Source organism: Patulibacter minatonensis DSM 18081 (assembly GCF_000519325.1).
GTDB classification, from domain to species: Bacteria; Actinomycetota; Thermoleophilia; order Solirubrobacterales; family Solirubrobacteraceae; genus Patulibacter; species Patulibacter minatonensis.
In genome coordinates, this window is the sequence record NZ_KI912613.1 from 4,678,061 (window position 1) to 4,734,237 (window position 56,177).

General features: G+C 74.6%; 55 protein-coding genes and 1 tRNA gene (2 of these 56 running past the window's edge). 19 read left to right on the top strand and 37 right to left on the bottom strand.

What is annotated here, in order from left to right:
- Together PATMI_RS35290 and PATMI_RS35295 are read left to right on the top strand one after the other, a co-directional pair.
- On the top strand, window positions 1-690 hold the 3' portion of the coding sequence (locus PATMI_RS35290) for a sensor histidine kinase (RefSeq protein ID WP_051472147.1). It extends 705 nt beyond the left edge of the window; the window shows 690 of its 1,395 coding nt (coding positions 706-1,395); its start codon lies beyond the left edge, outside the window; its stop codon occupies window positions 688-690.
- A 128-nt stretch (window positions 691-818) separates the two neighbouring features.
- On the top strand, window positions 819-1,424 hold the full coding sequence (locus tag PATMI_RS35295) for a PepSY domain-containing protein (RefSeq protein WP_157260920.1): 606 nt from the start codon (window positions 819-821) through the stop codon (window positions 1,422-1,424).
- A 15-nt stretch (window positions 1,425-1,439) separates the two neighbouring features.
- Here the strand turns inward: PATMI_RS35295 and PATMI_RS32390 are convergent, their stop codons facing one another.
- From PATMI_RS32390 to hisC, 4 genes are all read right to left on the bottom strand, one after another.
- Entirely contained in the window at window positions 1,440-1,862 is a 423-nt protein-coding gene (locus PATMI_RS32390) for a hypothetical protein (RefSeq protein WP_051472149.1), read from the bottom strand.
- 69 nt (window positions 1,863-1,931) lie between these two features.
- Window positions 1,932-3,794 (bottom strand): glutaminase A, encoded by a 1,863-nt coding sequence (gene glsA, locus PATMI_RS32395; RefSeq protein WP_211241775.1) that lies wholly within the window; start codon window positions 3,792-3,794, stop codon window positions 1,932-1,934.
- A 48-nt stretch (window positions 3,795-3,842) separates the two neighbouring features.
- On the bottom strand, window positions 3,843-4,181 hold the full coding sequence (locus PATMI_RS0122100) for a hypothetical protein (RefSeq protein ID WP_026912481.1): 339 nt from the start codon (window positions 4,179-4,181) through the stop codon (window positions 3,843-3,845).
- A gap of 94 nt (window positions 4,182-4,275) precedes the next feature.
- The gene (gene hisC / locus PATMI_RS0122105; RefSeq protein WP_026912482.1) at window positions 4,276-5,385 is read right to left on the bottom strand and encodes a histidinol-phosphate transaminase; all 1,110 of its coding nucleotides are present in this window, start codon (window positions 5,383-5,385) and stop codon (window positions 4,276-4,278) included.
- A gap of 109 nt (window positions 5,386-5,494) precedes the next feature.
- Here hisC and PATMI_RS0122110 point away from each other — a divergent pair, with 109 nt between their 5' ends.
- Entirely contained in the window at window positions 5,495-6,898 is a 1,404-nt protein-coding gene (locus PATMI_RS0122110; protein WP_026912483.1) for a hypothetical protein, read from the top strand.
- A complete protein-coding gene (locus tag PATMI_RS0122115) occupies window positions 6,895-8,301 on the top strand; it encodes a hypothetical protein (protein ID WP_036726265.1) in 1,407 nt (468 codons plus the stop codon). The genes PATMI_RS0122110 and PATMI_RS0122115 overlap by 4 nt, the downstream gene beginning before the upstream one ends.
- A gap of 27 nt (window positions 8,302-8,328) precedes the next feature.
- On the opposite strand, the gene aroH is transcribed toward PATMI_RS0122115, so the two are convergent.
- The 4 genes from aroH to PATMI_RS0122135 all read right to left on the bottom strand — a co-directional run bounded on the left by aroH (window position 8,329) and on the right by PATMI_RS0122135 (window position 11,843).
- Window positions 8,329-8,697: a chorismate mutase gene (gene aroH / locus PATMI_RS0122120; protein ID WP_026912485.1), complete on the bottom strand. Its 369-nt coding sequence runs from the start codon at window positions 8,695-8,697 to the stop codon at window positions 8,329-8,331.
- Window positions 8,698-8,803: 106 nt separating this feature from the next.
- The gene (locus PATMI_RS0122125) at window positions 8,804-9,520 is read right to left on the bottom strand and encodes a pseudouridine synthase (RefSeq protein ID WP_026912486.1); all 717 of its coding nucleotides are present in this window, start codon (window positions 9,518-9,520) and stop codon (window positions 8,804-8,806) included.
- Between the two features lies 1 nt (window position 9,521).
- Complete coding sequence (locus tag PATMI_RS32400) at window positions 9,522-10,313, bottom strand: class I SAM-dependent methyltransferase (RefSeq protein ID WP_051472150.1); 792 nt, start codon at window positions 10,311-10,313, stop codon at window positions 9,522-9,524.
- Between the two features lie 48 nt (window positions 10,314-10,361).
- Entirely contained in the window at window positions 10,362-11,843 is a 1,482-nt protein-coding gene (locus PATMI_RS0122135) for a cryptochrome/photolyase family protein (RefSeq protein ID WP_026912487.1), read from the bottom strand.
- Between the two features lie 42 nt (window positions 11,844-11,885).
- Here PATMI_RS0122135 and PATMI_RS0122140 point away from each other — a divergent pair, with 42 nt between their 5' ends.
- Genes PATMI_RS0122140 through PATMI_RS0122150 form a run of 3 tightly spaced genes read left to right on the top strand, consistent with a single transcriptional unit; the run spans window position 11,886 to window position 14,562 of the window.
- Window positions 11,886-12,716, top strand: a complete 831-nt coding sequence (locus PATMI_RS0122140; protein WP_026912488.1) for an aminoglycoside 6-adenylyltransferase — start codon at window positions 11,886-11,888, stop codon at window positions 12,714-12,716.
- 54 nt (window positions 12,717-12,770) lie between these two features.
- The gene (gene rlmN, locus PATMI_RS32405; protein ID WP_036726268.1) at window positions 12,771-13,757 is read left to right on the top strand and encodes a dual-specificity RNA methyltransferase RlmN; all 987 of its coding nucleotides are present in this window, start codon (window positions 12,771-12,773) and stop codon (window positions 13,755-13,757) included.
- Between the two features lie 40 nt (window positions 13,758-13,797).
- Window positions 13,798-14,562 carry an SDR family NAD(P)-dependent oxidoreductase gene (locus PATMI_RS0122150; RefSeq protein ID WP_026912489.1) on the top strand — a complete coding sequence of 255 codons (765 nt, stop codon included), beginning with the start codon at window positions 13,798-13,800 and terminating at the stop codon, window positions 14,560-14,562.
- Here the strand turns inward: PATMI_RS0122150 and PATMI_RS0122155 are convergent.
- The 3 genes from PATMI_RS0122155 to PATMI_RS32415 are packed head-to-tail and all read right to left on the bottom strand — an operon-like array spanning window position 14,559 to window position 18,464.
- Window positions 14,559-15,218, bottom strand: a complete 660-nt coding sequence (locus PATMI_RS0122155) for a response regulator transcription factor (RefSeq protein WP_026912490.1) — start codon at window positions 15,216-15,218, stop codon at window positions 14,559-14,561. The genes PATMI_RS0122150 and PATMI_RS0122155 overlap by 4 nt on opposite strands.
- Entirely contained in the window at window positions 15,206-16,261 is a 1,056-nt protein-coding gene (locus PATMI_RS32410) for a sensor histidine kinase (protein ID WP_051472151.1), read from the bottom strand. Before PATMI_RS32410 ends, PATMI_RS0122155 begins: the two co-directional genes overlap by 13 nt.
- Window positions 16,251-18,464, bottom strand: coding sequence for an MMPL family transporter (locus tag PATMI_RS32415; protein ID WP_245604246.1), 2,214 nt, complete (start codon window positions 18,462-18,464; stop codon window positions 16,251-16,253). The genes PATMI_RS32410 and PATMI_RS32415 overlap by 11 nt, the downstream gene beginning before the upstream one ends.
- 374 nt (window positions 18,465-18,838) lie before the next feature.
- On the opposite strand from PATMI_RS32415, the gene PATMI_RS32420 reads away from it, so the two are divergent.
- The 3 genes from PATMI_RS32420 (at window position 18,839) to PATMI_RS32425 (ending at window position 22,018) form a co-directional block, all read left to right on the top strand.
- Window positions 18,839-19,783: an ABC transporter ATP-binding protein gene (locus PATMI_RS32420; protein ID WP_051472152.1), complete on the top strand. Its 945-nt coding sequence runs from the start codon at window positions 18,839-18,841 to the stop codon at window positions 19,781-19,783.
- Window positions 19,780-20,874 carry an ABC transporter permease gene (locus PATMI_RS0122175; protein WP_026912491.1) on the top strand — a complete coding sequence of 365 codons (1,095 nt, stop codon included), beginning with the start codon at window positions 19,780-19,782 and terminating at the stop codon, window positions 20,872-20,874. Before PATMI_RS32420 ends, PATMI_RS0122175 begins: the two co-directional genes overlap by 4 nt.
- A 331-nt stretch (window positions 20,875-21,205) precedes the next feature.
- Window positions 21,206-22,018, top strand: a complete 813-nt coding sequence (locus PATMI_RS32425; protein ID WP_051472153.1) for a class I SAM-dependent DNA methyltransferase — start codon at window positions 21,206-21,208, stop codon at window positions 22,016-22,018.
- 30 nt (window positions 22,019-22,048) lie between these two features.
- Here the strand turns inward: PATMI_RS32425 and PATMI_RS0122185 are convergent, their stop codons facing one another.
- The 4 genes from PATMI_RS0122185 to PATMI_RS0122205 form a co-directional block, all read right to left on the bottom strand.
- Window positions 22,049-22,660 carry a TetR/AcrR family transcriptional regulator gene (locus PATMI_RS0122185; protein ID WP_026912492.1) on the bottom strand — a complete coding sequence of 204 codons (612 nt, stop codon included), beginning with the start codon at window positions 22,658-22,660 and terminating at the stop codon, window positions 22,049-22,051.
- A 131-nt stretch (window positions 22,661-22,791) separates the two neighbouring features.
- Complete coding sequence (locus PATMI_RS0122195; RefSeq protein WP_084270163.1) at window positions 22,792-23,763, bottom strand: glutathione S-transferase family protein; 972 nt, start codon at window positions 23,761-23,763, stop codon at window positions 22,792-22,794.
- Window positions 23,764-23,874: 111 nt separating this feature from the next.
- Window positions 23,875-25,518, bottom strand: a complete 1,644-nt coding sequence (locus PATMI_RS32430) for an MFS transporter (RefSeq protein ID WP_026912494.1) — start codon at window positions 25,516-25,518, stop codon at window positions 23,875-23,877.
- Window positions 25,508-25,690, bottom strand: a complete 183-nt coding sequence (locus tag PATMI_RS0122205; RefSeq protein WP_026912495.1) for a hypothetical protein — start codon at window positions 25,688-25,690, stop codon at window positions 25,508-25,510. The genes PATMI_RS32430 and PATMI_RS0122205 overlap by 11 nt, the downstream gene beginning before the upstream one ends.
- Before the next feature lie 196 nt (window positions 25,691-25,886).
- Here PATMI_RS0122205 and PATMI_RS32435 point away from each other — a divergent pair, with 196 nt between their 5' ends.
- From PATMI_RS32435 to PATMI_RS35300, 3 genes are all read left to right on the top strand, one after another.
- Window positions 25,887-27,722 carry an ABC transporter ATP-binding protein gene (locus PATMI_RS32435; protein ID WP_245604247.1) on the top strand — a complete coding sequence of 612 codons (1,836 nt, stop codon included), beginning with the start codon at window positions 25,887-25,889 and terminating at the stop codon, window positions 27,720-27,722.
- On the top strand, window positions 27,719-29,635 hold the full coding sequence (locus tag PATMI_RS32440) for an ABC transporter ATP-binding protein (protein WP_036726270.1): 1,917 nt from the start codon (window positions 27,719-27,721) through the stop codon (window positions 29,633-29,635). Before PATMI_RS32435 ends, PATMI_RS32440 begins: the two co-directional genes overlap by 4 nt.
- 89 nt (window positions 29,636-29,724) lie before the next feature.
- Window positions 29,725-30,777 carry a glucosaminidase domain-containing protein gene (locus PATMI_RS35300; protein WP_051472154.1) on the top strand — a complete coding sequence of 351 codons (1,053 nt, stop codon included), beginning with the start codon at window positions 29,725-29,727 and terminating at the stop codon, window positions 30,775-30,777.
- A gap of 40 nt (window positions 30,778-30,817) precedes the next feature.
- Here the strand turns inward: PATMI_RS35300 and PATMI_RS32450 are convergent, their stop codons facing one another.
- From PATMI_RS32450 to tsaE, 16 genes are all read right to left on the bottom strand, one after another.
- Window positions 30,818-32,215 (bottom strand): NAD(P)/FAD-dependent oxidoreductase, encoded by a 1,398-nt coding sequence (locus PATMI_RS32450; protein WP_084270164.1) that lies wholly within the window; start codon window positions 32,213-32,215, stop codon window positions 30,818-30,820.
- Window positions 32,216-32,412: 197 nt separating this feature from the next.
- Window positions 32,413-32,484: transfer RNA gene (locus PATMI_RS0122230), tRNA-Gln, on the bottom strand.
- A 235-nt stretch (window positions 32,485-32,719) separates the two neighbouring features.
- Window positions 32,720-33,382, bottom strand: a complete 663-nt coding sequence (locus PATMI_RS0122235) for a potassium channel family protein (protein WP_026912496.1) — start codon at window positions 33,380-33,382, stop codon at window positions 32,720-32,722.
- On the bottom strand, window positions 33,382-33,807 hold the full coding sequence (locus PATMI_RS32455; protein ID WP_036726273.1) for a potassium channel family protein: 426 nt from the start codon (window positions 33,805-33,807) through the stop codon (window positions 33,382-33,384). The genes PATMI_RS0122235 and PATMI_RS32455 overlap by 1 nt, the downstream gene beginning before the upstream one ends.
- Window positions 33,808-33,858: 51 nt before the next feature.
- Entirely contained in the window at window positions 33,859-34,647 is a 789-nt protein-coding gene (locus tag PATMI_RS0122245) for a class I SAM-dependent methyltransferase (RefSeq protein WP_026912497.1), read from the bottom strand.
- A gap of 59 nt (window positions 34,648-34,706) precedes the next feature.
- Window positions 34,707-36,752 (bottom strand): universal stress protein, encoded by a 2,046-nt coding sequence (locus PATMI_RS0122250; protein ID WP_026912498.1) that lies wholly within the window; start codon window positions 36,750-36,752, stop codon window positions 34,707-34,709.
- Window positions 36,745-36,999, bottom strand: a complete 255-nt coding sequence (locus tag PATMI_RS0122255) for a hypothetical protein (RefSeq protein ID WP_026912499.1) — start codon at window positions 36,997-36,999, stop codon at window positions 36,745-36,747. Before PATMI_RS0122255 ends, PATMI_RS0122250 begins: the two co-directional genes overlap by 8 nt.
- On the bottom strand, window positions 36,996-38,921 hold the full coding sequence (locus PATMI_RS32460; protein ID WP_036726275.1) for an APC family permease: 1,926 nt from the start codon (window positions 38,919-38,921) through the stop codon (window positions 36,996-36,998). Before PATMI_RS32460 ends, PATMI_RS0122255 begins: the two co-directional genes overlap by 4 nt.
- Window positions 38,922-39,022: 101 nt before the next feature.
- Window positions 39,023-39,517: a hypothetical protein gene (locus PATMI_RS0122265; protein WP_026912500.1), complete on the bottom strand. Its 495-nt coding sequence runs from the start codon at window positions 39,515-39,517 to the stop codon at window positions 39,023-39,025.
- 44 nt (window positions 39,518-39,561) lie between these two features.
- Window positions 39,562-40,032 (bottom strand): hypothetical protein, encoded by a 471-nt coding sequence (locus PATMI_RS38600; protein ID WP_026912501.1) that lies wholly within the window; start codon window positions 40,030-40,032, stop codon window positions 39,562-39,564.
- Window positions 40,029-41,210: a carboxylate-amine ligase gene (locus tag PATMI_RS0122275; RefSeq protein WP_026912502.1), complete on the bottom strand. Its 1,182-nt coding sequence runs from the start codon at window positions 41,208-41,210 to the stop codon at window positions 40,029-40,031. Before PATMI_RS0122275 ends, PATMI_RS38600 begins: the two co-directional genes overlap by 4 nt.
- A 40-nt stretch (window positions 41,211-41,250) precedes the next feature.
- Window positions 41,251-42,324, bottom strand: a complete 1,074-nt coding sequence (locus tag PATMI_RS35305; protein ID WP_084270165.1) for a redox-sensing transcriptional repressor Rex — start codon at window positions 42,322-42,324, stop codon at window positions 41,251-41,253.
- 49 nt (window positions 42,325-42,373) lie between these two features.
- Window positions 42,374-43,378, bottom strand: coding sequence for a tRNA (adenosine(37)-N6)-threonylcarbamoyltransferase complex transferase subunit TsaD (gene tsaD, locus PATMI_RS0122285; RefSeq protein ID WP_026912503.1), 1,005 nt, complete (start codon window positions 43,376-43,378; stop codon window positions 42,374-42,376).
- Entirely contained in the window at window positions 43,375-43,944 is a 570-nt protein-coding gene (gene rimI / locus PATMI_RS32470; protein WP_051472156.1) for a ribosomal protein S18-alanine N-acetyltransferase, read from the bottom strand. Before rimI ends, tsaD begins: the two co-directional genes overlap by 4 nt.
- Window positions 43,945-44,045: 101 nt before the next feature.
- Complete coding sequence (gene tsaB / locus PATMI_RS0122295) at window positions 44,046-44,762, bottom strand: tRNA (adenosine(37)-N6)-threonylcarbamoyltransferase complex dimerization subunit type 1 TsaB (RefSeq protein ID WP_036726277.1); 717 nt, start codon at window positions 44,760-44,762, stop codon at window positions 44,046-44,048.
- The gene (tsaE, locus tag PATMI_RS0122300; RefSeq protein WP_084270167.1) at window positions 44,759-45,253 is read right to left on the bottom strand and encodes a tRNA (adenosine(37)-N6)-threonylcarbamoyltransferase complex ATPase subunit type 1 TsaE; all 495 of its coding nucleotides are present in this window, start codon (window positions 45,251-45,253) and stop codon (window positions 44,759-44,761) included. The genes tsaB and tsaE overlap by 4 nt, the downstream gene beginning before the upstream one ends.
- Before the next feature lie 47 nt (window positions 45,254-45,300).
- Between tsaE and PATMI_RS0122305 the strand changes: the two genes are divergently transcribed.
- Window positions 45,301-46,734 carry a lipopolysaccharide biosynthesis protein gene (locus PATMI_RS0122305; RefSeq protein WP_157260921.1) on the top strand — a complete coding sequence of 478 codons (1,434 nt, stop codon included), beginning with the start codon at window positions 45,301-45,303 and terminating at the stop codon, window positions 46,732-46,734.
- Window positions 46,735-46,742: 8 nt separating this feature from the next.
- Here the strand turns inward: PATMI_RS0122305 and PATMI_RS35310 are convergent, their stop codons facing one another.
- The 3 genes from PATMI_RS35310 to PATMI_RS32480 all read right to left on the bottom strand — a co-directional run bounded on the left by PATMI_RS35310 (window position 46,743) and on the right by PATMI_RS32480 (window position 49,249).
- Window positions 46,743-47,474 carry an SH3 domain-containing protein gene (locus tag PATMI_RS35310; protein ID WP_157260922.1) on the bottom strand — a complete coding sequence of 244 codons (732 nt, stop codon included), beginning with the start codon at window positions 47,472-47,474 and terminating at the stop codon, window positions 46,743-46,745.
- A 104-nt stretch (window positions 47,475-47,578) separates the two neighbouring features.
- On the bottom strand, window positions 47,579-48,517 hold the full coding sequence (locus tag PATMI_RS32475) for a hypothetical protein (RefSeq protein ID WP_036726279.1): 939 nt from the start codon (window positions 48,515-48,517) through the stop codon (window positions 47,579-47,581).
- On the bottom strand, window positions 48,518-49,249 hold the full coding sequence (locus PATMI_RS32480; RefSeq protein WP_051472158.1) for a uracil-DNA glycosylase: 732 nt from the start codon (window positions 49,247-49,249) through the stop codon (window positions 48,518-48,520).
- Between the two features lie 441 nt (window positions 49,250-49,690).
- On the opposite strand from PATMI_RS32480, the gene PATMI_RS32485 reads away from it, so the two are divergent.
- The 4 genes from PATMI_RS32485 to panB are packed head-to-tail and all read left to right on the top strand — an operon-like array spanning window position 49,691 to window position 52,632.
- The gene (locus PATMI_RS32485; RefSeq protein WP_245604248.1) at window positions 49,691-50,317 is read left to right on the top strand and encodes a DUF2520 domain-containing protein; all 627 of its coding nucleotides are present in this window, start codon (window positions 49,691-49,693) and stop codon (window positions 50,315-50,317) included.
- Entirely contained in the window at window positions 50,311-51,240 is a 930-nt protein-coding gene (gene panC / locus PATMI_RS32490) for a pantoate--beta-alanine ligase (protein ID WP_051472160.1), read from the top strand. The genes PATMI_RS32485 and panC overlap by 7 nt, the downstream gene beginning before the upstream one ends.
- Window positions 51,241-51,244: 4 nt before the next feature.
- Window positions 51,245-51,655: an aspartate 1-decarboxylase gene (gene panD / locus PATMI_RS0122330; protein ID WP_026912507.1), complete on the top strand. Its 411-nt coding sequence runs from the start codon at window positions 51,245-51,247 to the stop codon at window positions 51,653-51,655.
- A gap of 47 nt (window positions 51,656-51,702) precedes the next feature.
- Window positions 51,703-52,632 carry a 3-methyl-2-oxobutanoate hydroxymethyltransferase gene (gene panB, locus PATMI_RS0122335; protein WP_026912508.1) on the top strand — a complete coding sequence of 310 codons (930 nt, stop codon included), beginning with the start codon at window positions 51,703-51,705 and terminating at the stop codon, window positions 52,630-52,632.
- 25 nt (window positions 52,633-52,657) lie between these two features.
- Here the strand turns inward: panB and PATMI_RS0122340 are convergent, their stop codons facing one another.
- Window positions 52,658-53,815 carry an AI-2E family transporter gene (locus tag PATMI_RS0122340; RefSeq protein WP_084270169.1) on the bottom strand — a complete coding sequence of 386 codons (1,158 nt, stop codon included), beginning with the start codon at window positions 53,813-53,815 and terminating at the stop codon, window positions 52,658-52,660.
- Window positions 53,816-54,428: 613 nt separating this feature from the next.
- Between PATMI_RS0122340 and PATMI_RS32500 the strand changes: the two genes are divergently transcribed.
- Window positions 54,429-55,061, top strand: coding sequence for a lytic transglycosylase domain-containing protein (locus tag PATMI_RS32500; protein ID WP_051472161.1), 633 nt, complete (start codon window positions 54,429-54,431; stop codon window positions 55,059-55,061).
- Window positions 55,062-55,092: 31 nt separating this feature from the next.
- Here the strand turns inward: PATMI_RS32500 and PATMI_RS0122355 are convergent, their stop codons facing one another.
- Window positions 55,093-55,710 (bottom strand): acyltransferase, encoded by a 618-nt coding sequence (locus PATMI_RS0122355; protein ID WP_026912511.1) that lies wholly within the window; start codon window positions 55,708-55,710, stop codon window positions 55,093-55,095.
- 1 nt (window position 55,711) lies between these two features.
- Window positions 55,712-56,177, bottom strand: partial view of an SRPBCC family protein gene (locus tag PATMI_RS35315; protein WP_051472162.1) — the 3' portion only. It continues 14 nt past the right edge of the window; only the last 466 of its 480 coding nucleotides appear in the window; its start codon lies beyond the right edge, outside the window; its stop codon occupies window positions 55,712-55,714.

Here is a 56,177-nt window from a genome sequence, read left to right on the forward strand (position 1 = left end):
GACCGCCAGGCCGCGGGGTTCCGGCGGGAGCGGGCGTTCGCCGCCGACGCCAGCCACGAGCTGCGGACCCCGCTGACGGTCCTGCGCACCGAGCTCGACCTCGCCACGCGCGGGGAGCGCGACGCCGGCGAGCTGCGGGCCGCCCTGGCGTCGGCGTCCGACGAGACCCGCCGGCTCGAGCGGCTCGCCGACGACCTGCTCGTGCTCTCGCGCGCCGAGAGCGGGCGCCCCGACCCGCCCGCCGAGGTCCCGGTCCGCCACCTGCTCGAGGCCGTGCGCGACCGCTTCTCCGGGGCGTTCGCCGCGGAGGACCGGAGCCTCGAGGTGGTGCTCGACGTGGCCGACCCGCGCGTCGTCACCGGGCGTTCCGGCGACCTGGACCGTGCGCTCTCGGGGCTCGTCGTGAACGCGCTCCATCACGGCGGCGGGGAGACGGAGCTGCGGGTCGCGGCGTCCGGGGACGGACGCGTCGCGTTCCACGTGCTCGATCGCGGACCGGGGGTCCCGACGGACCTCCGGGGCCGGGTCTTCGACCGCTTCGTCACGGGAGCCGGGGACCGGCGGGAGCGGCGCGGCACCGGGCTCGGGCTCGCGATCGTCGCCGCGGTGGCCGCGTCCCACGGCGGCCGCGCGGACGTCGAGGATCGGACCGGCGGTGGCACCGACGCGTGGTTCTCGGTCGCCGGGTGAGGGCCGGGGTCGCCGCGCGGGGCTCTCATCGAACACTCATCAGCCGCTCCCTAGCGTGGGGACCACGGCGCACCCACCCGCCCCGCGGGACGGGGGTGCGCCGCCCCCACCCGACCGAGGAGCACCCGATGATCCGCCCCCGCACCGCCCTGACCGTCACCGCGATCGCCGCCGTCACCGCGGCCGGCGGTGTGGCCGTCGCCGGCGCCGTCGACCGTCCGGGGGACCCCGCTCCCACGCCGGCCGCGTCGGCCCCGATCGCGGCGGCCCCGGCGGTGTCCGGCAGCGCCGCCCTCCCCCGCGCAGCGCGGACCGGCGACGACGGCCTCACGCACGCCCAGGCGTCGAAGGCGCGCGCCGCGGCCCTGCGCGCCGTGCCCGGCCGCGCGACGTCGATCGACCGCGACGCCGACGGCGGCCCGGTGACGTACGACGTGACCGTGATCACCAGGGCGAACCGGGCGCGCGAGGTCCACCTGAGCTCCCGGTTCCGCGTGCTGCGCACCACCGCGGAGGACCGCGACGGGCTGACCTACGCGGCGGCCGGCCGGGCGTCGAGCGCCGCCGGCAGGGCCGTCCGCGGCGTCGTCACCGGGATCGAGGTCGAGGACGAGGGTCGCGCGCGGTACGAGGTCGAGGTCCTGACGTCGCGGTCGACCGAGCGCGTCGTCCGCCTGTCGTCGTCGTTCTCCGTCGTCACCGGCTCCGCCGGGGACGACGACGGCGACGACTGACCCGCCCGCGGCGCGTCAGGCGCGGCGCGCCCGCGGCGCCCCGTCGACCACCGGTGCGCGGAGCAGCTGCGACCGGAGCGCCGCGGTGACGTGGCGACGGTCGGCGACCTCGTCCCGCGCGTCCTCGTCGACGTCCTCGTCCAGCGCGCCGAAGGGGCCCTGCTCCCAGCGGTCGAGGTCGTCGCCGCGGCCGATCGCGCGGACCGCCCGGTCGCGGACGTCGGTCTCCAGCGCACCCGTCCGCAGCTGCAGCGCGGCCAGCGCGATCCAGAACGCGGCGGCCAGGGCGACGGAGCCCGCGACCTCGTCCAGCCACTCCTCCACGAGCCGCTTCGTCGCCCGTGCCGGTGAGGCCCCGCCGGCGAGGGCGGCCTCCCAGTCACCGCGGACGTCCGCGGCCAGGTCGTCGTCGAACAGGCCGGATTCCCAGGCGTCCATCGTGAGGCGACCGTAGGCGCCGGGCGGGTGATCCCGTGGGAACGTTCGGTGACTTCTCGGGCGGGGGCGTCAGGCGGGCGCGGGCACCGGGGCGTCCCCGCCGTGCTGCGGTGCGGCCCCTGCGACCCGGCGCAGCGCGATCGCGGCGGCGGCCCGGTCGTCCGTCTCGAAGATCCGGGCGATCACGCCCTCGACGACGCCGAGGCGGACCGCCGGGTCCTCGGTGCCGAGCGCGGCGAAGGCGTCGGGGTCGAGCACGAGCAGGTCGACGTGCCCGTCGGCGTGCACGTCGGCGGCGTGCGGCTGTCCGGCGACGAGGGCGAGCTCGCCGAAGCTCATCCCCGCCGACAGGGTCGCGACGCGACGCGGCCGGCCGTCGGGCCCGTCGACGCTGACGGTGACCCGGCCGGAGAGCACGAGGTGGATCCCGACCGGCGGGTCGCCGCGGCGGGCGAGGACGTCGCCGGCGGACGCGGTGCGCGGACGCAGGTGCGCGCGCAGCACCTCGAGCTGCGCGGCGTCGAGGCGGGCGACGAGCGGGTGGTCCTCGAGCGCGACCCGCTCCAGGCGGCAGGACGCGGTGCCGTGGCGGGCGAGCAGCTCGTCCTCGCACCACTCCACCGCACCGTCCAGGCCGCCGTGGCGGGGCGGCCACGACTGGTCGTCGTGCTCGGGCTCGGGGAGCACGCCGTCGGGGTCGACGATCGAGACCTCGCAGCCGGACTCGCGCAGCCGCGAACGCAGCTCGCCGAGCATCCGCCGGGCGACGCTCGCGACCTCGTCGACGCGGCGCAGGTCGAGGACGAGCAGCTCGAGGTCGTCGCTGCGGCGTGCGATCTCGCGGACCACCGTCTCGGCGCCGGCGAAGCGGAGGTCGCCGTGCAGCGCGTAGATCCGGGCGCGGCGGCCGTGCTCGCGGAGGACCTCCTCCTCCTCGGGCGTCCGGCGCCGTCGGGAGGGCCGGTCGACGAGGTCCCAGGACGCGCGGACCGCGGAGCGGGCGCCGCGGGAGACGTGGAGGAAGTGGAGCTCGAGCTCGCGGGAGAGCCGGCGGCAGGCCTCGACGCCGCGGACGCTGTTGCCGTGCTCGTCCAGGCGCGGCGAGAAGACCGCGACGCCGATCTGGCCGGGCAGCACCGCGAGGACGCCGCCGCCGACGCCGCTCTTCGCGGGCATCCCGACGCCGGAGACCCAGTCGCCGGCGCCGTCGTACATCCCGCACGTCGTCATCACGGAGAGCACCCGCTCGACGAGGTGCGGCGCGAGCACCTGCTCGCCGGTCAGGGGCTGGATCCCGTTGTTCGCGAGGGTCGCGGCCATCAGCGCCAGGTCGCGGGCGTCGACGAGCAGCGAGCACTGGCGGAAGTAGCGGTCGACGACGGGCTCGGGGTCGTCCTCGAGGATCGCGACGGTGCGCAGCATGTGGCCGATCGCGCGGTTGCGGTGACCGGTCCGGAGCTCGGAGGCGTAGACCTGCTCGTCGAGCGCGAGCTCCCGGCCCGCCCACTGCGAGTAGGCGCGGCGGACCCGCTCGAACGTGTCGGCGTCGTCCGTGCCGTCGACGAGGGACGCCGCCGTGATCGCCCCCGCGTTGATCATCGGGTTGCGCGGTCGCCCGGACTCGGGGTCGAGGCTGATCTCGTTGAACGCATCACCCGACGGCTCCACGCCGACCTTCGCGTCGACGGCGTCGAGCCCGCGGTCGGCGAGCGCCAGACCGTAGGTGAACGGCTTGGAGATCGACTGGATCGTGAACGGCACCCGCGAGTCGCCGGCCTCGTAGACGAAGCCGTCGGCGCTGGCGACGCAGATCCCGAAGCGGTCGGGATCGGCCGCCGCCAGCTCGGGGATGTAGTCCGCGACCGCGCCGGAGCGGTCGGCGGAGCAGTCCCCCATGATCGAGTCGAGGTAGTCCTGGACGACGGAGCGCACCGCCGGAACCTAGTCGACCGCCGGAGCCTCGTCGCCGGGCGGACCCGATCAGCGCGGGAGTCCGCCGGAGCAGCCCCGGCGGGCGGCCACCCGGGTCGGCTCGTCCCACTCGCCCCAGTACGCCCTGGCGTACTCGTCGGCGATCGCCCGCCGGGAGGGGTGCTTGCCGCGGTCCATGTCGTAGACGATGTCGGCGCGGTCCTCCGCGCACGCGAAGAACGAGGACTCGCAGGTCTCCCTGCGCGGCGTGGGGAACTGCCGGCACCGCAGGCTCGCCGGGTCGTCCGCCGCGACGGGCCGCGGCTTCGGGGCGTCGGATCCGCCGCAGCCGGCGGCGGCGAGGGCGACGGACGTCGCGGCGGCGAGGAGGAGGGGACGGGGCTGCACGTCGAGCGGGGGCCGGTGGTCCGGGCCGATCGTGCCCGGGCCCCGTCAAGGCTAGTGGAGGACGTCGACCGCGGATCGCCCGGTCCGGACGGGCTCAGGCGAGCGCGGCGCGCAGCTCGGTCAGGAAGCGCTCGTTCTCCTGCGGCGTGCCGTACGTGACGCGGACGGCGCCCGGGCGTCCGAGGGCGCCGCCGGTGCGGATCAGGACGCCGGCCTCGCGGAGGTCGGCGACGACGCGGTGCTCGAGCGCGCTGCGCTCGTCGTCGGTCGCCCCGTCGCCGGCGGGCAGGTCGAACCAGCAGAAGTTCGCCTCCGACGCCGCGGGCGTGATGCCCAGCGCGCCGAGGCCGAGGGCGACCGCGGCGCGCGACTCGCGGGCCTGGGCGATGCGCGCGTTGATCGCGCCGGGGTGGCGCAGGGCCTCGGTCGCGGCGGCCGCGGCGGCGACGTTGACGACGAACGGCTGACGGACCCGCTCGACCGCCGCGACGAGCTCCGGAGAGCTGCAGAGCCCGTAGCCGACGCGCAGCCCGGCGAGGCCGTAGAGCTTCGAGAACGTCCGCAGCAGCATCAGGTGCGGGTGCTCCTGCAGCAGCGGGACGGAGTCCTCGGGGCGGTACTGCTCGGCGAACTCGATGTAGGCCTCGTCGAGGAGCACGACGACGTCGTCGGGGACCTTCGCGAGGAACGCCCGGATGGCGTCGAGGCCGACGGCGGTCGACGTCGGGTTGTTCGGGTTGCAGACGATCACAAGCCGCGTGCGGTCCGTGATCGCCGCGGCCAGGGCGTCGAGGTCGTGGCGGTGGTCGCCGTCGAGCGGCACGCGGACCGCGGTCGCCCCGGAGGCGGCCTCGAGGTGCGGGTAGACCGAGAACGCCGGCCAGGCGTAGACGAGCTCGGAGTCGTGGTCGAGCAGCGCCTCGCCGAGGGCGAGCAGGACCTCGCAGGAGCCGTTGCCGACGGCGATCAGCGACGGGTCGACGCCGGTGTGCTCCGCCAGCGCCTCGCGCAGCGGCCGGTACGAGGGGTCCGGGTAGCGGTTGGTCGCCCCGAGCGCGGCCGCGGCGGCGGCGACGACCTCGGGCAGCGGCGGGTCGGGGCACTCGTTCGACGCCAGCAGCGCGACCCCGTCCGGCAGGCTGTAGCCGCCGGCCGCGGGGTAGTGCGGGATCTTGGCGGCGCGGTCGGTGATCTTCAGCGGCACCCGGGGATCGTGCCACGTCGCCGGGACCGGCGGTGCGCGGACGGGTCGTCGCGGCGATCCCCGTCCGGTTCGATCCCTCACGGGGGTGCGCGGCGGGTACGGTCGTGCCGTGTGGTTGCCACCCGGCCCAGCGGTCCGGCGTCCTCGGGGCGCGGCCCTGATCCCCGCCCTCGCGGTCATCGCCGGGCTCCTCGGCGCACCCGGCGTGGCGGCGGGGGACTGGACCCGTCCGCAGGTGCTCTCCCCGGCCCCCGGGGGTGACGTCGACACGATCGCGCTCTCCCCCGTCGTGACCGGGGACGGTCGCGCCGTCGTGGCGTGGCGCTCCGCGTCCGACGAGGCGACGCCCGACCGCCTCTTCGCCCTCGACGCACGGACCGGCAGGGTCTCCGCGCCGGTGCCCTCGCCGCTCGTCGCCGCGGGACGTCCGGTCGCCCTCGAAGGTCCCGACGCGCTCGCCGCGCTCGGGGACGACCGGATCGTCGCGCTGGCCGACGATCCGCGGTCGCCCGCCACCCGGATCCGCTTCGGGCTCTCGGACGCCGCGCTGCGGCCGGCCGGCGTCCGCACGCTCGACCTCCACGGCGAGCCCCGCAGGCCGGTGGTCCGCGCATCTGGTGGGCACCTCGCGATCGCCGCGCTCGTCGCGCCGGAGGGCGCGACCGCCTCGGCAGAGCGGGTCGTCGTGGCGACCGGTCCCGCCGACGGGCGCCTGGTCGTCCGGCGCCTCTCCGCCCCCGGGGGGATCGCCGACTTCGCGATCGACGTGGGGGCATCCGGCGACGTCGCCGCCGTCTGGAGCGTCGAGCGCCGCGACGAGGACGGGCGCTCGCGTCGCGTGTTCGGCCGCACGATGTCCGCCGACGGGAGGACCGGTCCGATCCGGGCGCTCGGTCCATGGTCGGAGACCATCGAGATCGGGTCGGTCGACGTCGATCGCCGAGGCAGGTCCGCCGCGACCTGGATCGCCGACGCGACCCCCGTCGGCAGCATCGATGGCGACCTCCGCCGGCGGCCGTGGGTCGCGCGGGCCAGGCGCCGGGGAGCGCTCGTGCCCGTGCGCTTCGGTGACGGCGGACGCCCGCTCTCGTCGGACCGGCCGATCGGATCGGCCGACGCGGTCGCCGCGACGTTCGCCGACTCCGGCGGGTTGGTGCTCGCGGTCGAGGGTCACGGCCGGGTCAGCGCCGGGCCGCTGCGGCGATCCGGGAGGCTCCAGCGGCTGAGCCCCCGCGGCCACCCGGCGGCGATCGATGCCGTGGCGGGCGCCGGCGGCCGAACCGCGGTCGCGTGGTCGCCCGTGATCGGCGCCGACGCCCCGGACCTGTTCGCACCGCAGCCGTCCTTCGTGTCGGTGCGGGGCCCGGGCGGACGGTTCGCGGCGCCCCACCGGCTCGGGACGGCGATCACCGCCGGCCCGACGATCGCCGTGTCTCCCGACGGGCGGCGCGTCGTCGCCGCGTGGCTCCGCGGTGACCACGCGCAGCCCCGGGTCGCGGAGCTGCTCCCGTGAGCGCCGTGCCGGGCTCCTCCCGGCGACGGGCGACCATTGCGCTCCTCACGACCGTCGCGGCGCTCGCCGCTTCCGGGGCCGCGGTGCCCCCGGTCGGCGCTGCGTGGTCGGCCCCCCGGACGGTCGGCCCGCCCGTGGAGGACGGCGACGACGGGTTCCTGACCGCCGCGACCGGGCCGACAGGATCGATCCTCCTGCGCCGCTACGACGTCGACGGGTCGGGGACCACGTCGGTGTTGTCCCGGTCGGCGGACGAAGCGACGTTCCGCGGCCGCATCCGCCTGCAGCGGGCCGGGCGACCGGTGTCGGTCAGCTACGGGGACGGCGACCCGACCGTCGCGCCGGTCGGGGGTGGCCGGACGATCGCCATCGCCGATCCCGGCTACGGCAGCGACGGCCCGCCGCTGGGCTACGGCGTCGTCGGCCCGACGGGGGACCGCGCGTCCGTCGTCGAGACGCGGATCACCGGCGACTGGTCGCAGCCGGCGCTGCGGGCGTCGGGCCGGCGGGTCGTGATCTCGGCGGAGGTCGAGGACCGGTCGAGCGGGGACACGCGGGTCTGGATGGCCCGCGGGACCCCCGGCGCCGGCCTCGGGCGTCTCGCCCCGGCCCGCTCCGTGACACCGCCGGGCGACATCGGCGACCACCGCACCGCGATCGGCCCGAAGGGAGATGTTCTGGTGGCGTGGACCGTAGAGCGAGGCGCCGGGGACGACGAGGTCACCGACGTGTTCGCCCGGACGATCTCGCGGAGCGGGCGGCTCTCGCCGGTCCGGAGGATCGGGCACGCCGGTCCCGACGTCGAGTTCGCCTCGGCGGCCGTCGATCGGACCGGTCGCACCGCCGTGGCGTGGTTCGGCCCCGCGGCGGGGATCGCGCCCGTCGACAGCGCCCCGAAGACCTTCTGGATCGCGCTCGGATCCCCTGGGGCCGCGCCCGCCCGGAGTCGCCCCTATCTCCGGGGCCGTCTTGTCCGCCGCGAGACGGACGAGGCGTTCCGCGGGGAGCTGGCGTTCGCCGGTCCGGGACCGGCGCTCATCGCCCTCGAGCACGACCGGGCCGACATGACCAGCGCGGAGGTCGGGACCGTGGACTCGTCCCGGTCGCTCCGACGGCTCTCCCCGCGCGGGGCGAGCGTCGGTGGGCTCCGGCTCGCAACCGCCCCGGACGGGACCGCCGCGGTGACGTTCGCCGGCAATCCGGACGTCCCCGGCGAGTTCGGCGCGGTCTGGGCGGCGACCCGCGACCGGGTCACGGGACGCTTCGGCGTCGCCGAGCGGCTCGCCCGCGGGACGGACAGACAGCCCGCGGTCGCGGTCACGCCGGACGGCCGTCGGACGGTCGTCGCATGGATCGGCTCCCGCGGCCTCCGCACGACGTACGCGGTCGCGGAGCGCCGTTGACGCCCGGGCGGGGCCCGCACCCCTCCCCTACTGCGCCGAGTCGAGGTCCCTGCGCAGCGCCTTCGCCCGCCCGAGGTACACGTGCTGGGCACGGTGCTCCTCGGCGGCGGCGTGGTAGTGCGCCATCACGCGGATGATCTTCGGCAGCGCGCCCGGGACGTCGATCTCGACCGCGCACATCAGGGGGACCTGGTCGAAGCCCATCTGGCGCGCGGCGGCCGCGGGGAACGCGGCCTTCAGATCGGGCGTGGCGGTGAAGATGCAGGAGACGACGTCGTCGGGCGAGAGCGCGTTGCGGTCGAGCAGCTCACGCATCAGCTCGGTGGTCCGGGAGAGGATCTCGTCCGCGTCGTCGTGCTCGACGGAGATGGCCCCGCGGAGGGCGTGCAGCCGCATCGGGCGGATGATCGCACCCACGTCCGCCCGGGTGCCCCGAGCCTCGCCGACGCCCGGTGCGATCCCGACCCGGGACGCTCGGGGTGGGGCCCGGACCTTCTCCTCGTCAGCGGGCGTGGTCGCGGCGCGGCGCCGCGCGGAGCGCGTCGACCTCGGTGGCCTCGAGCGCGCGCCACTCCCCCGGCTTCAGCCGGCCGACGTCGAGCGGGCCGAGCTTCACGCGGCGCAGCGAGAGCACGGGGTGGTCGACGGCCTCGCACATCCGGCGGACCTGGCGCTTGCGGCCCTCGCGGAGCGTGATCCGCAGGAGCTGCGGGTTCAGGAGCTCGACGCCCGCGGGGAGGGTCGGCCCGTCGTCGAGCTGGACGCCGGACCGCAGCGCCTCGACGGTCTCGCCGCCGACCGGGCCGCCGGAGACCTCGGCGATGTAGACCTTCTCGACCTCGTAGCGCGGGTGCGTCAGGAGGTCGGCGAGGTCGCCGTCGTCGGTCAGGAGGATCAGGCCCGTGGTCTCGGCGTCGAGGCGACCGACCGGGTAGAGGCGGCGGCCCCCGGCCGGCACGAGGTCGACGACGGTCTCGCGGCGATGGGTGTCCTTGGCGGTCGACACGACGCCCGCCGGCTTGTTCAGCGCGAAGACGACGGTGTCGGCCGCCGGGGCGACGCTGCGCCCGTCCACACGGACGTCGTCGTCGGCGGTGACGTCCCGCGCGGGGTCCGCGACGATCCGGCCGTCGACGGTGACGCGGCCGGAGTAGATGATCTCCTCCGACGCGCGGCGGGAGGCGACGCCCGCGTGGGCCAGGAACTTCTGCAGGCGCATGTCAGCGGTCCTCGGGTCGGTCGGCGGCCCACACGAGCGCGGCGGGCATGCCTTCGAGCATCGGGTCCTCGCCGTCGTGGGCCGGTTCCTCGAGCGCGGTCGGCACGAGGCCGCAGGCGACGAAGCGGGAGACGTACGCGCCGAGCCCGTGCGCCCACTCGGGCACCTGGACGCGGATGCCGTCCTCGGTCGTCGTCCACGCGCGGGCGTGCAGGACCTCGGTCGCGAGCGGGTGCGGGTTGGACACCACGAGTCGGCCGCCGGGGCGCAGGATGCGGGCGAGCTCGGCGATGCCGTCGAGCTTGGGCAGGTGCGACAGGGTCAGGCCGCAGACGACGACGTCGGCGGAGGCGTCGTCGAGCGGCAGGGCGCGGAGGTCCGCCTCGATCCACTCGAGGTCGGGGGCGCGCATCCGCGCGACCTCCAGCATCGCGCGGGAGGTGTCGACGCCGATCACGTCGTGCCCCTGCTCCGCGAGCCAGGTGGCGTGGCGGCCGGTGCCGGTGCCGACGTCGACGGCGACCCCGGCGGGCCGGTCCGCGAGGAGGCGCCGCACGACGGGCTCCTCCGCCCGGATCGTCGGGTTGCGGCGCTCGTCGTAGGAGGTCGCCCAGGCGGCGTAGCCCTCCTGGACGCCGACCACCGGCAGGCGGCGCGACGCGGCCTCCCGCGGGTCGCCGATGAGCTCCGCGATCGCCGAGCGGTGCCGGTGGACGCCGAGGCTGTCGCCCTTCACCCCGGACCGCAGCAGGGCGAGCCCGTGCAGTCCGATCTGGTGGTCCCGCTCGTCCATGGACAGGGCAGCATGCCAGGTGCGACCAGCCGTGCCCACCCGTGATCGTCACCCGGCGGTCCCGCGCAGCTCCTTCCGCGCACGGCGGGCCCGGACGCGGATCTCCTCGAGCTCGTCGTCCGGGATCTTCGCGAGCGACCGCAGCGGCATCGCGATCCGGTGGTTCCCGGCGAGGTCCTCGCGGTGGCGGTCGAGAAAGTCCCAGTAGAGCGCGGTCAGCGGGCAGGCGTCCTCGCCGGTCCGCCGTTTCGGGTCGAAGCGGCACGACGGGCAGTGCTGCGACATCTTGTTGACGTAGTTGCCGCCCGCCGCGTAGGGCTTGCTCATCATCTCGCCGCCGTCGGCGTAGAGCGCCATGCCCGCCGCGTTGGGCGCCATCACCCACTCGGCGCCGTCGACGAAGCCGCGCGAGAACCAGCGGACGAGGTCCCACGGCCGGACGCCGGAGGTGAGGCCGATCGTGCCGAGCACCATGAGGCGCTCTATGTGGTGCGCGTAGCCGGTCTCCCGCACCGACCGCACGGTCTCGTCGAGGCACCTCCAGCCGGAGTCGGCCTCGCGGTACGCCCGCGGCAGCGGCTCCCGGGCGCGCAGCGCGTTGCGGCGCGGCCACTGCCCGGCGCGCAGCCAGTACATCCCCCACACGTACTCGCGCCAGCCGATGATCTGCCGCACGAAGCCCTCGACCGACTGCAGCGGCGCGTCGTCGCGGAGGTACGCGCGCTCCGCGGCCCGGACGGCGTCCAGCGGCGGCAGCACGCCGAGGTTGATCGGGACGCTCAGCAGCGAGTGGAAGAGGGTGCGCTCCCCGTCGACCATCGCGTCCTGCCACGGACCGAACTCCTTCAGCCGGCCCTGCACGAAGGACCGCAGCGCCGACGAGGCCTCGTCCGGCGTCACCGCGAACGCCCGGGGCGCGTCGTCGCCCCAGAAGTCGATCCCGGAGCGGTCGAGGTCGCGGCGAACCCCGGCGTCGACGTCGTCCTCCTCCGGCGACCACGGATCGGGCGCGTCGAGCCCGCCCTTCGGCGGCGGCCTGCGGTTGTCGTGGTCGAGGTTCCACGTGCCGCCCACAGGCTCCCCCGCGTCGTCGACGAGGACCTCCAGCCGGCGGCGCTGCTCCCGGTAGAAGGGCTCCATCTGCAGGGTCTTCCGGCCCTCCGCCCAGCGCGCGAAGGCCTCCGGGCTCGTCAGGAACTGGGTCGGCGGCGTCAGCTCGACGCCCCGTTCGTGCAGCGCCTCGAGCATCGCCGCCGAGCTCGGATAGGCGCAGACGACGTCGCCGTCGATCGCGTCGAGGCCCTCGAGGAGCCCGTCCTCGGTGCGCTCCTCGACCTCGATCCGACCGCCTTCGCGCAGGTCGGCGGCGAGGTGGCGCATGCCGGAGAGCACGAGGTGCGCGCGCTGGCGGTGCAGGCCGGGCCGCCGCAGCAGCGCCCGGGAGGTGATCAGCACCGCGCGGTCGGCGCCCTCGAGCGCCGGGTTCTCCCGCGAGACCTGGTCGCCGAGGATCAGGGCGGTGCGGGTCACGGGAGGTCTGTACCCACGCGCGGACGGTGCGACGATCCGCCGATGGACGCCGAGACCGATCCCCTGCTGCGCGCCGTCGTCGGATGGGCGTCGGGGCGCCCCGACGTCCGGGCCGTGGTGCTCACGGGCTCGCGCTCGGCGGAGGAGGGCACCGGCGACGCGGTCTCGGACTTCGACGTCGACCTGCTCGTCGAGGACCCGCACGCGTTCGGCGACGACGACTGGCTCGAGGAGATCGCCCCGGTCCTCGTCGCCTCGGAGGACGAGGACGGCGGCGACCCGGTGCGGCTCGTCTTCTTCTCCGCCCAGCGCAAGGTCGAGTTCCGGCTGCGCGCCGCGTCGGCGGTCGCCCTCGGCGACCTCGCGGGCGACGTCCTGTTCCCCGACGGCACCGGACCGGGCGCGACGGTCTCCCAGGACGACGCCGCGGGGTCGGGCACGGACGGCGGACGGTCGATCGCCGCGGAGGACGACGACGGGTGGGCCGCCACGGACGACCGCGAGGAGTGGGCCGGCGCGGACGACGCCCCGGCCGAGCCGACGCTCCTCGCCCTCCTCCCCGTCCTCACCGCGCCCGACGTCCCCGCCTGGCTCGCGCACTACCGGGCCCTCGGCTTCGACGTGCACCCGGACGACGACGGGTCCGGCGTCGCGGTCCGCGACGGGCTGGCGCTGCGCGTCGTCCCGGACCCGGCCGGGACGCCCGCTGCCCGGGGGATCGTCGTCGTGGTCGTCGACGACGCGGGGGCTCTCGCACGCGGGTGGTCGGCGGTCCCCGGCGGCCGGACCACGTCGTCGGACGAGGGCGGACGGACGCGCTGGACCCACGTCGATCCCGCCGGGAACGTGCTGCGCATCGGCTCTCCGGGCTGACCGCGGGCCCGACGCGCCCGGCCGCCCCCCTCGGCGCCTGCCATCATCGGGTGCGTGGACCTGAACCTCCTCCGCAGCACCCTCGAGGAGCTCGGCCAGCCCAAGTTCCGCTTCGAGCAGATCTGGAAGTGGACGGCCGGCGGCGCCGCCGGCTACCACGAGATGTCGAACCTGCCCGCGGCGCTCCGCGACGAGCTGACCGAGAGGGTCCCGTTCTCGACGCTGACGGAGGACCGCCGCGCGACCGCGTCGGACGGCACCGTCAAGCTGCTGCTGCACACGCACGACGGCCGGCCGATCGAGACCGTCCTCATGCGCTACAAGGACGGCCGCCGGTCGATCTGCGTGTCGTCGCAGTCGGGCTGCCCGCTGACGTGCACGTTCTGCGCGACCGGCGCGATGAAGTTCGGGCGCAACCTGACGGCGTGGGAGATCCTCGACCAGGCGCTGCACCTGCGCCGCATCGACGAGCTGAACCACTGCGTCTTCATGGGCATGGGCGAGCCGATGATGAACCTGCCGAACGTCCTCGAGGTCTGCCGGCGCCTGCCGGACCTCGGGATCACGAACCGCCGCACGGGCATCTCGACCGTCGGCTGGGTCCCCGGCATCGACCAGCTCACCGAGAGCGACGTGCCCGTCCGGCTCGCCTGGTCCCTGCACTCCGCCGACCCGCAGCTGCGGACGGACATCATGCCCGTCAACGAGCGCTACTCCCTGGCCGACGTCAAGGCCGCCTGCGACCGCTTCTACGAGAAGCGCCGGAAGATGATCTTCGTCGAGTACATCATGCTCGGCGGGGTCAACGACTCGGTCGAGCAGGCGCAGCTCCTGGCCGATCTGCTCGAGCCGTGGAAGTACAAGATCAACCTGATCCCGTACAACCCGACCGACTCCGTGTACGACGGCTCCGAGCGCGAGCAGATCGAGCGCTTCCGTCAGAAGCTCGAGGACAACGGCTTCAACGCGACGACGCGCCTGATCCGCGGGCGCGACATCGACGCCGCCTGCGGGCAGCTGGCGGCGAAGGCCGCGGCCTGACCGACCGGCGCCGCCGGACCCGACCTCTAGTGTCGGGCCGATGGGACAGCACCTGACCGGAACGGCCGCCCTCGTCACGGGCGCGAGCTCGGGGATCGGTGAGGCGACGGCACTGAGCCTCGCCGTCGAGGGGGCCGCGGTGGCGCTCGTGGCCCGGCGCGGCGACCGGCTCGAGGCGCTCGCCGAGCGGATCCGCGGCGCCGGTGCGCGGGCGCAGGTGATCGTCGCCGACGTCACCGACCGCGAGCAGGCCGTCGGCGCCGTCGAGCGGGCCGCCGAGGAGTTCGGGCGTCTCGACACGGTGATCAACAACGCCGGCGTGATGCTGCTCGGGCCGATCGAGGGCGCGCCGCTCCGGGAGTGGGAGCGGATGCTGAGCCTGAACGTGCAGGGGCTCATGTACGTCGCGCACGCCGCCCTCCCCCACCTGCTGAAGGCCGGCGCGAGCGATCCCCGCGGCGTCGCCGACCTCGTCAACGTGTCGTCCGTCGCCGGGCGCGTCGCCCGCAGCGGCTCGGCGGTCTACAACGCGACGAAGCACGCCGTCGGCGCGTTCTCCGAGGGCCTCCGGCAGGAGGTCACCGAGCGCCACGTCCGCGTCTCGCTCGTCGAGCCCGGCGCCGTGGCGACCGAGCTCAGCGACCACCTGAGCGACGCGGCGAAGGAGCGCTTCTCCACCCGCTTCGCCGAGGTCGAGATGCTGCGCGCCGACGACATCGCCGACGCGATCTCCTACCTCGTCACCCGCCCGCGCCACGTCGCGATCAACGAGATCCTCATCCGGCCGACGGAGCAGGTGGGTTAGCCCGACGCCTGCAGGTACGCGAGCACCGCCAGGACGCGGCGGTGGTCGCCCTGCGAGACCGGGAGCCCGAGCTTCTGGAAGATGTTCGTCACGTGCTTCTCGACGGCGCCGCCCGTCACCACCAGCGTCTCGGCGATCGCGGCGTTCGTGCGGCCCTCGGCCATCAGCCCCAGGACCTCGCGCTCCCGCGGCGTCAGGCGGTCGAGCCCGCAGTCGTCGGACTCGTCGCGCCCGCGGACCAGCTCGGCGACGACCTCGCGGTCCAGCGCCGTCCCGCCGGCGTGCACGCGATGCACGGCGTCCATGAACGCCCGAACGTCGCCGACGCGCTCCTTGAGCATGTAGCCGATCCCGCCGGTGCCGCCCGACGACAACAGCTCCGCGGTGTAGACCGGCTCGACGTACTGCGACAGCACGAGCACCGCCAGCGGCGGGTGGATCTCGCGAGCCGCGATCGCCGCCCGCAGGCCCTCGTCGGTGAACGTCGGCGGGAGTCGCACGTCGACGATCGCGAGGTCCGGCCGGTGGCCGCGCACGACGCGCAGCAGGCCCTCCGGGTCCTCTGCCTGGGCGACGACCTCGACGTCGTGCTCGCGCAGGAGCGCGACGATGCCCTCCCGCAGCAGGGCGTGGTCCTCGACGATCACGACACGCACGGCAGCTCCGCTCTGATGCTCGTCCCGACCCCGGGCTCGCTCGCGACCGCGAACCGACCGTCCAGCGCCTCGACCCGGCGGCGCAGGCCCGTCAGCCCCGACCCGAGCGGATCGGCCCCGCCGGGGCCGTCGTCCGCGACGACCACGACGAGTCGGCGACGGTCCTGCTCGAGCGACACCCGGACCTCCGACGAGGCCGCGTGCTTGCTCGCGTTCGCCAGGGCCTCCGACACGACGAAGTACGCCGCGGCCTCGACGACCGGCGCGGGACGCTCGCCCAGCCGGGTCTCGACCACCACGGGGACGGCGGCGCGCTTGCCCAGCGACTCCGCCGCCGCGGCGAGGCCGCGGTCGGCCAGCACCGGCGGAGCGATCCCCCGCGCCAGGTCCCGCAGCTCGCCGATCGCGGCCGACGCCTCGACGCGGGCGCGCCGCACGAGCGCGAGCGTGGCCTCGTCGCCCGCGTCCTCCAGCCGCGCCTCGGCGCGCCCGAGCTGCATCGTCAGCGCGACGAGGCGGACCTGGGCCCCGTCGTGGAGGTTCCGCTCGATCTGCCGCAGCTGCTGCGCCTGGACGTCCAGGGCGCCGCTGCGGGTGCGGGTGAGCTCGTCGACGCGCTCGATCAGCTGCTGCGACCGGGCGCCCGGCAGGCGGTGACGGTGGACGACGGCGGTCGCCGACGCCGCGATCACGCCGTAGCCGATCATCGGCCAGAGCGGCCAGAACGCGTCGTTGGCGCCGGTCAGCATCCAGATCGCGACGTCGATGATCGAGAGCACGACGAGCACCGTGGTGCCGATCCGCAGCGCCTTCCCGGGCCACGGCGGCGTCAGGACGGCCCAGCGGACGAGCAGGTGCAGGACGAGCAGGACCGCCAGGCCGAACCACACCCAGCGGGGCCAGAAGTCCTCGCCGCCCGCCGCGACCCAGACGACCGTGACGGCGGCGCCGACCGTCGCCGAGAACGCGACCTGGAGCCCGAACGCCGGATCGGGCTCGCGCTCGTCGTCGTGCCGCAGCACGTCGACGGTGTCAGCGGACACGGCGGTCCAGGGTCGTGGTGGGGGCGTCGGCGGACATCGGGGTCAGGGGGCGCGCGCCGGACGGTGCGCGGCGCCCATCGTCCCACGCCTCAGGGACGACGGGGCGGATCCGCCGCGGGAGGCGGTCGCCGCGCCGGCGCCCGAACCCGCGCTCGCCCAGGAGCGCGACCGCGGCGGGCAGCGCCACGGCGCGGACGATCGTCGCGTCGATCAGCACGGCGGCGGACAGCCCGACGCCCATCTGCTTCATCTCCAGGAGCCGCAGGACCGCGAAGATCGCGAACACGGCGACCATCACCGCGGCGGCGCTGGTGACGCTGCCGGCGGTCGCGGCCACGCCCTCGGCCGCGGCGTCCCGCGGCGACCGTCCGGCGTCGCGGGCCTCGCGGATCCGCTCGAGCACGAGGACGCTGTAGTCCATCGAGAGCCCGAACAGGATCACGAACGCCAGCAGCGGGAAGAACGGGACGACGGTCCCCGACGACGTGAATCCGAGCAGGTCCTCCGCCCACGTGTTCTGGAAGACCGCGGTCACCACCCCGTAGGCGGCGCCGACGGAGAGCAGGTTCAGGAGCACCACCGTGGCGGCGAGCCGGACGGAGCGGAAGGCCGCGAGGAGCAGCACGAACGCCAGGCCGAGGACGAACCCGATGACGAGCGGCAGCTTCGAGGTGATCACGTGGTCGAAGTCGAGCGAGCTCGCCGCGTCGCCGGCCACCAGGACCTCGGTCCCCGGCCCGATCCGCGTCGCGGTCGGAGCGACCTGCGACCGGAGCTCGCGGACCGTGTCGCGCCCGGCGTCGATCCCGCGGTCCGGCATCGGGACGGCGACCAGCGCGGTGCGACCGTCCCGGGAGACCCGCACCGTCACGGGCCCACGCCCGTCGGTGACCCGCTCGCCGCGGGCGCCGAGCGCCTCGAGCCCGCGCCGCGCGTCGGGGCGGTCGAGCCCGCGGCCGGTGACGACGAGCTGCGCGTCGTCCGGCGCCCCCGGGAACGCCCGGTCGATCGTGCGCTGCGCGGCGGCGACCTGCGAGTCCTTCGGCAGCGAGGCCAGCCCCGGATCGGCGGTCTTCATGTCGATCGCGGGAGCGGCGAGGGCCAGCAGGACGGCGCCGGCGGTGACGAGGGACACCCCGGGCCGCCGCGTGACGGTGCCGGCGACGACCTGCCACACCGTGCGGCGCACCGGGCGACCGGCGCGGATGCGCGCCTCCCGCCGGGCCCGCAGCCGCCCGGCGAACGGGATCCGGCCCTTGTCGACGCGGTCGCCCAGGAGCGCCAGCACCGCCGGGAGGACCGTCAGCGACCCGAGCAGCGCGATCAGGACGACGAGCGTCGTGCCGAGCGCCATCGACGTGAACGCCGCCACGCCGGTCAGGAGCAGCCCGGCCATCGCGACCATCACCGTGATGCCGGAGACGACGATCGCCCGACCGACGGACGCGGACGCGGCCCGCAGCGCGGCGTCGGCGTGGTGCCCGCGCCGGCGTTCCTCGCGTTCGCGCCGGACGTAGAAGAGGGAGTAGTCGACACCGACGGCCAGACCGATCAGCACCACCATCGTCCCGGTGGTGTCGCCGCTGGGGGCGAGCTGCGAGACCACGCCGAGAGCGCCCATGGCCCCCGCGACGGCGGTCACCCCGAGCAGCAGCGGGACCGACGCGGCGACCAGCGCGCCGAACGCGACCACGAGGACGGCCAGGGTGATCGGGATCGAGTAGACCTCGGCCTTCTGCATGTCGGAGGCGACGACGTCGTCGAACTCGTGCTGGAGCGTGCCGGCACCGGACTGCAGGAGTCGCGTGCCGGCGTGCTCGCGCGCGACGGCGGCGACCGCGTCGGTCAACGGCCCGACGTGGTCGGCGGCGTCCTCGGGATCGCCGCGCAGCGTCGCGCGGACGAGCACGGACCGTCCGCCGTCGGTGGAGGCGCCGCGGGCACCGACGCCCTGGACGGACGCGACGTCGCCGAGGCGCGCGGCACGGGTCTGCAGCTCGCGCGCGGCGTCCGCGGTGGCCGCCGCGGAGGCGGAGCGGACGAGGATCGTCTCGACGGCGGGTGCGCGGAGCCCGGCGTCGTCGAGCCGGACGGCCGCGCGGCCGGACTCGCCGACGCCGTTCTCGGCCTCGGTCAGCGTCTTCGTGCCGGTCAGCACGCCCGCGGCGGTGCAGCCGACGACGAGCAGGACCCAGAGGGTCACGACGAGGCGCGGCCGGCGGGTCGATGCCCGGGAGATCGCGGAGACGACCCGGGACAGCGCGCCCGCCGGAGGGCCGGGATCCGGCGGCGGTGGCACGGGTGCGGAGGGGGAGGTGGAGCGTCGGTGGACCATGGATCCCACCCTGCTCCCGGGCCGACCCGTCGGGATTGGGGCCCGGTGCAGACCGGCCGGCCGGCGTCCCCCGACCCGGGGTGGGGACAGCCCCAGGTCCACACCGGGGGCCTCCCGCGGGCCGCGCCCGCTGCCCTCGATCGGTGGCGTGCAAACGCTCGGTCCGGGCGTTCCCCACGTCCGGGCCGTCGTCACCCCGAGATGACACGCAGGGCCGCGGACCGCTGCTAGCGTCGCGCTGCATGACGGTCCCGCGTCCTGCAGCCGAGATCCCCTCACCGGGCGCGCCGTCCGGCGCGGGCGTCGTCGTCGCCGACCTCGTCAAGCACTACGGCGAGGTGCAGGCCGTCCGCGGGATCTCCTTCGAGGCCCACCCGGGCGAGGTCTTCGGCCTCCTCGGCCACAACGGCGCGGGCAAGACGACGACGATCCGGATGCTGACCGGACGCACACCGCCGACCTCGGGCACGGCCGCGGTGGGCGGCCACGACATCGTCGACGAGCGCGAGGCCGCGCGCGGGCTCCTGAACCTCGTCTTCGAGGACCAGAACCTCTACGAGCGGCTGTCCGGGCGCGACAACCTCAAGCTCTTCGCCGACCTGTACGGCGCACCGGCGGACCGCACCGACGAGCTGCTCGAGCGGGTCGGGATCGCGAGCGCCGCGAAGCGCAAGGTCAAGACGTACTCGACGGGCATGAAGCAGCGACTGGTGCTCGCCCGGGGGCTCGTCAACGACCCGCAGGTGCTGTTCCTCGACGAGCCGACCCGCGGCCTCGACCCGATGTCGGCGCGGAACCTCCGGACGATCGTGCGGGAGCTCAGCGACGCCGGCACCACCGTCGTCCTGACGACGCACGACATGGTCGAGGCCGACGAGCTCTGCCACCGCGTCGCGTTCCTCTCCGAGGGCGCGATCGTCGCGCTCGACACGCCGCGCGAGCTGAAGCTCAAGGTCGGCGACGAGGCCGGCGCGTCACGTCGCGCCCGCGTCGTCCTCGACGACCGCTCGGAGCACACGGTCGTCCTCGACGACCCCGAGCAGGACGAGCGGCTGTCGGGCTGGCTCCGGGACGGCCGGGTCCTGACCGTCCACAGCGACGAGCCGTCCCTGGCCGACGTCTTCGTCGCGCTGGCGGGACGGAGCCTCGACGAGGACGCCCCGGGCCGGACGGAGGCCGCGGCATGAGCCTCTCCCGCGTCTGGACCATCCTCCGCAAGGACCTGCTCGACGCGATCCGCGACGGCCGGATCCTGGCGATCATCATCGTCCCGATCGCGCTGGGGGTCATGTACTCCCTGATCTACCCCGACGAGGAGCCGCGCCCGACGGCGGACGTCGTGGTCGTCGGCAGCCCGTCGAACACCGACGCGAAGCGCCTGTCCGTCGCGCTGCCCCGCGACGTCGACCGCTCGCTGGACCTGAAGGTCACCTACGAGTCGGACCAGGAGCAGGCGCGGGAGACCGTCGCCGACGACGACGCGGACGTCGCGATCGTGGTGCCCGAGGGCCTCGTCGCCGACGCCAAGGCCGGCCGCGCACCGCCGCTGACGACGCTCGTGGGCCCGAAGGCCTCGCCGACCGCCCGCGCGGTGATCGACCTCCTGCCGGCGACCGTCGGGAAGCTCGCCGACCGGCCGCCCGCGGTCCAGGTCGCCGTGCGCGACGTCGAGCCGCAGTCGCCGTCCGTCGTCGACGAGCTCGGGCTGCGCAACTACTTCGTGCTCGCCGCGGTGGTGATGACGATCGGCTTCATCGGGCTCCTCGCGACGCCGATCGTGCTCGCCGAGGAGATCGAGAAGCGGACGATCGAGGCGCTGCTGCTCGCCGCCCGCGGACCCGAGGTCCTCGCCGCCAAGGCCCTGGTGGGCATCGTCTACTCCGCGGTCGCGTCCGCGATCCTGCTCGCGCTCACCGGCGTCCCGATAGAACGGCCGGCGATCTTCGTGCTGGGCCTGCTCGGGATGGTGATCTCGATCGTCGGGTTCGGGCTCTGCCTGGCCTACGTCTTCCGCAGCGCCGACAAGCTCAACACCTGGGGCTGGGTCATCGTGATGCCGGTGATCGTCCCGGGGTTCGTCGTCGGCGTCGACCCGCCGGGGTGGGCGGACGCGATCTTCCAGGCGGTCCCCAGCGGGCAGGGCATGCGACTGATGGTCGACGGCGCGCTGCCCGAGGACGTCTTCGGCGGGGTGCCGCTCGCGATCCTCGTGTTCCTCGTCTGGGGCGCGGGCGGCCTGCTGCTGCTCTCGCGCCTGCTGCAGAAGCGCGGTTCCTGAGCCCGGGCCCCGGGCTCCGGCGCGCCGAGGGCCCGGGCGACGACCGACCGCCCGGGGACCGGAATCCGTGCCCGAACGCACAGATCTCGGCGCCGCGCGTTTGGCCCGGATGCCCAGGGGGCAACAGGGCGGAGACCGCCGAGATGCAGATGTTGCTGAATTCACAACTCCGTTGTCGTTTCTGCATGTCGTTCGGTACCCTTCCTCCGGATGCCCAGGCCCGCGGCCCCGCCGCGTACGGGTCGGCCCGACCCCCTCGGGGGTCCCGTGGCCTGGCGTCCCCGGACGGTGCACCGCCCCGTCCCGCACGGATCCCTTCCCCAGGAGCCCCATGAGCACACCGACGTCCGACCTCCACGCCTCCGACCTCGTGGTGCGCATGCCTCAGGCCGAGGCGCGCGCCGACGACCTGGACCAGGACCAGGAGTGGTGCGAGGTCGAGCTCCCCGGTGGCACCGAGCGGGTCCGCTTCCACGACTACGACCGGCTCTTCGCGATCCCCGGCCTGTACGAGCGCCTCTTCTACACCGAGCTGAAGTGCGACTCGCCGAAGGTCGTGCGCTCGCTGCTGGAGGCCCGCCTCCAGGCGGCCGGGCGGTCGGCGAAGGACCTCCGCGTCCTCGACCTCGGCGCCGGCAACGGGATGGTCGCCGAGGAGCTGCAGGAGATGGGCGCCTCCGCGCTCGTCGGCGTCGACATCCTGCCCGAGGCCGAGATGGCCGCCGAGCGCGACCGCCCGGGCGTCTACGACGACTACGTCGTGGCCGACCTGACCGCGCCCGACGCGCACGACCTGCCCGGCCTGCGCGACTTCCGGGCGAACCTCCTCACCACGGTGGCCGCCCTCGGGTTCGGCGACATCCCGCCGCGGGCCTTCGCGACGGCGTTCGGCTACGTCGCACAGGACGGCTGGGTCGCGATGACCATCAAGGACGACTTCCTCACCGTCGCGGACGACTCGGGCTTCAGCCGCCTGATCACCCGGATGCACGCCGAGGGCCTGCTCGAGGTCGAGGTCGACCACCGGTACCAGCACCGCCTGGCCGTCAGCGGCGAGCCGCTGCACTACCACGCGTACGTGGCCCGCAAGCGCGGCGAGATCCCCGCCGAGTGGCTCGACGAGCTGGAGCTCGCGGCCGTCTGACCGCGCGAGCGCCGCGGCTCGCCGCGGCGCTCACCCCGGGTCGGTGGCCGACCCGTCGAGCGACCGCCAGACCCGGGCGGGCAGGACCCGCGCCGAGTCGCCGGGGTCCACGCCCGGCTGGCCGCCCAGCCACCGCCGGACGGCCTCCGCCGGCGGCCCGATCAGCAGCAACTCGAGCACCGGTGCGGGCAGGTCGACGATCGCCCCGGACGCGACGTGCGGCGCGAGCCAGCCGAGCATCGCCTCCACGCGGGGAGCCTTGTCGCGGGCCAGGTCCTCGGCGTGCGTCCGGAGGAACGTCGCGTCCGCGGCGGTGTGGACGAACCGCGCCTCGGCGCGATGCCGCCCCGCGAACTCGAGGTACCGCCGGACCAGGGCCTCGATCCCCGCGCGGGCACCGTCGGCACCCCGCAGCGCGTCGACGAGCGCGTCGAGGAGCTCCCCCATGCAGCGGCGGTAGAGCGCGGCGGACAGCCCGTCGAAGCTGCCGAAGTGGTGGTAGAGGCTCCCGAGGCTCACGCCCGACTCGGCCCGCACCGCCTGGACGGTGAAGCCGGGGCGGCCCTCGCGGTCGTGGACGGCGAGGGCGGCGTCGAGCAGCTGCTCCGCCGTCCGCAGGCCGCGGGCCTGCTTCGGCGTCACGGTGCGTCCCCGCGGCCGCCCGGGCCGCACCCGGCGACCCGGCCCACGGGCCGCGCCGCCCCGGATCCCGTCGTGGTCGTCGCCATCGTGGGACCGTAACACCGTTCTAGAACGGTGCCGGCGCGCCGGCGTCAGCCGCGTCCGTGCGGCTCGTCCCAGTCGATCTGCGGCCCGACCGGGACCACCCGGGTCGGGTTGATCGACGGGTGCGTCGTGTAGTAGTGGACCTTGATGTGCTCGAGGTCGACGGTGTCGGCGACCCCGGGCTGCTGGTAGAGGTCGCGCGTGTAGGCCCAGAGGTTCGGCAGGTCGACGATCCGCTTGACGTTGCACTTGAAGTGCCCGACGTAGACCGGGTCGAAGCGCACGAGCGTCATGAAGAGCCGCCAGTCGGCCTCCGTGATGCGGTCGCCGGTCAGGTAGCGCCGCTCCGCGAGCAGCGCCTCGAGCCACTCCAGGGCGTCGAAGAGCGTGGTCACCGCGTCCTCGTACGCGTCCTGGCTCGTCGCGAAGCCGGACCGGTAGACCCCGTTGTTGATCTCGGGGTAGATCCGGTCGTTCAGCGCGTCGATCTCGGCGCGGAGGTCCTCGGGGTAGAGGTCGACGTCCGGGTTCGTCGCGAAGGCGTCGAACTCCGCGTTCAGCATCCGGATCACCTCCGACGACTCGTTGTTGACGATCCGCCCGGTGACCGTGTCCCAGAGCACCGGGACCGTCACGCGGCCGTCGAACGCGGGATCGGACGCGAGGTAGGCCTCGGAGAGGAACGACCAGCCGTGGAGCGGGTCGGACTCCCCCGGTCGCGAGACGGTGCCGGGGCGGAACGCCCATCCCTGGTCGTCGCGGTAGGGATCGACGACCGTCAGGCCGATCGCGTCCTCGAGGCCCTTCAGCCTCCGGACGAGCAGCGCCCGGGACGCCCAGGGACAGGCGAGCGACACGTACAGGTGGTACCGGCCGGCGGCGGCCGGGAAGCCGGAGGAGCCGTCGGCGGTGACCCGGTCGCGGAACGCGCTGTCCTGGCGGCGGAAGTCGCCGGTCGTCCCGATCTCCTTCGTCCATCCCCCCACGTCGCGTCCGTCGCCCGCCATCTCGTCCGTCATCGCTGCCGCTCCCGTTCGTCGTCGCCGCACACATGTCGTTGCGCGCGCAACGAGAACATAGCCCGCGGCCGGGACCGGTGCCGGCCCGGAGCGGGACGGACCCGACGACCGTCAGGTGGTGGACACCGTCTCGGGGTCGACCGCCGCGAGGTTGGCGGCATCGGCGGGCTGGCCGGCCCACTGCCCTCCGGAGCAGTCGCGGGCGAGGACGACCCGCCGGGGGTTGCGGATCCCGGCGGCCCCGACCAGCCCGCCGACGACCAGGAGCCCGCCGGACACCCCCATGCCGAGGCGGAAGCTCGAGACGCCGGCGTCCTTCGCCGCGTCCTGCAGCACCGCCGCCTCGCCGCGCTGCAACCCACGGACGTCGGGCCGCGAGAACGGGCTGTCGCGCAGCTCGTCCGCCGCCCGGACGGCCGCCGGCCCGAGGGCCCGCCCCTCGAGGCGATCGTCGACCCCGGACCCGAAGCCGGCGGCGACCGCCACGCCCACCCCGCCGATCGCGACGAGACCGGCGACCCGGGCGATCGCGTTGTTCACGCCCGACGCGGCACCGGCGTTGCGGGCCTCGGCGTCCGCGAGCACCGTAGCCGTGAGCGGCGCGACGGTCATCGAGAGGCCGAGCGCGAACAGCGCCACCGCCGGGAGCAGGTCGGTCAGGTAGGAGACGTCGGCGTCCAGGCGCAGGAGGAGGAGCAGGCCGGCGCCGGCGATCAGGGGCCCGGCGCCCATGAAGAACCGGGGTCCGTGGCGGTCCGCCAGCGCCCCGAAGCGCCCGGCGAAGAGCAGCATCACGATCGTCACCGGGAGCATCGCGGCGCCGGCCTTCAGCGCGTCCCAGCCGGCGACCTGTTGCAGGAAGATCACGAGGTAGAACGTGAGGAGCGCGAGACCCGCGTACATCACGAACGTCTCGACGTTGCCGACCACGAAGTTGCGCCGGGTGAACAGCCCGAGCGGCAGCATCGGGTCCGGCGAGCGGTCCTCGTAGACCACGAACACGACGAGCAGGACGACGCCGCCGACCAGCGGCCCGAGGACGTCGGGCGCGCCCCAGCCGCCGAGCGGCTGCTGGATCAGGCCGAACGTGATCGCGCCGAGCCCGGTCGCGCAGAGCAGCGCGCCGGGCACGTCCACGTGGCGGGTCCGGTCGCGGGACGCCGCCGCCGGGATCACCCGGGCGATCAGGACCAGCGTCCCGAGCACCAGCGGGACGTTGATGAGGAACACCCAGTGCCACGACAGCGCGTCGACGAGCCAGCCGCCCAGGAGCGGTCCGATCGCGGCCCCGATGCCGCTCCAGGCGGTCCAGGTGCCGATCGCGCGGTTGCGCTCGTCGGCGTCGAACACCGACACGATCACCGCCAGTGCCGCCGGCGTCAGCGCCGCGCCGGACGCCCCCTGCAGCGCCCGGCCGATCACGAGCACCTCGATCGACGGGGCGAGCGCGCACAGCACGGACGTCACGCCGAAGCCGGCGACGCCGAGGAGGAAGACGCGCCGCTCGCCGAGGACGTCGCCGAGCGACCCGGCGACGAGGAGCAGCGACCCGAGCGTCAGCAGGTACCCGTTGGTCACCCACTGCTGCCCGGCGAGCCCGCCCCCGAGGTCGTCGCGGATCTGCGGCAGGGCCACGTTGACGACGCTGCCGTCGATCATCACGATCGTCGAGCCGAGGACGCAGGCCAGGAGCGTCAGGCGCTTGGTCCGGGCGTCGGCGGCGACCTTCGCCGGCGGTGGTGGTTCAGGTCGCATCGTCGTCCCTCCGGGGCTCGAAGCCGTCGCAGCGCACCACGGGCATCCGCGGGTACTTCGGGAAGCGGTCGTCCTCGCGGGCCCGGCCGCACAGGGAGAACCGCGATCCGCGGGTGTTGCCGACGACGCGCTGGAACGCGCACGCGTCGCAGAGGCCGAAGCTCGGGGGCACCGCCGCAGTATCCCCTGCCGGGAGCCCCGCCCCGGAGCGATCGGCCGTGGAGCCCGGACCGGCCCCGGACGGCGGCGCCCGGCGGGCCCTTGACCTCGAGCGCGCTCGAACTCCTACGGTGACCCATGTGCACCGTCCCGCGCCCGAAACCCCCGGCGGCGTCCGGCCCGGATCCGGCGTCCGTACCATCGGTTCCGTGGGTACGTTCCGTCGCCTGCTCGGATTCCTGCGGCCGTACCGCCGGCTCTGGGCCGTCTCCTTCGTCCTCGCCCTCCTCGCGATGGGCGTCACCGTCCTCAGCCCCGCGCTGATCGGCCACGCGATCGACCGCATCCGCGACGGCGACAAGGGCGGCCTGACCGAGTTCGCGGTCGCGCTCGCGCTGCTCGGGATCGGGCGGATGGTCCTCACGATCGGGCGGCGCCTCGTCGCGGGCCGGGTCTCGCTCGGGGTGGAGCAGGACCTCCGCGACCGGCTGTACGGGCACCTCCAGGCGCTCGACCTCGGGTTCTTCGACCGGTGGCAGACCGGGCAGCTGATGTCGCGCGCGACCGTCGACCTGAGCGCCGTGCGCTTCTTCCTCGGCTACGGGCTCGTGTTCGTCGTCCAGTCGCTCCTGACGGTCGTCCTCGCCGCGATCGCGATGACGATCCAGCAACCGCTGCTCGCCCTCGCGTGCCTCGTGCCGGCACCGCTGATCGTCTTCGTCGGGCACGCCTACGGGGTCCGTGGCCGACCGGCGCAGCAGGACGCCCAGCAGGCGGTGGCCGAGGTCACCGCGTCCGCCGAGGAGTCGATCTCCGGGATCCGGGTCGTCAAGGCGTTCGCCGCGGAGGACCGGCGGCAGGAGGCGTTCGGCGAGGCCGTCGAGCACGCCTTCCAGAAGCAGCTCCGGGCCGTCCGGATCGACGCGTCGTTCCAGCCGGTCGTGCAGTTCCTGCCGCAGATCAGCCTGGCGATCGTGCTCCTCGTCGGTGGGCGGATGGTCGTCGACGACACGATCTCCCTCGGGCAGTTCACCGCGTTCTTCGTCTACGTGATGATGCTCGTCCAGCCGCTGCGGTCGCTCGGCGTGATGCTCGGCCTCGGCCAGCGCGCGACGGCGTCCGGCGCCCGGCTGTTCCAGGTGCTCGACCGCGCCCCGGACATCGTGGCGCCCGAGGGCGCCGCCCTGCGGACGCTCCCCCTCGCGACCGAGGGCGCGGCGATCGGCGCGGTCGAGTTCGACGACGTGACGCTGCGCTACCCGGACCAGGACACCCCCGCCCTCAGCGACGTCTCGGTGTCCGTCCTCGCTGGCGAGCGGGTCGCGATCGTGGGCCAGACCGGCTCGGGCAAGACCGCGCTCGTGCAGCTCCTCCCCCGCCTCTACGACCCCGAGCGGGGGCGCGTCCTGATCGACGGGGTCGACGTCCGCGACCTCGACCCGACGGCGCTGCGCCACGAGATCGCGATCATCGACGACGACCCGTTCCTCTTCACCGCGACGGTGGCGGAGAACATCGCCTACGCGGCCCCCGGCGCGACCCGGGCGGAGATCGAGGGCGCCGCACGCCGCGCCCGCGCGCACGAGTTCGTCACGGAGCTGCCGGACGGCTACGACACGGTCGTCGGCGAGCGCGGACTGACGCTCTCCGGCGGCCAGCGCCAGCGGCTGGCGATCGCCCGCGCGCTCCTGGCCGGTCCTGCCCCCGGGACCGCCGAGCGGCCCGGCGACGCCGGACAGGGCCCGCGGATCCTCGTCCTCGACGACGCCACGTCGAACGTCGACGCCTCCACCGAGCAGGAGATCACCGCCGGGCTGCGCGAGGTCATGCGCGGCCGCACGACGCTGGTGATCGCCCACCGGCTCTCCACCGTCCTGCTCGCCGACCGCGTCGTCGTCCTGCACCAGGGGCGCGTCGCCGACGTCGGGACGCACCAGGACCTCGTCGAGCGCTCCGAGCTCTACCGCGAGATCGTCACCTACGGGATGGCGGACCAGGTCTTCCTGAGCCGCGAGGATCGCCCGACGGAGGTGCAGGAGGCATGAGCACCCCGGACGCCCCCCGCGGCCGCGGCACGTTCCTCGCGGACGTCCGGCGTCGCCGCGCGGCGACGCGCGGCCGGGGCCGCAGGATCCGCAACCTCTTCGGCATGCTGCGGCCCTACCGCGGGCGGCTCGTGCTGCTCGGCATCGCGCTGCTGCTGTCGACCGGGGCGATGCTCGCACCGGCGCCGCTCGTCCAGCGCGCCGTCGACGACGGCCTCGCCGACGGCGACCTGGACGCGCTGACCACGCTGGTGGTGGCGTTCGTCGTGATCTCGCTGATCGGCCTGGTGGCGAGCATGGCGCTCGCCCGCCTCGTGGGCTGGCTCGGCGCGCGCCTGTTGTCCGACCTGCGCGAGCGGATCTTCCGGCACCTGCTGACGATGCCCGTCGCCTACCACGAGCGCCAGCGCGCCGGCGTCCTCGTCTCGCGGATGACGAACGACGTCGACGCGCTGCAGCAGATGATCTCGTCGAGCCTCGTCACGCTCGTGCAGTCGCTGCTCCTGCTCGCGGGCTCCATCGTGATCCTGCTGACGTTGGACGTGAAGCTCGCGCTGATCACGTTCACGACGATCCCGGTGCTCCTGATCGGGTCGCTCGCGTTCCGCCTGGCGTCGGTCGACGCGTTCGCCCGGACCCGCGAGACGATCGGCGCGATCACCGCCCATCTGCAGGAGACGCTGTCGGGCGTCCGCGTGATCCGCTCCTACGGCCGCGAGCGCGCCCACCTCGACCGCTTCACCGAGCTCGGCGACGACAACCGCGCCGCGAACATGAAGACGGTCTACCTGAACGCCGCGTACTTCCCGGCGGTCGAGTACCTGTCGACCGCGGCGATCGTGATCGTGCTGCTCGTCGGCGGCCACGAGGCCATCGCCGGCGCGGTGACGATCGGCGTGCTCGTCGGCTTCGTCACGGCGCTGGACAACTTCTTCGGCCCGATCACGGACCTCTCGAACGTCTACACCACGTTCCAGTCGGGCATGGCGGCCCTCGACAAGATCGGCGACCTGCTGGAGCAGGAGTCGACGCTGACCGACCCCGAGCACCCGGTCGCGGTCCCGAGCCCCCTGCGCGGCGAGCTCCGCTTCGACCACGTGACGTTCTCCTACGGCGCGACGAAGGCCGGTGTCACCGCCACGACGGTGCTCGACGACGTCGACCTCGTGATCCCCGCCGGGGCGACGGTCGCGCTCGTCGGCGCGACGGGCGCCGGCAAGTCGACGATCGCGAAGCTCGCCACGCGGTTCGCCGACCCGACCGAGGGCCGCGTCCTGCTCGACGGCGTCGACCTGCGGGACCTCCGGCAGAACGACCTGCGCTCCCGGATGGGGATCGTGCCGCAGGAGGGCTACCTGTTCTCCGGCACCGTCGCCGAGAACATCGCCTTCGGCCGGATCGGCGCGACGCGCGAGGAGGTCGAGGACGCCGTCGACCGCATCGGCGCACGCGAGATCCTGGACGCGCTCCCCCGCGGGCTCGACACGACCGTCGGCGAGCGCGGTACGTCGCTGTCGGCGGGCCAGCGGCAGCTCGTCGCGTTCGCCCGCGCCCTGATCGCGGGGACGCCCGCCGACCGGGCGGGCGGCGACGACGAGGCCCAGCGGACGCTGCACCGCGGGATCGGCGGTCCGGCGATCCTCGTGCTCGACGAGGCGACCGCGAACGTCGATCTCCGCACGGAGCGCCGCATCGAGGAGGCGCTGGCCACCCTCCTGGAGGGGCGCACCGCGATCGTGATCGCCCACCGCCTGTCGACGATCCGCACCGCGGACCTGATCGTCGTCGTCGACCGGGGGCGCGTCGTCGAGTCGGGGTCGCACGAAGAATTGCTGCAGCAGGGCGGCGCGTACGCCACGCTGCACCGGGACTGGCAGCACGGCACCGAGGACGCCGCGGCCGCCCTCCCGTAGTGCCCGGCGGCGGACCCGTCGCCGCGACCCCGACCCGATCACCGTCCGGGCACCGCAACCCTGCGGGCCCCGGTCGGTTGTGACCACTGATGCCCCCACGCCGCACCGCACCCGCCCTCGCGTCGGCCGCCCTGCTCGCGGCGGTCGTGGCCCCCGCCGCGGCGCACGCCGCGTCCGGCGGCCTGAGCTCCGAGGCGACGCCGACCCCCGCGAACCCGCCGGGCACGTCCGCGGCGGCGTCGCCCGCGGCCGCCACGCGCGCGGCCTCCACCCGGCCCACGTCGCGCGCCACGATCGTGCTCGCGTCCTCGTCGAAGGTCACCGCACGGACGTCGCCGAACTCGTCGAAGCGCGCCGGGACGATGAGGAACGGCGAGGTCACCCGCGTCCGCTGCCAGGTCAACTCGACCGAGGCCGTCACGAGCGGCCGCTACGGCACGTCGAAGGTCTGGAACCGGGTCAAGCTCTCCAACGGGCGGATGGGCTACGTCCCGGACGTGTACATGAACACGTCGAGCAAGAACTCGCTCGTCGCGCCCTACTGCGGCTTCCCGGACCCCAAGCCGGTCAGCGGGAACCCCGGCCAGGGGCGCTGCAGCTCGGTCGCGTCCGTCGACCTCGTGCAGGTGCCGACGAAGCCGAACGGCGACCCGGACCCCGTCGCGTTCACGCAGCTCGCGGCGCCGTTCGCGAAGCAGTCGAAGGCCGCCACGAAGGTCCCCGCCGCCGTCACCCTCGCGCAGGGGATCCTCGAGTCCGCGTCCGGCACGCTCGCGGCCGGCGCGAACAACTACTTCGGCATCAAGGCGCAGGCCGTCGCCGGGTCCCCCGGCACGTTCTCGTGGGGCCAGAACGCGGTCGGCTGCGTCCACAAGCAGACGAACGAGTCCGAGGGCGGCCGCACGGTCCGCCAGATCGCCTCGTTCCGGATGTACACCGACATGCGCGGATCGTTCGTCGACCACGGCCTGTTCCTCGTGCAGAACAGCCGCTATGCCCCGGCGTTCAAGTACACGGACGACCCGGAGCAGTTCGCCAAGGCGATCCACAAGGCCGGCTACGCGACCGACCCGTCCTACAGCTCCAGCCTGATCAAGCTGATGAACCGGCCGGAGCTGGACCTCAAGCAGTACGACGAGTAGCGGGCCGCGGCCCGTCGGTCCCCGACCGGCGGGCCGCCCCTCAACCGACCACGGGAGGGACGGTCGCGTCGGCGTCCTCCGCGTCGGGCGCCGGGGCGGTCTCCGCGGCCTCCGTCGCCGTGCCCTCGTCGGGATCGCCCAGGGAGCTGTCCGCCGCGGCATCGAGCCGCCCCGGGTGGCCGAGCCGCCCCAGCTCCGAGCCGTCGCGGCCGAAGAACAGGCCGACGGTCCAGTCGGCCACGAGGCGCACCTTGCGCTTCGTGCCGGGCATCGAGAGCAGGTGGTAGGTCCGCGCGATGAACCACGCGGGCACGCCACGCCAGCGCAGGCCCATCGTCGACGCGACGGCCTTGCCGCGCCCGAGGTCGACGAAGACGCCGAGCGTCTTGTAGGTGAACTTCCGCGGCCTGCGATCGGAGATGACCCGGACCACGTTGTCGGCGACCTTCCGGCCCTGGCGGATCGCGTGCTGCGCCGTCGGGGGCGACGGCCGGTCGAGGTCGAGCGGGTCGGGGACATGGGCGGCGTCGCCGATCGCCCAGACGCCCGGGGCGCCGGCCGCGCGCATCGCCCGGTCGACGACGATCCGGCCGCTGCGCTCGTCGAGCTGCAGCCCGAGCCGCTTGACGACGGGGCTCGGCTTCACGCCGGCGGTCCAGACCACGGTGCGGCACGGCAGGACCTCGCCGCCCGCGAGCGTCGCCGTATCGGCCGTCAGCGCGTCGATGGTGGTGCCGGTGCGGATCTCGATGCCCCGCGCCTTCAGCTCGCGCACCGCGAAGTCGGCCAACGACTCGGGGATCTCCGGCATCACCCGGTCGCGGGCCTCCACCAGGAGGAACCGCACGCCCTGGTCCCGGCAGCGGGGGTAGCGGTCGAGGAGGTCGGTCGCGAAGTCCTGGAGCTCGGCGAGGCCCTCGAGTCCCGCGTAGCCCGCGCCCACGAAGACGAACGTCAGCCACTCCGCACGGGCCTTCGGGTCGTCGATGCCCTCCGCGATCTCGAGGCTCTGCAGCAGGCGGTTGCGCAGCGCGATCGCCTCGGGCAGCGTCTTCATCCCGACGGCGTGCTCGGCGAGCCCGGGGATGGGGAGCGTCCGCGAGACCGAGCCGACCGACACGATCAGGTGGTCGTACGGGAGCTCCTCCTCGCGCCCGTCGCCGGTCGTCACCTGCAGGACCTTGCGCGCAGGGTCCGCGCCGGTGACCGAGCCGAGGCGCAGGTGGGTGTGCCGCAGCTGCTCGCGGAGCGGGACGACCGCGTGACGGGGCTCCAGCGTGCCCGCCGCCGCTCCGGGCAGGAGCGGCGTGTAGAGCATGAAGTTCTGGTCCGACACGAGCGTGACCTGCGCGCTGTTGTGGGGCAGCTTGCGCTCGAGCCGGCGTGCCGCCTCGAGCCCTCCGAAGCCGCCGCCGGCGATCACGATGTTCCAGGCCATGGTGGGAGCGTATGCCCCGATCCGTCATGAGGCGAACGGCACGACGCCACGTGTGCCGATCGGCGCGTGGCGCGTGTGCGCGGTCGCACGGGGGCGTGGGACGGGCGTGCCGCGTTCCGGGCCGGCCGTGCGGTTTCCCGGCGGGGGAACCGCTGCCGGAACGAGAAGAGCGCCCCGTGAGGGACGCTCTTCGTCGACTGCCGGACAAGGACTCGAACCTTGAATGCTGGTACCAGAAACCAGTGTGTTGCCAATTACACCATCCGGCAAGGGCGGCCGCCGAGGCGGAACCGCGGTCGCGGATGATAGCGGGGACTTCGTCGGCGCGCGGTGCGGCACCGCCCTGCCCTCGGCGGGTATGCAGAGCCCCGCCGGCGTCCGACGCGGTCGGGCCCGAGACGCTCGGGGCGGGGCCCGCTCCCCGCCGTTGCGGGTGCGCCGAGCCCCGCCGACGTCCGGCGCGGCCTCGACCCGAGACGCTCGGGGCGGGGCCCGCTCCGTCTCCTAGGCGCCGACGGCGAAGAGGTCGGTGATGCCGTCCTCGAGGCCCGGGTCCAGGACGACGAGGACCTCGTCGCCGGCCTCGATGACCGTGTCGGCCTTCGGGACGAAGCCGGCGCCCTTGCGCAGCACCGAGATGATCAGGGAGCCCTCGGGCATCGAGATCTCGGAGACGCGCTTGCCGGCCGCCGGTGCCTGGGGCGTGACCTCGACCTCGACGATCTCCAGCCGCTCGGCGTGGAGGTCGAGCAGGTGGACGAGGCCGAAGCTCGGGACCTCGTGCTCGATCAGGCGCAGGATCAGGTCGGTGGCGGAGACGACGGGCGCCACGCCGAGCAGCTCGAACAGCTCGCGGTTGCGCGGGTTGTTGACGCGGGCGATCGTGCGCGGGATGTCGTACTTCTCGCGCGCCATCTGGCAGATGAGGATGTTGTCCTCGTCGTCGCCGGTGACCGCGACGACGAGCTCGGCGCGCTGGATGCCGGCGCGCTCGAGCACCCACATCTCGGTGGCGTCGCCGTACTGGACGGCGTGCTCGAGCTCCTCCTCGATCGTCAGGTAGCGCCTGCGGGTCTGCTCGATGAGCGTGACCTCGTGGCCCTTGTCGATGAGCTCGCGGGCGAGGTTCCAGCCGACCTTGCCGCCGCCGGCGATCACGACGTACATCAGGAGACCTCGACGATCGCCGACTCGAACATGGAGATGGCCTGCAGGGTCGGGCAGATCGTCCGCACCCCCTGCTCGGCGTACCAGGTGGCGCGCGCGGGATCCATCACGCGGGCGATCACGGTGGAGACGTTGAAGCGCTTCTGGGCGACCTGGGCGATCACGAGGTTCGTGTTGTCGCCCGACGTCGACGCGATGAAGACGTCGGCGTCGTCGATCCCGGCCTCGCGCAGGGCCTCGACCTCGATGCCCTGCCCGACGGTGAAGCGGCCCCCGGTCTCCTCCCAGGAGGACGCGAGCCCGGCGTCGAGGCGCTCGTGGCTCAGCGGGTCGTGGTCGAGCACCGAGACCTCGTGGCCCTGGGCGAGCATCGACTGCGCGACGGCCGAGCCGACGCGGCCGGCCCCTACGATCAGGACGAACATACGCGCGGGACTGTAGCGCGGTGCATCGACGGCGCACCGGCGACGTCGCGCCTACGGCAGCTGCACGTGGACGACGAGCGCCGTGCTCGTGGCCCGGAACGCGTCCGGATCCTCGTTGCCCTCGGACAGGACGGCGACGAGCGGGTCCCTGAGGGCGGCGAACGCCTCGTCGCCGAGGGCCTCGCGGCCGGAGAGCCACATCGGGTGGCGCTCCATCCACTCGTCGGCGAAGGCCTCGGGCGAGGCGCCCTCGAACGCGTGGCCGTAGCGCTCGACCTCGACCTCGCCGCCGTGCGGGGCGAAGAGCCCCGCGAGGTGCTCGGGGTCGCCCCAGTCGACGACGGCCGGGTCGAGCCCGGGTCCGGCGGCGGGGATCGCGCCCGTGTCGGCCATCGCGCGCCGCAGGATCCCGCTGCCGGCGGCCACGGTACCCTCGCGCGTCCAGGTGACGAGGACGACGCGGCCGCCGGGGGCGGTCACGCGCACGAGCTCCGCGACGGCCGGGGCCGCCGGGGCGAAGATCACGCCGAAGACCGACAGCGCGGCGTCGAACGCGTCGTCCTCGCAGGGCAGGGCCACGGCGTCCCCGGCGCGCCAGTCGACCTCGACGCCGGCGGCGCGGGCCCGGCCGGCGGCGACCTCGAGCAGGCGCTCCGCCTGGTCGACCCCGGTGACCTGCGCGCCCCGCATCGCCGCGAGGAGTGCGGCGTTCCCGGTCCCGCACGCGACGTCGAGGACCCGGTCGCCGGGCACGATCTCGGCGGCGGCGACGGCGCGCTCGGCCGCGGGGGCCAGCTGCGTCGCGGTCAGCTCGTACGTCCCGGTGCCCCAGTCGATCATGCGGGGAGCCTACGGCGATGCTGCGGTCGGGCGACCGGTCGACGGGGACGGCGAGGGGATCAGAGCTGGTCGAGCCAGGCCTCGTCCTCGTCGGTCAGGCCGCCGTCGTCGTCGGGGCCCGCGGTGGCCTCGCGGCGGCGGCGCATGACCTCCTCGGTCTCCGCGAGCGACGGGGCGCCGAGGATGACCTGGCACTTCGCGCGGTCGACGACGTACCGGGCGGTCTCGCTGAGAGCGTCGCCTCGGCCACCGCGGGCGCCGAGCGCGGCACCTGCGCGACCGGTCTTCGAGCGGCCGGTCGGCGGCGGGGCGACCATGATGATCGCCTGGCAGCCGCGACGCTCGGCCTCGTCGATGATCGCCTTGCCGAGCGACCGCGCGCGGACGGCGGAGGTCGCCACGCGGACGCCCTCGTACTCCTCGCCGACGGCGCGGGCACGGGCCAGGGCGGCCTTGCCCTCGGCGCGCTTCTCGTCGGGCAGCGGGCCGTCGATCGGGAGCGACATCGGCAGGACGTGGATCCACACGGCCTCGATGACGGCGTACCCCTCCTCGAGGTCGGTCTCGTCGTCGCCGCCGGCGAGCCGACCGGCGGTCTGGATCAGGTCGTCGTCCAGGGCGCTGCCGAGCAGCGGCACGAGGATCGAGCCGTACTCGACGGGCTTCTCCTCGCGGCGGAGGGCGGCGTCGGGCACCGCGACGCGGCCGCGCACGGGGAGCCCGTGCGTCTTGCGGTAGACGACGTAGCCGACGACGCCGACGGCCATCCAGGCCAGGCCGACGGTGCGGGCGGCCGGGTGCGAGACGACGATCGCGACCCAGACCAGGCCGCTGAGGACGGCTCCGAGGAGCGCGGGGACCGGGAGGGACGCGCCGCGGACCCGCACGTTGAACGGGATCCGGTACTGGCGCTCGAGGTCGGGCTCGGTGAAGCGCAGCCGCAGGATCGACAGGTGAGCGATCGTCACGGCGGTCATCGCGCCGAAGGCCATCGTGCCGACGAGCGCGTCCATGTCACGGAACGACACGAGGACGAGCGCGACGACGCCCGCGAACGCGATCACGAGCCACGGGGTGCCGAACTTCGGGTGCAGGCGGCCCAGGCGGGTCGGGATCTGCCGGTGCCGGGCGAGCTGGGTGGCGATCCGGCCGGCGCTCGAGAGCGACGCGAGCGCCATCCCGACGAGGGTCGCGGCGGCGGCGACGCCGACGACGACCTTCAGGACGTCGACCGCGGTCGAGTCCGCCAGCCGGTCGATGATGCCGATCACGGGGGCGTCGACCCAGCGCGTGCCGAGCTTCGTCACCCCGTCCTCCACCGGCAGGGCCATCAGCCCGACGAGCGCGACGCCGACGAAGACGACGAACATCACGATCGGGAGCGACGTGACGAGCCGCCGGAGCCCCTTCTTCCCGACCGAGATCTCGCCCGCGAGGCCCGACGCCGACTCGAGGCCGGTGACGACCACCATCGCCGCCCCGAGACCGAAGAGGACGCCCTGCCAGTCGGGGCTCGTGCCGAGGTCCAGGCCGTCGGTGATCGACCCCGGGTCGTGCAGCAGCGCCAGGCCGAGCACGATCACGAGGACCTGCAGGAGCAGGTCGACGGAGACGACGATCGCCAGCCGGGCGACGCGCGTGGCGGGCCCGCCGGTGCCGCCGCGGATCGCGCGGATCGTGACGAACGCGATGATCAGGACCGCGAGCGCGATCTCGGTCTTCCCGTCGGAGGTCTCGTGCCAGACGACCTCGAGGTAGTTCGTCGCCGCGAGCGTCGCGCCGGCGGTGATCAGGACGGAGTCGAGCAGCAGCGCCCACGCCGCGACGAAGCTCCAGGCCTCGTCGAACGCGTGGCGGGCGAAGGTCGGCGACCCGGCCCGCTCGGGGTGCAGCGCGGCGCCCTCCGTGAAGGTCATCACCGCGAGGCCGAAGAGCACCGCTGCGGCGGCCATCACGAACGGCGTCGCGCCCAGCGCGTTGCCGGCGATCGGGCCGAGCAGGAAGTACAGCCCGCCCGCGACCGACGCGTAGGTGATCGCGAAGACGGTGGGGTTGCCGATCGTCCGGTAGGCGAGCGACGTCCCGCGGCGGACGGGATCAGTCATCGGCGCGACCCTCCCCCGCACCGCGCGACCCGGCGTCCGCCCCGCCACGCGGCTGGGCGAGCGTCGCGCCACGCCAGGCCATCCAGGCCCGCCCGCCACCGGCGATCATGAACAGCGCGCCGATCAGGATGCCCTGGGCGACCGGTCCGCCGCCCCCGGCGACGGTGCGGACGACGATCGCCACGCCGATCAGGGCGACGATCGACGAGAGGACCACCGTCGCGTTGCCGTAGAGCCCGCGGTTCACGTCCGCGCCCCCTGCCGCTGGTCCTCGTGGAGCTGCTTGACGGTCTGCGCCTGCGGGTCGGACTGGAGGATCACGCGGCACGGGCGCTCGGCCATCACGGTGTCGATCGAGCGATAGATGCTGCCGGAGCCGGCCCGCGGCGGGATCGACATGACGATCGCCCGGGCCTTCGTGATCTTGGCGTCCTCGACGACGACGCGCCCGAACTGCCCGGCGCGCACCTTGACCCACCGGGCCTGCAGGCGGTTGCCGATCTGCAGGCGGGCCTCCTCGATCAGCGCCTCGGCGGCGCGCTCCTGCTCCTTCATCGGCGCGTCGATCGGCGAGGACTGCGGCACGACGATCGGGACCATCAGGTAGATGCCGCGGCGCCGGACCGACGCGACGCGCGCGGCCGTGGCCATCGCGGCGTGGGAGTAGCGCAGGCCGAGCAGCGCGACGATCACCGACTCGTACTCGGCCTCGTGGTCGACGACGGCCTCCGGCGTCGCGATCTTGTGCGTCGTCCGGAGGTCGAGCCCCTGGTTGCGGCGGTAGAGCGGGTAGATGACGAGCCCGGCGGCCATCCAGCCGACGCCGGCGAGGGCGACCGCCGGGTGCAGGCCGACCACGACGATGAACGCGATCCCGGTCCCGAGGCCGCCGACGATCGCGAACAGCGGGTACGAGACGCCGCCGAAGGTGACGTTGCCGGGGCCGCGGTACGGGCGGTCGAAGTCGGGTTCTCGCCGGCGCAGCGCGATCACCGAGACGTGGGCGATCGTGAACGACAGCATCGCCCCGAACGCGTACATGTTCGACAGGAACTCGGCCTGGCCGGGGATCACGGCGAGCGCCGCCAGCGCGCTGAAGACGAGGATCCCGACCCACGGCGTCCCGAACTTCGGGTGCAGCGTCCGCAGGCCGTCGGGCATCTGCCGGTGGATGCCCATCGAGTAGACGAGGCGCGAGACGCCGATCACGCCGGCGTTCGTGGCGAGGAAGAGGATGGTGGCCGCGAGCAGACCGACGTAGATCTGGGTCGGCTGCTGGAGGAACCCGAGGTCCATGTTCTTCACGACGCCGAGGATCGGGTCGCCGGCGAAGCCGCCCTGGTCCTCCGGGAGCCCCAGCTGCGTCGTGTAGGTGCCGTCGGCGCCCTTCGTGACCGGCAGCGCGGAGAGCGCGACCATCGGCAGGAACGCGTAGATCGCGAAGACGGCGATCACGACGCGCTTGATCGCGGCGGGGACGGTCGTGCCGGCGTCCTTGGCCTCCTCGGCCATGTTCGAGATCGTCTCGATGCCGGTGTAGGCGACCATGCCGATCGGGATCGCGATCAGGAAGTCCTTCCACTGCGGCGCGACACCGAGGTGGACGTTGTCGATCAGCGTGTCCGGCGAGAACACGAGGAACATGCCCAGGCCGACGAGCAGCACCTGCGTCAGGAAGTCGGTGACCGCCAGCGCGATGTTGACCCCGGCGGACTCCTTCGCGCCGACGATGTTGATCGTCGCCAGCAGTGCGATCACGACGAGCGCGAACCCGATGTCGCCCGGGGCGTGGCGCAGGAAGTCGAGGGGCTCCCACAGCCCGCCGATGTAGTGCGGCACGAAGTACGAGCTGATCGCGATCGTGATCGTGTAGTTCAGCATCTGGCCCCACGCCGCGAAGAAGGACCAGAACTCGTTGAAGGCGCGGCGGGCGAAGCTCGAGGAACCGCCGGCCTCCGGGTACATCGACGTCGCCTCGGCGTACGTGGCGGCCGTCAGGTAGAAGATGACGCCCGTGATGATGAAGACGACGGGCGTCAGGCCGAGCGCGAAGCCGGCCACGAGCCCGAGGGCGTAGTAGATGGACGACCCGACGTTGCCGTAGGCCGTCGAGAAGAGCGCGTTGGTCCCGAGGACGCGCTGGAGTCCGTGGAGTCGGCGTTCGGCCATGGCCGGGGCGGCAGTCTACGCCGGTTGGCGGCGAACCCCGCAGCGAGTGGCGGGGCGCCACGATCCGTCCGCGGGCCGCGGCCCACGGACGTGCCCCGGGATCACTCGCGCGGCGAGGTCCGCGCCGCCGAGCGCAGCTCGGCGATGCCGGTGCGGACCAGGCGCCCGCACGTGGTCTGACCGGCCGTCTCGTAGGCCTTCGCAGTCCGCTCCAGCACGCGGATCGCGGTGTCGGGGTCCTTCGCCGGCGGCTCGGTCGCCTGCATGCGCAGCACCGCGACGAGGCGGTCGTGCGCCGCGCGGTCGTCGCCCGTCGGCTTCAGCGCCGCGAAGTCGATGAGGAAGCGGTCGCCGTGCTGCTTCGCCCGCGCCTGGGCCTGCTTCACGGACAGGCCCTCGTCGGCCTGCTGCTGCGGGAGCGCGCGGTTCTGGTCGAACAGGCGACGGCAGAGGCGCGCGCCCGCCTGCTCGTAGGACGCCGAGGCCGTGCCTCCTCCGGACGCGGACGTGCCGGCGCGCGTGGAGCCGCCGGCGGTCGTCCCGTCGGAGCCGGAGTCGCCGCAGCCGGCCAGCGTTGCGGTGAGCAGGAGGACCACCGGGGCGGTCCTCCACGGGGTCCCGCCGGGGGCGCGGGACGGGCTCACTGTCCGGGGACCCAGAGCCGACCGCCGCCGGGGCCCTCGGGCTGCTGGCCGCCCGGTCCGGCCGCGCCGCCCGGACCGGGCTGACCGCCGGTCGAGCTCGGGCCGCCGGGCTGCCCCGGGGCCGGGGTGCCGGCCTGCTGGGCGAACGCGACCTGGAGCTGCGAGAGCGCCTGGTCGACCTGGCTCGCGCTCGGGCCGAGCAGCGGGGCCGCGAGCGGCTGCAGCGCCCGGATGACCTCGATCGCGAGGCCCAGCTGGTCGAGGTCCGGCTCGCCGGCCTGCTCCGGGTCGCCGGCGAGACCGCCGCGGCGGCCGCCGAGCTCGATGAAGCTGGCCAACGACTGGACGAGGACCTCCTCGACGCGGATGTTCCGCATCTGCTCCTCGTACGCGGCCATCATCTCCTCCTGCGAGGGCTGGGCCTCACCGCCCGGCTGGCCTGCGGCGTTCGGGTCCTGGGTGCTCACGTGGATCGCTCCTGGGGGTCGACTGCGTGGTCCGCGGAAGGGTAGGTGGCGCGGGTCTCGGCCACGGCGGCGGCGAAGGCCTCGACGGGCGACGCGCCTTCGGCGACCCGGGCCCGCTGGCGCTGGGCGCCGTTCTGCGCCGGGAACGTCGGCTCGATCCCGAGCTCGCCCCGCACGGGGGCCGTCCAGGCGAGCAGGCGGTCCAGCGCCGCCGCGGCCGGGTACTCGGAGGCGGTCTCCCAGTCGACGAGCCGGGCGTCCCGGCCGTCGCGGATCGCCCGCCAGAGATTCTCCTCCACCAGACGGGGCGGCTGCGGGTCCAGCGGCCGGCCCTCGTCGTGGTCGCGCGCGGCCTGCAGGGCGCAGGCGACGATCAGGCCGGTCAGGGCCTCGCTCTCCTGCGCGGTGCTCTGGGCGTCGCAGATCCGGATCTCGACCGTGCCGAACGAGATGTGCGGCCGGACGGACCACCAGACCTGCGTGTACTCCTGGATGGAGTTCGTGGCCTGGAGGACCTCGATGTAGCGCCGGAAGGCGCGCCACGAGCCGAAGTGGTCGGGGACGCCGCAGCGCGGGAACGACTTCGTGAACGTCTGCGTGCGGATCGAGTGCAGGCCGGTGTCGAGGCCGTCGACGAACGGCGAGTTCGCGGAGATCGCCAGCAGCATCGGCAGGACCGGGCGCAGGCGGTCGCAGACGGCGATGGCGCGGTCGGCGTCGCGGATCCCGACGTGCACGTGGAGCGAGAACGTGGCGTTGCGCCGGGCGACCCAGCGCAGGCCGTCGACGACGCGCCGGTAGTGCTCCGTGTCGATGAACGTCTGCTCGCGGTAGTCGTCCCACGGGTGCGTGCCCGTCGCGCCGAGGGCGATCCCCAGGCGCGCGGCGTGGTCGAACAGGCCGTCGCGGTGGACGCGCTGGCGGTCCAGGGCGTCGCCGAGCGTGACGCCACGGCCGGACCGGATCTCGATCTCGGTGCGGATCAGCTCCCCGGCGACGGAGACCGCCAGTCCGGGGTCCTTCGCGGTCGAGGCGCTGAGCTCCTCGAACCGCGGGACGAGGTCGAGCGTCGACTCGTCGAGGAGCATGAACTCCTCCTCGATCCCGACGGTCCCGTCGGTCCCGGACGCGTAGGCGGCCTCGGCGGCGGGCAGGTCGATGGCGGCGTCGGCACCCATCAGCGGGTGACCTCCGCGAACGTCACGGTGGGGACAGTCACTAGGCGAGGTAGTAGTACAGGGCGTGGAGCAGGTCCACGGCGGGGCTCGACGTGTGCACCGTCACCTCGGGGGGCGTCCGGAGCAGCGTGCCGCTGTAGTTGAAGATGATCTGCACGCCGGCGTCGACGAGCTCGTCGGCGAGGCCCTGGGCGGCCTTGGCCGGCGACGCGATGACGCCGACGACGACCTCGTTGTCGCGCACGACGTCGACGAGGTGCCGGACGTCGCCGATCGTGAGGTCCCCGATCGGGGTGCCGATCTTGGCCGGGTCGTTGTCGAGGACGGCGACGACGTCGAAGCCGTGGTCGGCGAACGTGTCGGAGCCCGCGATCGCCCGGCCGAGGTGGCCGGCGCCGAGGAGGACGATCCCGACGTGCGTGCTCGTGTGCAGGATCGAGCGGATCTTGTCGACGAGCTCGCCGACGTCGTAGCCGACGCCGCGCTTGCCGAACCGGCCGAACCCCGAGAGGTCGCGGCGGATCTGCGTCGAGTTCACGTGGGTGTGGGCCGAGAGCTCCTGCGAGCTCATCGTCGCGCGGCCCATCTTCCTGGCCTGCGTCAGCGTCTGCAGGTAGCGGGAGAGCCGCTCCGCCTGCCCGACGCCGAGGCGGACCTCGGGCACCTCCGGCGTGTCGTCGCCCTCGCCGCCGGACTCGATCTCCGTCGTGGAGACGGCGTCGACCTCCAGGACCGGCGCGGGCGTGCGGCTGATCGGCCGCAGCGGCTGCGCGGCGATCCGGCGGGCGGCCACGGCCGACAGCGGGGTGGCGGTGGAGTTCCGCCTCGTGCCCTCGACCCCGCCCACGGCCGCGCGGCGCCGCTGGACGTCGCGGACCGCGGCCAGGACGCGCTCGGCGTCGACCGCGAAGTCGCAGAGCTCCTCGCCGGCGACGGCCACGACCGGGATCCGCTCGAGGTACCGGGCGTGCAGCCGGTCGTCGCGCTCGATGTCGACCGTGCGGATCGAGAAGGGCTCCCGGCTGCGCAGCGCCTCGAGATCCGCGAGCGCGTCGGCACACAGGTGACAGCCGTCGCGCAGGAACACGACGACCTCTATGGGCGGAGCGGTCACGCCCCGATCCTCTCAGACCCGGGAGCACGGACGGGGACCGGGGCCGCGCTCACCGGGCGGAGGCGGCCGCCGGAGGTCGCTGACCGGTCGCGTACGCCTCGAGGCCGGCGACGTCCTCCGGGGCCAGGGCCGGGCGGAAGCGCGCGACGGCGGCGATCATCGCCGCGTTGTCGGTGCAGAGGCTGCGGTCCGGGATGGCGACGGCGGCCGGCAGCGCGCCCAGGCGCTCGCGGAGCGGGCCGTTCGCGGCCACCCCGCCGCCGACCGCCAGGCGGTCCAGGCCGGTCTGCTCGAGCGCGCGCTCGACCCGGACGGCGAGGGTCTCGACGACCGCGCGCTGGTACGACGCGGCGAGGTCGGCGCGCCGGGCCGTCGCCTCCGCCTCCCCCAAGTCGCGGATCCGGTAGAGCAGCGAGGTCTTCAGGCCCGAGAACGAGCAGTCGAGACCGCGAACCTTGGCGCCGGTCGGGAACGCGAAGGCCTCGGGGTCGCCCTCCGCCGCCAGCGCCTCGAGCGCGGGCCCGCCCGGGTACGGCAGGCCCAGCAGGCGCGCGCCCTTGTCGATCGCCTCGCCGGCGGCGTCGTCGAGCGTGCCGCCGAGCTCCTCGATGCGGTCGGGATCGTCGACGCGGGAGAGGAACGTGTGCCCGCCGGACGCGACCAGCGCGACGAACGGCGGCTCGAACGCGACCGGCCGGAGCGTGCAGGCGAGGAGGTGCCCGTCGAGGTGGTCGACCGGGACCAGCGGCAGGCCGCGGGCGACCGCGATCGCCTTGGCCGTCTGCAGCCCGACGAGCAGGGCGCCGACGAGGCCCGGCCCACGGGTGACCGCGACGCGGGTGACGTCGTCGAGGGTGATCCCGGCCGTCCGCAGCGCGTCGGCGACGACGAGGTCACAGCGCTCGGCGTGGGCGCGGGCGGCGAGCTCGGGGACGACGCCCCCGTACGCGTCGTGGATGCCCTGGCTGGAGATGACGTTCGCGTGGATCCGGCCGTCGTCGTCGACGACGGCGGCGCAGGTGTCGTCGCAGCTCGTCTCGACCGCGAGGATCACGCGCGGTCCCGCCGCGGCGGGGGGCCGCTGAGGTCCGGCATGTCGGGCGGCACCGGGCCCTTCGACCCGGGGCGGCCGCCGCCCATGCCCTCGTCCTCGGCGCCGGGGATGTCGTACGTGCGACCCTCGAGCGTCGCCGGGGTCCGCCACATGATGAGGGCGTCCTCGCCGTCGTCGCGGTAGTAGCGCCGCCGGACGCCGACGGAGAGGAAGCCGAGGTCGTCGTAGAGCCCGCGCGCGCTCGCGTTCGACGGCCGGACCTCGAGGGTGAGCCGCGCCTCGTTGCCGCCGGCGCGGGCGATCACGTGCTCCAGGAGCCCGCGGGCGATGCCCTCGCGCCGGCGGTTGGGGTCGACGCACACGTTCATCACGTGGAACGCGTCGTCGTACTTCGAGACGATCGCGTAGCCGACGAGGGCCACGCCGGACGCCGACCCGCGCGCGCCCGCGCCGAACGCCCGCGCGACGACGCAGAGGCCGCCGGACTTCGCGGTCTCCAGCACGAACATCGCCAGCGACCACGGGGCGTTGTAGCTCCGGCGCTCGATCGCCAGCACCTGTGGCATGTCGGAGAACGTCAGGCGCTGGATGGCGATCCCGCGCGACGGCAGGGTCTCCCGCCGGTCTCCGGACGGGGGTTCGGGCGAGGTGTGGGGAACGGGAGGGGTCACCGGCGCTCTGCGGTCGGCACGGCGTCCGCATCCCGAACGTACAGGGGCCGTACGTCCCCCGGTGCCCCGACGGGCGACGCGGCCGCCGCCCGGATCAGCGCCGCACCGTCCACCGCGTGGGACGCCGGATCCTCGGGCACCTCGACGCCGGCGCCGGTCAGGACGTCCCGGAAGGCGAGCGCGCCGTCCCCGACCGCGACGGCGGGCGGCGTCCCGAGGTCGGCGAGCGCCGCGGCGAGGCCGTCATGCGGGACCGTCCACGGGACGACGGCGGCGCCCCCGGCGACGCCGTCGGGGAACCAGGTGAGGAACAGCTCCCGCCGGCGGGCGTCCTGGACGACGAGGACCGGCCGACCCTCGAACGGGGCCCCCGGTCCACCGGCGGCCTCGGCGAGCGCGGCCGGTGTGGCGATGCCGACGAGCCCGGCGCCGTGGGCCAGCGCGAGCGCCCGCGCCGTGGCCACCCCGACCCGGATCCCGGTGAAGGTCCCGGGGCCGAGCCCGACGACGATCCGTCCGACGTCGCCCCACCCCGCGCCGACCGCGGTCAGGGCGTCCTCGGCGAGGCCGAGGAGCAGGCGCGTGTGCCCCGGGCGCTCGCCGGCGGCGGGGACCTCGATCCGGGTGGCGGACCGCGCGCCCGGTGCGACCGCGGCGGCGACGGTGGCGGGCGTGGCGGTGTCGAGCCCGAGGACGACGGGGCGGTCGGTCATCGCGCGGCCCGCCAGGTCAACCGGGCCTCGCGCCGGTCGTCGCCGGCGTGCGCGAGCTCGACCTCGAGCGCGACGCGGTCGGCGATCAGCGCCTCCGCCGGGCCGGGCCATTCGACGAACGCGACGACGTCCCCGGCGAGCTCCTCGTCGATCAGGTCCTCGTCGTCCTCCCCCAGTCCGGCGAGCCGGTAGAGGTCGAGGTGCGCGATCCGTACCGCCGCGCCGTCGTACCGGTGGGCGAGGGCGAAGGTCGGGGAGGTGATCCTGCCGGTGGCGCCGAGCGCGGCCGCCGCGCCGCGCACGAGCGTCGTCTTGCCGGCCCCGAGATCGCCCCGGAGGAGGACGACGTCGCCGGCCCGTAGGCGGCGCGCCACCTCGGCGCCGAGGGCCTCGGTCGCGGCCGCGGAGGTCGTCGTGCGCACGTCGTCGGGACCGCCGCCCGTGGCGCCCACCGGCGGATCGCTGTCCGGTGCTCGGCCGTCGGGACGCATCCACGGCGAGTCTACGTCCTCCACCCGTCCTCTACCCTTCGTCGTTCGTGCCGTCCGACGCTCCCACGCCGGTGGACCCAGGACGCCCTGGGGCCCCCGAGCCGTCCCCCGCGCCCGTCGGACTGATCGCCCGGTTGAAGGCGGCCCGCGAGACCGAGACCGGCCGCACCGCCGAGCTCGCCGCGGCGTCGATGCTGAACAACGCGATCCAGCTGCTCTTCACGGTGCTGCTGACCCGCCTGCTCGGCAAGACGGGCTACGCGTCGCTCGCGGCCCTCGTCGCGGCGTTCCTGATCCTCCAGGTCTCCGGCCAGGCGATGCAGGCCGCCGCCGCGCGGGCGATCGTCCGGTGGACGCAGCGCGGCCACCACGAGCCGTACCGCGAGGTCTGGGGCTGGACGCGCCAGGCGCTCCTGCTCTCGATCCTGGCGCTCGTGCTCGGCTGCGTCTTCCGCCAGCCCCTGGCGGACCTGATCGGCGTCGGCCAGCACCCGTGGGCGGCGGCCGTGCTGCCGGTCTCGGGCACGCTCTTCCTGCTCGTGTGCCTCCAGCGCGGGGCGCTCCAGGGGCTCGGCGACTTCGACGCCGTCGGCGGGTCGATCGTGATGGAGGCCGTGCTGCGCCTGGGTGCCGCGATCGTCCTGGTCGCGATCGGCATGGAGGTCACGGGCGCCTTCGCGGCGGCCCCGATCGCGTTCGCCGTGCTCGCGCTCGGGATGGACCGCCGGTTGCGGGCCAAGCACGTCAACGACGAGGTCGTGAGCGACGGGGAGCAGCCGATCCCGCTCTGGCAGCTCGCCCGCTGGGAGCGCACGGTGATCGTCTCGCTGCTGCTCGTGGCGATCATGCAGAACGTCGACACGATCCTCGCCAAGCGCGAGCTCGACGAGTCGGTGGCGGGGTCCTACGCGGCGGCCGCGGTGGCCGCGAAGGCCGTCGTCTGGGTCGCCGTCGGTGTGGCACTGCAGCTGCTGCCGGAGGCCACCCGTCGCGCCGTCGCCGGCGAGGACCCGCACCCGGTGCTCAAACGGGCGATCGCCTTCCTCTTCCTGATCGGGGTCCCCGCGATCCTGATCTTCGTCGCGATCCCGAAGTTCCTGCTCGAGACCGCGTTCGGCCCGGAGTTCGGCTCGGCGTCCGGCGCGCTGCCGCTGCTCGGCATCGCGATGCTGCTCCTGTCGATCACGCTGATGTCCGTGCAGTACCTGTCGGCGATCGGCCGGCACCGGCACCTCGTCCCGCTCCTGGTGCTCGCGGTCCTGGAGGTCGGGTTCCTCGCCCGGCACGGCTGGTCGGCCACGGAGTTCGCGACGATCGTCCTGGTCTCCCAGGCCGTGGCCGCCGCGGTCACCCTGGCGCTGGCGTGGTGGACCTCCCCCGCCGACGGCGTGCGCGCCGCGACGGAGGCGGAGCTCGAGGAGCTCCTGCCGCCGACGACGCCCGCGCGCGGCGCGACGGCCGACACCCCGGCCGTCGGCTGACCGGCTCGTCAGGCGGCGCAGGTCGGGATCTTCGCCTTCGGCGACACCTCGACGTAGGGCGCGAAGACCCAGCGGTCCGTGCCGATGCGGATCCACGTGCTGGAGGTCCCGCTCGGCGTCGTCACCGTCTGCCCCGTGGTGCGGCACTGGACGGTGACCTTCGTGCCGGCGTCGAGCGCGGCGACGCGCGGGGCGGCCGTGCCCGGCGTGCTGCGGACGGCGACCGTGCAGGTCCCGTTCTTCGGGCACTCCCCGACGATCGTGCCCGCGACGCCCCCGGCGGGGAGGACCGCGCTGCCGGTGCCCTCGCCCGTCCCGGTGCTCGTCCCGTCGCCGGTCTCCGTCGTGGTCCCGACCGCCTTGCCCGGAGACCGCCAGGTCCGAACGGTCGACGTGGCGCGGATGCGGCCGGTCGCGTCGCGCGCCTGGACGGTCAGGGAGACCTGGGTCGCGCGCGGGACCCGTGACGCGTCCCACCCGATCGCGAACCCGTTGGACGCGACCTCGTCGACGCCGAGCCTCCGCGTCCGCACGACGCCGTCGGCCCCCTTCCAGCGTCCCCGGAAGACGACGGAGCGCGTGGCCGCCGACGCCTTCGCGGTGAGCTGCAGACGGGGCACGGAGGTGGTCGGCTGCGTGACCGACAGCGAGACCGGCGCGGGAGCGGCGTCCGCGGACCCGGCTGCGACGAGCAGCACGGCGGTGGCGGCGGTGGAGACGGCGAGACGGGACCGAGACATGAGCTCCGGCGTTCGCCACCGGCCGTCGTCGTCCTTCCGCCGCACGGCACCGTGCAGGCGCGCCCGGTCGGCGCGCGCCGCCGGCCCGCCGCGAGCGGTGCCGATCAGCCGGGTGCCGCGGCGCCCGACGGCCCGGCCGCGGACGCCGCCGCACCCCGGTCCCGTGGCCCGCGGAGCCCCCCGAAGAGCAGGAGGGCGACCGCGATCGGCACCGTCGCGGGCAGCGTGTCCACGACCTCGAACAGCAGGTCGAAGAGCAGCGAGAGGACGAGCGTGGCCCCCGCGGCCGCGAACTGCCGCCGCCGGCTCGCACCCTCCGCGGCGAGCACCGCCCCCAGGACGCCTGCCACGAAGACGTCGCCGTAGCCCATCGAGGCGGTGCCGAACTGGACGAACTGCAGCCGCGGCAGGTCGGCGGCGGGGACGGCGGCGTTCAGCGCGTCGTTCGGCTTCTCCAGGCCGCCCGAGAACACGAGCACCGCGTCGATGACGGCCATCGCGACCAGGGCGATCCGGATCCAGGCGAGCGGCGGCACGGCCTCGAGGACCCGGCCGGTCGCGACCCGCACCCGCCCGGCGACCTGCGCCGCGCCGTGGTCGGGCAGCGGTGCCGACGCGTCCGGCACCGGGACCCCGCCCACGACGCCGACGAGGAGCCGTCCGAGCGTCACGCAGCTCAGCGCGGTGATCGCCAGCGCGGCGGCCTGGCCCGCGCGCTCGCCCTCCGCGGTGATCGCCACCACCAGCGCGGGCACGGCGAGCACCGCCAGCCACGGACGGGCCCCGCGGGCGCCCCACCCGACCGCGGCGGCGGCCAGGGGCGGCGTGGCGATCAACGCGAGCCACGTCAGGCCCACCGCCGCGCCCGGGAGCACGGCGAGGACGCCCACCACGACGGCGATCGAGAGCGGGAGGACGAGCGACCACGCACGACCGGCGAAGCGGTGCGCGAAGGCGGGCAGCCCGGCGGCGGGCAACGCGACGAGCAGCGCCTGCACGGCCACCAGGACGGCGTTCCAGCCGGAGTACGGGAGCGGGCCCATCTAGGCCGGGCCGTCGATCTCGAAGAGCCCGAGCTGCCCGCGCGGGTCCTCGTCGACGGGGGGCGTGACGCCGCGGTCGGTCCCGCGGGGAGGGTCCGGGACGGGCTGCGGCGGCTCGGGGAGCTCCACGAGCCCCGGGACGAGGGCCAGGTCCGCACGGAGCACGTCGACGAGGCGCGGCTCGTAGAGGGCGGCGTCCGGGTGGTGGACCGGGAGCAGCCGCACGGTCCGGGTGCCGAGTCGCCGGACCTCGGCGCGGCCGTGGAGCGTCTTGATGCTCCCGGGATCCTCGCGCAGGAGCTTCGTGGCGAAGTTCCCGAGGGTGCAGACGACCTTCGGGCGGACGAGGGCGATCTGGGCGTGGAGGTGCTCGCGGCAGTGCGAGAGCTCCTCCGCCAACGGGTCGCGGCCCGACGGGGGCCGGCACTTCAGCGCGGTCGTGACGTACACGTCCTCGCGCCGCAGCCCGATCTCGCCCAGCAGGTCGGTCAGCAGCCGCCCGGGGGCACCGACGAGCGGGAGGCCCTGCTGGTCCTCGCTGCGCCCCGGGGACTCGCCGACGAACAGCACCTCGGCGTCGGGGTCGCCCGCGCCGAAGACCACCGTCGTCCGTGCGGCCACGAGCTGGGGGCAGCGGACGCACGACCGGGCCCGTCCCCGGGCCGCCGCCAGGTGCAGGCGACGCTCCGCCGCGGTGGGCGGCGGTGCGGGAGCGGACGGCGGGGATCCCACGACGGACGAGGCTAGCGGGCGGGGTCCGCGGCGGCGGAGCACCCGCGGCCGGCGGGGTCGCCGGACGGACCGCACGCACATGATCCCGAAGCCGAGGTAAAACCTGGGAACCCTGACCTGGTTTCACTCCGTTGCGTTCTCCGCGCGGAGTGCTACAACTCAGGAAGGCCGTCACCACGTTCGTGGGACGGACCTGCCGCAGCACCTGCACCACACCCTCGTACCACGCGACCGGCATCCCCTACGGGGAGCTGGACCGGAGACCTGATGGACCTGCGTCCACGCGCATCGCACGATGCGCCCACCCCCCGATGTTCCGTCGTTGGACGGGGCCGACTCGGCACGACGCTCGCGCGTCACCTGGCCGACGCCGGGATCGACGTCACGGGGCCGCACGGCCGCGCGCACGACGGTGACGACGCGACCGTCGTCGTCCTCTGCGTGCCGGACGCCGCGATCGCCGACGCCGCGGGCGCGATCACCGTCCGTCCCGACCGCCTGGTCGGACACTGCTCCGGTGCGACGACCCTCGCCCCGCTGGCACCGCACACCGCCTTCTCGCTCCACCCGCTGATGACCGTGCCCGACGGCCGCACCTCCCTCGCCGGCGCTCCGTGCGCGATCGCCGGCTCCTCGTCCGCCGCCCTCGCGCTCGCCGAGCGGCTCGGCACCGCCTGCGGGATGCGGCCGATCCGCGTCGACGACGAGGACCGGGCCGCCTACCACGCCGCCGCCTCGATCGCCGCGAACTACCTCCTCGCGGTCGAGGACCTCGCGGCCCGCGTCGCCGAGGACGCCGGGCTCGACCGGGCGGCGCTCGCCCCGCTCGTCCGCGCCGCGGTCGACGCCTGGCAGGACCGCGGTGCCGCCGACGCGCTGACCGGCCCGGTCGCCCGCGGCGACGACGCCACGGTCGCCCGCCAGCGCACCGCGATCGCGGGCCGCCTGCCCGCCGCGGACCTCGAGCTGTTCGACGCGCTGACGGCCGCGACCGTGCGCCTCGCCGGCCGCGCCGCCGCGCCGGCCGACGACCGGACGCGGGTGGCCGCCGGGAGCGTCCCGTGCTGACGGTCCGCACCGTCGCCGAGCTGCGCGACCTCGTCCGCGACCGGCGCCGCAAGGGCGGCATCATCGGCCTCGTGCCGACGATGGGCGCGCTGCACGAGGGGCACGAGTCCCTGATCCTGGCGTCCTCCAAGCGCGCGACCTGCACCGTCGTCTCGATCTTCGTGAACCCGCGGCAGTTCGACGACGCGTCGGACCTCGCGGCGTACCCGCGCACCGAGGAGCGCGACGCCGCCCGGGCGTCCGCCGCCGGCGCGGACGTCCTGTTCGTGCCCGACGTCTCCGAGGTCTACCCCGACGGGTTCGGCACCGAGGTGCGCGTCACGAGCCCGCTGACCGGCCGCCTCGAGGGGGCCCACCGCGGGACCGAGCACTTCGACGGCGTGACGACCGTGGTGCTGAAGCTCCTCAACATGGTCGCCCCGGACGTCGCGTTCTTCGGCGCGAAGGACTACCAGCAGGCCCTCGTCGTCCGCCGGATGGTCGCCGACCTGAACCTCCCGGTCGAGATCGCCACCCGGCCGACGGTCCGCGAGCAGGACGGCCTCGCGCTCTCCAGCCGCAACGTCCGCCTGTCCGCGCAGGAGCGCCGGCAGGCCGTCGCGATCCCGCGCGCGATCGCCCGGGTCGTGGAGGCCTTCGACGCCGGCGAGCGCGACGCCGAGGTCCTCACCGGGCGCGCCGTCTCCGAGCTCGCGGACGCCGGCCTCACGCCGGAGTACGTCGCGATCGCCGATCCGGCGGACCTCTCCCCGGTCGCGACCGTCGTGGCGCCGGTCGTCCTCGCACTGGCCGTCCCCGTCGGTCCGGTCCGCCTGATCGACAACACCACCTTGACCCCCGTCCTCAGCGACTCCCCCGTCCCGACCCTCACGGGTTCCGGGCGCGCGGGGGGCTTCGTCCCCCATCCCTCCGAGAAGGGTTGACCCCATGCAGCGCACGATGCTCAAGTCCAAGATCCACCGGGCGACGGTGACGGACTCCGACCTGCACTACGTCGGGTCGATCACGATCGACCCCGACCTGCTCGAGGCCGCCGACATCATGGTCCACGAGCAGGTGGCCGTCGTCGACGTCGACAACGGCCAGCGCTTCGAGACCTACACGATCGTCGGCGAGCGCGGCTCGGGCGAGGTCAAGGTCAACGGCGCCGCCGCCCGGCTCGTCCACAAGGGCGACACCATCATCGTCATCAGCTACGCGCAGTACTCGCGCGAGGACCTGGAGCACTACGAGCCGGTCGTCGTCCACGTCGAGCGCGGCACCAACCGCATCATCGACGTCGACGACGCCGTCGCGACGCTCCTCACCGAGACCGACCGGGTGAGCACGGTCGCCTAGGCGCCGCGCTCCCCACACCCTCACCCCTCCACTCCGGAGACCACCTCATGTCCGCCAGCCCCCGCACCGTCGAGAACACCACCATCGACCGTGCTCCCGTCACCGTGACCTCGCTGCTCCAGCAGAAGCGGCAGGGTCGCAAGATGGTCATGGTGACCGCCTACGACTACCCCTCGGCCGTCGTGGCCGAGCAGTCCGGCGTCGAGATGGTGCTCGTCGGCGACAGCGCCGCGACCACCGTCCTCGGCCTGGACTCGACGGTCCCGGCGACGATGGACGAGCTCCTGATGCTCGGCAAGGCCGTCCGCCGCGGGCTGAAGGCCACGTTCATGGTCTCCGACCTGCCGTTCGGCTCGTACGAGGCGTCGGACTACGAGGCCGTCAAGAGCGCCCAGCGGTTCGTGAAGGAGGCCGGCGCCCAGGCGGTGAAGCTCGAGGGCGGCGGCGTGATGATCGACCGCGCCCGCGCGATCGTGAACGCCGGCATCCCGGTCGTCGGCCACCTGGGTCTGACCCCGCAGACCGCCAACGCGCTCGGCGGGCTCCGGGCCCAGGGCAAGAAGGCCGAGCAGGCCGCCCAGATGGTGCTCGACGCCCTGGCCCTCCAGGACGCCGGGTGCTGCGCGATCGTGCTGGAGGCGATCCCGGCCGCCGTCGCCGAGGAGCTCATGCCGCTGATCGAGATCCCGGTCATCGGCATCGGCGCGGGCGCGTCGACCGACGGCCAGGTGCTCGTCTGGCACGACCTCCTCGGGCTGCTCGAGGGCCACACCGCCAAGTTCGTCAAGCAGTACGCGAACCTCCACCACGAGATGGTCGCCGCCGTCGCGTCGTACGCCGACGAGGTCCGCGACGGCGTCTTCCCCGGTCGTGAGCACACCTACGCGATCCCGCCGGAGGAGCTCCAGCGGTTCCAGGGCTCGCTGGCCCAGATCCACGGCGCCGAGCCGTCCGAGGTCGAGGGCCACCCGGCCTGAGCGACCCCGTCGCCCGCGCCGCCGCTCAGGCGGGCGCGGGGGACGCGTCTCCCGGGGACGTCCCCGGGTCCGGCGGTCCACCCGCCGCGCCGTCGTCGTCGCCCGGACCCTCGGGGTCACCGTCGGGCCCCGCGGCCTCGGCCTTCAGCTCCTGCCGGTATGCCCACCAGGCCTGCACGCCGATCTGGAGCGACGCCGCCATCGGCACCGCGAGCAGCGCGCCGATCACGCCCAGGAGGCTGCCGCCGAACAGGACGGCGACCATCACGCCGAGCGGGTGCACGCCGACGGCGCGCCTCTGGATCCGTGGCTGGATGATCGTGTTCTCGACCTGCTGGTAGACGACCGCCCAGACGACCCAGATGATCGTGGCGGTCGGGAAGTCGTGGAAGAGCGTGACGATGCCGACGATGACGGCGGCGATCGTCGCGCCGATCATCGGGATCAGGCCGAACAGCGCGACGGTGACGGCCAGCGGCGCCGCGAACGGCACGCCGAGGATCAGCATCACGACGTACGCCAGCGTGCCGGCGATCAGTGCCTGCAGGACGGCGCCGCCGATGTAGGCACCGACGGCCGCCGCCATCCGGTCGAGGACCCCGCGGATCCGGTCGGCGTGGTCGGGCGTGCCGATGTCGAGCAGCGCGTCGATCCACCGACGGCCGCTGCCGAGCAGGAAGATGCTGAGGATCAGGATCGTCACCGCCGCGAAGACGGAGTTGACGATCCCGAGGCCGAGGTCCCCCAGCCACGACGCGGCGTCGCCGACCCGGGCGGGCAGCTTGTCGGCCTGGTTCTGGAGCTGGTCGACGAGGTCGAAGTCGTCGTCGAGCTTGCGCAGCGTGTCGTTGCCCTGGACGTAGTGCTGGACCTCGTCCGCGTAGTGCGGGGCCTGGTCGATCAGGTCGCTGGCGGCCCGGACGAGCGGCGGGATCACGATCAGGCCGACGAGCGCCGGGATCAGCAGGACGCCGACGTAGACCGCGGTGACGGCGAGCCCCCGCGGCATGTGCTTCTCGAGCCGGCCGACGGGACCGGAGACGGCGACGGCGATGAACCCGGCGATCGCGAGCCACGAGAGCGGCCCGCGCAGCAGGTAGATCAGCGCCAGCGCGGCGAGCACCGCGAGGATCGTCAGGGTGGCCGCGAGGACCGTTCGGGGGATGCTGCGACCTGGTTCCACGGGGACCTCCGTCGGTGTGGCGCCCTGACGCTACCGCGGGGCGCCGACGGCGCGATCGGCGGGGTGCCGGCGGCACGGCCGGCGAGGACCGTGGTGCCGGGGCAGGGCCCGCAACATCAGGTGCAGCGGGGGCCCCCGGGTTGCGGGCCCGGGCGCCGTGCGGGAGAACCGACGGGCCCCGTCATCCCCCACCCGAAGGAGGCGCGCGTGTCCCCCAACGCGTTCCCACGCCGGGCGGTCGTGCTGTGCTGCGCGTGCGCCCTGGCCGCCGTCGCCGCACCCGCCGCCCACGCCCAGCCGCTGCACCAGGTCGTCGCAGGCGAGAGCCTGTCGCAGATCGCCGCGGTCAACGGCCTCTCCCCCGCCGCGCTCGCGGCCGCCAACGGCGTGCCCGTCGACGCCCCGATCCGCGTCGGACAGGTCGTCAGCATCCCCGCCCGCGCCGGGGCGTCGGCGCCGCCGGTGACCGACGTCGTCGCGACGCCGGCGTCCGCGGGGTCCTCCTCCGGCGCCGGGACGGGGACGTCGACCGCCACCACGTCGTCGACCGGCACGGCCGCAGCCGGGTCGTCGACCGGCACGGGCGCAGGCCCGGCAGGAGCGTCGTCCGCCGGTGGGGTGGTCGTCCGGCCCGGGGGACACGCTGAGCGCCATCGCCGCGCGGGCCGGGGTCTCCGTCTCGGCCCTGGCCGCGCACAACGGGCTGACCGCGTCCGCGCTGCTGCCCGCCGGTCGACGTCTGTCGCTGCCCGCGGCGGGCGCCGCGACCTCGTCCTCCGAGGCGAGGGGGACCGCCTCCGCCACGCAGGAGCAGGCTCCCGGTGCCACCGGGGTCGCCCCGAGCTCCGGGGTGCGCGTCAGCGGCTCGCAGGTCGGCTCCGCCGCGGCCGCCAACGGCGTCCCGACGGCGCTGGCCCGCGCGATCGCGTGGCAGGAGAGCGGCAACGACAACGGCGCGGTCTCGTCCGTCGGTGCGCGGGGCGTGATGCAGGTGATGCCCGACACGTGGACGTGGATCGACCGCAACCTCTCGTCGCGGACGCTCGACCCGTCGTCGGCCACCGACAACGTGCAGGCCGGCACGCTCTACCTCCAACACCTGCTGCAGGAGACCGGCGGCGACCAGGACCAGGCCGCAGCCGCCTACTACCAGGGGCTCTCGTCGGTGCGCCGACGCGGCATGTACGACGACACGAAGCGGTACGTGGAGAGCGTCCGGGCGCTGCGGGCGCGGTTCGGCGGCTGAGCCGGCCGGTGCCGGCGGGCGCGCCGGTCGGTCAGACCGCCGGACGCTCCGCCCCGGCGTAGGTGATGCTCCGGATCACCTTCGCCGGGGAGCCCGCCGCGATCGAGAACGGCGGGACGTCGGCGGTCACCACCGAGTTGGCGCCGATCACGCTCCGGCGCCCGATGGTGACGCCGCTCGTGACGACGACGTTCGCGCCGAGCCACACGTTGTCGCCGATCCGGGTCGGACCCTTCGTCGTGAAGCCCTGCCAGGGCACCGGGGTCTCCGGGTCCTCGAACCGGTGGCTGCCGTCGGTGATCAGGCAGCCGTTGGCGGCCATGCAGTGCTCGCCGATCTCGACGAGCCCCTCGCTGGCGATCATCACGCCCTGGTTCAGGAACGTGCCGCCCCCGATGCGGACGCGGCCGTGGTCGCCGGCGGTGATCCACACCCCCGGCTCGAGGAAGACCTGCGGCCCGAGCTCCAGTCGACCGTCGAGGAGCATCCCGAGGACGTCGCCGTTGAGCCGCCCGCGGGCGAACGACTCCCGGCGCGCGAGCTCGACCGCGAGCCGCGCGCGGTTCCAGGGCCGCTGCGGCCGCGTGTACCACCGCCACTTCGTGACCCACTGCGCCGCGAGGCGCCGGTCGAGCGGCGGGACGGCCATCTCAGCGCAACAGCTTCTTGATGCCGCTGATCGCGAGCGTGTTGCCGGGCCGCAGCACCGGGGCGAGGAGCCCGAGCGGCAGGCGCGCGCCCTTCAGCGGCGCGAACGCCATCGTCCAGGTCAGCTCGGTGCCGCCCTCGGACGGCACGAGCAGGAAGTCCTCGATCAGGGCGTCGACGACCCTGCGGCTCTGCCCGACGACCCGGAACGTGGCCCGTCGGTCGGTGTCCCAGCGGTAGAACTCCTCGTCGAGCGTCAGGAACTTCCCGATCCGGAGGCGCCGGACGGACCCCGCGACGTGCGGGCGCGGCGTCTGCCACTCGAGCCGGTCGATGACCGGCAGCCACGACCACATCTCGTCGCTGCCGAGGACCTCCCACACCTCGGACGGCTGGGCCCGGAGCTGGACGGAGCTGCGGACGACCAGCGGCGCGTCCTTGAGGAACGCGTCGTCGACGTGGCGGAGG

Bases quoted from the DNA above. Each gene is read 5' to 3' on its own strand.
- PATMI_RS35295 (WP_157260920.1), top strand. From the start codon at position 819: ATGATCCGCCCCCGCACCGCCCTGACCGTCACCGCGATCGCCGCCGTC.
- PATMI_RS32390 (WP_051472149.1), bottom strand. From the start codon at position 1,862: ATGGACGCCTGGGAATCCGGCCTGTTCGACGACGACCTGGCCGCGGAC.
- aroH (WP_026912485.1), bottom strand. From the start codon at position 8,697: ATGCGGCTGCACGCCCTCCGCGGGGCCATCTCCGTCGAGCACGACGAC.
- PATMI_RS0122125 (WP_026912486.1), bottom strand. From the start codon at position 9,520: ATGCGCCTGCAGAAGTTCCTGGCCCACGCGGGCGTCGCCTCCCGCCGC.
- PATMI_RS32400 (WP_051472150.1), bottom strand. From the start codon at position 10,313: ATGGACGAGCGGGACCACCAGATCGGACTGCACGGGCTCGCCCTGCTG.
- PATMI_RS0122140 (WP_026912488.1), top strand. From the start codon at position 11,886: ATGGACGCCGAGACCGATCCCCTGCTGCGCGCCGTCGTCGGATGGGCG.
- PATMI_RS0122150 (WP_026912489.1), top strand. From the start codon at position 13,798: ATGGGACAGCACCTGACCGGAACGGCCGCCCTCGTCACGGGCGCGAGC.
- PATMI_RS32420 (WP_051472152.1), top strand. From the start codon at position 18,839: ATGACGGTCCCGCGTCCTGCAGCCGAGATCCCCTCACCGGGCGCGCCG.
- PATMI_RS0122175 (WP_026912491.1), top strand. From the start codon at position 19,780: ATGAGCCTCTCCCGCGTCTGGACCATCCTCCGCAAGGACCTGCTCGAC.
- PATMI_RS32425 (WP_051472153.1), top strand. From the start codon at position 21,206: ATGAGCACACCGACGTCCGACCTCCACGCCTCCGACCTCGTGGTGCGC.
- PATMI_RS0122195 (WP_084270163.1), bottom strand. From the start codon at position 23,763: ATGACGGACGAGATGGCGGGCGACGGACGCGACGTGGGGGGATGGACG.
- PATMI_RS32430 (WP_026912494.1), bottom strand. From the start codon at position 25,518: ATGCGACCTGAACCACCACCGCCGGCGAAGGTCGCCGCCGACGCCCGG.
- PATMI_RS32440 (WP_036726270.1), top strand. From the start codon at position 27,719: ATGAGCACCCCGGACGCCCCCCGCGGCCGCGGCACGTTCCTCGCGGAC.
- PATMI_RS35300 (WP_051472154.1), top strand. From the start codon at position 29,725: ATGCCCCCACGCCGCACCGCACCCGCCCTCGCGTCGGCCGCCCTGCTC.
- PATMI_RS32450 (WP_084270164.1), bottom strand. From the start codon at position 32,215: ATGGCCTGGAACATCGTGATCGCCGGCGGCGGCTTCGGAGGGCTCGAG.
- PATMI_RS0122235 (WP_026912496.1), bottom strand. From the start codon at position 33,382: ATGTACGTCGTGATCGCCGGCGGCGGCAAGGTCGGCTGGAACCTCGCC.
- PATMI_RS32455 (WP_036726273.1), bottom strand. From the start codon at position 33,807: ATGTTCGTCCTGATCGTAGGGGCCGGCCGCGTCGGCTCGGCCGTCGCG.
- PATMI_RS0122245 (WP_026912497.1), bottom strand. From the start codon at position 34,647: ATGATCGACTGGGGCACCGGGACGTACGAGCTGACCGCGACGCAGCTG.
- PATMI_RS0122250 (WP_026912498.1), bottom strand. From the start codon at position 36,752: ATGACTGATCCCGTCCGCCGCGGGACGTCGCTCGCCTACCGGACGATC.
- PATMI_RS32460 (WP_036726275.1), bottom strand. From the start codon at position 38,921: ATGGCCGAACGCCGACTCCACGGACTCCAGCGCGTCCTCGGGACCAAC.
- PATMI_RS0122275 (WP_026912502.1), bottom strand. From the start codon at position 41,210: ATGGGTGCCGACGCCGCCATCGACCTGCCCGCCGCCGAGGCCGCCTAC.
- rimI (WP_051472156.1), bottom strand. From the start codon at position 43,944: ATGCCACAGGTGCTGGCGATCGAGCGCCGGAGCTACAACGCCCCGTGG.
- tsaB (WP_036726277.1), bottom strand. From the start codon at position 44,762: ATGACCGACCGCCCCGTCGTCCTCGGGCTCGACACCGCCACGCCCGCC.
- tsaE (WP_084270167.1), bottom strand. From the start codon at position 45,253: ATGCGTCCCGACGGCCGAGCACCGGACAGCGATCCGCCGGTGGGCGCC.
- PATMI_RS35310 (WP_157260922.1), bottom strand. From the start codon at position 47,474: ATGTCTCGGTCCCGTCTCGCCGTCTCCACCGCCGCCACCGCCGTGCTG.
- PATMI_RS32475 (WP_036726279.1), bottom strand. From the start codon at position 48,517: ATGGGCCCGCTCCCGTACTCCGGCTGGAACGCCGTCCTGGTGGCCGTG.
- panD (WP_026912507.1), top strand. From the start codon at position 51,245: ATGCAGCGCACGATGCTCAAGTCCAAGATCCACCGGGCGACGGTGACG.
- panB (WP_026912508.1), top strand. From the start codon at position 51,703: ATGTCCGCCAGCCCCCGCACCGTCGAGAACACCACCATCGACCGTGCT.
- PATMI_RS0122355 (WP_026912511.1), bottom strand. From the start codon at position 55,710: ATGGCCGTCCCGCCGCTCGACCGGCGCCTCGCGGCGCAGTGGGTCACG.